This is a genomic window from Rhizobium grahamii CCGE 502 (assembly GCF_000298315.2).
GTDB classification, from domain to species: domain Bacteria; phylum Pseudomonadota; class Alphaproteobacteria; order Rhizobiales; family Rhizobiaceae; genus Rhizobium; species Rhizobium grahamii.
Map to the genome: position 1 here is coordinate 1 of NZ_AEYE02000011.1, position 53,549 is coordinate 53,549.

The window sequence follows — 53,549 nt, forward strand, 5'->3', positions numbered from 1 at the left end:
GGCCAGCGCCAGCGCATCGGTCTGGCGCGGGCGCTTTACGGCGATCCCTTCCTGGTGGTGCTCGACGAGCCGAACTCCAACCTCGACGCCGAGGGCGAGGAGGCGCTGACCAGGGCGATCGCCAAGGTGCGCGAGCGCGGCGGCATCGTCGTCATCGTCGCCCATCGCCCGAGCGCGCTTTCCGCCGTCGACATGGTCGGGCTGGTGCAGAACGGCCGGCTTGCCGCCTTCGGGCCGAAGGACGAGATCATCCAGCCCACCGCCAAGCGCCCGCTGGTCGTCGGCAAGACGCCGCCGGCCGCCGACCGCGACCGGATCGCCAATGCCGCCGCCGAATAGCGGCTGGGCTCGAAGCGGCCTGGCCTGAACAAGGCCGGACCCAAAGAGGAATGGAGCAAGGATAGGAGAGCGTCATGGAGGAGAAACTGATCCTCGGACTGCCCGACGACGGCCAGGCGGCCGTTGCGCCTGCCAACCGGTTCCGGCTTGCCGCCGACAAGGGCGCCGACCGGCGGATCTACTCGCTGCCTTTGCTGTTCGGGGTGCTCGGCGCGGTGCTCGGCAGCGGCAAGGACAAGCCCGAGCCGGCGCATGAGCAGAAGGCGGCCGGCCCGGAGCCGGTGGAGCCGCCCGGTCCGGAGGCCACCAATCTGGCGGCGATCGACGATGTCGCCGCCTTCCTGCGCGACATGACCGATGAGCTGATGGCGAGCACCTCGGGCGTCATCGGCAAGCGCCATGTCGCCTCGGTGCGGCTGAGCTTCGAGGACCTGCCGCTGCCGCGCAATCCGAACCTTGCCGACACGGTGATGCGGGCCTTCAACGCCAACGACAATGATGGCCGCATCGGCATCAACGGCGAGAGCTTCCACTTCCCCAATCCTGGTCGGGCCCGCCACGGTGGCGGCGGCCATGGTGGAGGTCGTGGCCGCGGTCCCGGCGACACCAGCGGTCGCGACGGTGATGGCGCCGGTGATGGCAAGGGGCCGCTGCCGGGCGGCCCTGACCAGCATGGCGGCGATGGCGACGACGATGACGAGACCCGCGCCAACCGGCTGCCGGTGTCGCTCGGCCGCAACGTTCTGGCCAACGGCCTGGTCAACCTGTCGATGCTGATCTTCCTCGACGATCTCTTGGCCAAGACCTACGATCCGGACGGCGATGAGTTGAGCGTGCGCAACCTGACGGCCTCGAGCGGGGCGATCACCGCCTATGGCGACGGCGTCTGGCTCTATACGCCGGCGCGCGGGGTGAGCGGCCCGGTGACCTTCACCTACCAGGTGAGCGACGGCAAGGGCAGCATCGTCACGCAATCGAGCCTGTCGCTCCTGAAGGGCGGGCCGCACGAGATTGCCGGCACCGACGGCGATGACCGGCTGCTCGGCACGCCCGATAACGACATCATCTCGCTGAAGGATGGCGACGACTTCGTCCATGCCCGCGAGGGCCGTGACGTGGTGTTTGCCGGCGCCGGTGACGACACCGTCTTCGGCGGCGACGGCGATGACCTGATCCATGGCGAGGCCGGCAACGACCGTCTGTTCGGCGGGCTTGGCAACGACGTGCTGTTCGGCGGCGAGGGCAATGACGACCTGTTCGGCGACGACGGCAATGACAGCCTGATGGGCGAGGGGGGCCACGACCGGCTGTTCGGCGGCGCCGGCAACGACCACCTGATGGGGGATGACGGCGACGATCAGCTCTTCGGCGAGGCCGGCGACGACCTGCTGGAAGGCGGCGCCGGCAATGACGTGCTGACCGGTGGCCTCGGCAAGGACGTGGCGCTCGGCGGCGCGGGCGACGATAGCTTCCGGGTCGGGCTGCTCAGCGAGGACCTGCGCCAGGAAGCGGCGGCGTCCACGGGCACGTCAACCTCCACCTCCGACGGCAACGACACCTATGTCGGCGGCGAGGGCAGCGACACCTATGACGCCGGCGGCGCAACGGCCGCCGTCCATGTCGACCTTGCATCCGGCACCGCCACCGGTACCGACATCGGCAGCGACAGCCTTGATGGCATCGAGAACGTCATCGGCAGCGGCGATGACGACACGATTAGCGGCGACGGCTACGGCAACCATCTGCAGGGCGGGGCTGGCGACGATGAGCTTGCCGGCAAGGCCGGCGACGATCTGATCGAAGGCGGCGCGGGCGACGACGCACTGACGGGTGGCCTCGGCACGGACGTGGCGCTCGGCGAGGCCGGCGACGATACCTTCAAGGTCGGCCTGCTTGGCGAGGACCTGACGCAGCAGGCCGCGGGCACGCCTGTCAGCGACGGCAACGACACCTATGTCGGCGGCGAGGGCAGCGACACCTACGACGCCAGCGGCGCGACGGCAGCCGTCGATGTCGACCTTGCATCAGGCACCGCCACCGGCGCCGATATCGGCAGCGACAGCCTTGATGGCATCGAGAACGTCATCGGCAGCGCCCATGACGATACGATCTGCGGCGACGGCTACGACAACCAGCTGATCGGCGGGGCCGGCGACGATGTGGTCTCGGGCGGGGCTGGCGACGATGTCGTCATCGTGCTCGGCCCTCCCGCCGCCGACAGCAGCGACAGTGGACTGGATGCTGGCAGCCATGACGGCAACGACGCCTATGACGGCGGTGCGGGCTGCGACACGCTCGACCTGTCGGCGCTGGTCAAGATGGTGATCGCCGACATCGAGGCCGGCTATGCCGAGGGCGAGGAGATCGGCCGCGACACGATCCTTGGCTTCGAGACCATTCATGGCGGCTCCGGCGACGATCGGTTCTCCGGCGGCAGCGGCACCGACATCCTTTATGGCGGGGGTGGCGACGATCAGGTGGCCGGGCGCAGTGGCGACGACCACCTGGTCGGCGGCGACGGTGACGACCGGCTCGACGGCGGCAGCGGCGACGACGTCTTCATCGTGCTCGCCCGCAGCGGCAACGGCGGTGATGACGGCGACGACCGGATGGATGGCGGCAGCGGCAGCGACTGCTACGATGCCTCGGCCACCGTGCTCGGCGTCGTCATCGACCTCGAGCGCGGCGAGGCCTCGGGTGCGGAGATCGGCGACGACGAACTCCTCGACGTCGAGAATGCCAGCTGCGGCTCCGGCGACGACACGATCATCGCCTCGGCCAGGGTCAACGTGCTGATCGGCGGCGACGGCAACGATGTCTTCGTCTTCCAGTCGGTCGCAAGCCTTGCGAACGACGGCGCCGGCCATGACGAGATCCTCGACTTCGGCGTCGGCGACCGCATCGATCTCTCCGCCCTTGGCCAGTACGGCACGCTGACCTTCGCCGGCCTGCAGATCGACGGCGACACGCCGCAGATCGGCTCGATCACCGTCTTTTACGAGGCGCTCGGCGACGACACCCGCACCGTCGTGCGCACCATCGTCGACCTCGACCATGACGACGACCTGCAGATCCTGCTGCGCGGCCATCACGAGCTGACCGCTGAGGACTTCATCCTCGCCGCTATCGAGCCCGGCCAGGTCACGGTCGACAGCCAGTCGATGGGACAGGCGTGACGCCTCTCCCCCCCGGGGAGGTCGTCTGACCTCTCCCCCTGGGGAGGCCATCGGCCTCTCCCCCGGGGAGGCCGATGGCCTCCCCGACAATGCCAGAAAGACACCGACAGCAGACCACGACGACAGGACAACAAGGCCAGCAAGGCTCCAGGGGAACACCGCGATGATCACTACCACCAGCGACAAGACCGGCAGCGACAAGACCGGCAGCGACAAGGCCAAGGCCGCCGACAAGACCGGCACCGACAAGGCCAGGCAGAACGCCCGGCAGTTCGGCATCACCTCGCGCATCGTCGCCTCCTCGGCACTGGCCGGCGTGCTGGTCTTCGGCATCGGCGGCTGGGCCGCCCAGGCGAAGCTGTCGGGCGCCGTCATCACCCATGGCCAGGTGGTCGTCTCCGAGCAGGTCAAGACCATCCAGCATCGCGACGGCGGCATCATCGCCGCCATCCGCGTCGACAACGGCACCGTCGTCAAAAAGGGCGACGTCCTCATCGTCCTCGACGACACCCAGACCCGCGTCGAGCTGTCGATCGTCAGGGCGCAGCTGCAGCAGCTGACCGCCGCCCATGCCAGGCTGGTGGCCGAGCGCGACGAGGCGGAAACCGTCGGCTTTGCGGCGCTCGACCTGTCCGCCTCGGTGATATCAGGCGAGACCAGGCTGTTTGAGGCCAACCGCCGCATGGTCGCCAACCAGAAGGAGCAGCTGCGCCTGCAGATCGTCCAGCTCGACGAACAGGTGCGCGGCTTCAAGGCGCAGAGCCGCTCCAACGACAGCGAGGCCGAGATCGTCGAGCAGGAGCTCGCCAAGACCGAGAAGCTGCTCGCAAGCCAGCTGGTGCCGATCTCGCAGAAGCGCGACCTGTTGCGCCAGCGCGCCCGCATCGAGGGCAGCCGCGGCGAGCTGATCGCCAAGGTCGCCGAGGCCGAGGGCGAGATCAGCGAGCTCAACATGAAGCTGCTCTCCATCGACCAGACCACCCGCAAGGAGGCGCAGACCGAGATCGTCAACCTGCTCGCCAAGATTGCCGAGCTCAACGAGCGCGAGATCGCCGCCCGCGACCGCCTCACCCGCATGGAGGTGCGCGCCCCCGTCGACGGCTTCGTCTATGACCTGCAGGTCCACACCATCGGCGGCATCATCGCGCCTGGCGCCACTGTCATGTCGGTCGTCCCGAAAAGCGAGCACCTCAGCGTCGAGGTCCGCATTCCCCCCGTCGACATCGACCGCGTCTCACCCGGCCAGCCCGCCCGCATGCGCTTCACCGCCTTCAACCAGCGCACCACCCCGGAACTGCACGGCAAGGTCGACGTCGTCGCCGCCGCAACCACCCTCGACCGCGCCACCGGCCAGCCCTACTACCTCGCCTCCCTGTCGCTTAACGACCAGAACCTCCTCAAGGACAACAAGCTCATCCCCGGAATGCCCGTCGAAGTCTTCGTCCAGACCGCCGAACGAACCGCCCTCTCATACCTCCTCAAACCATTCACAGACCAAATGATGAAGGCATTCAGAGAGGAATAGGGGGACCCAGGAGAGCAGCAGCGTGCAGATGCCATCATGACGGTTGGATCGTGGAAGCCCCAAGTCGAACGGATCGATGACGCTTGCTATGCATTTGGTACTCCTGAGTGCCCCCTAAGAAAAAAGGGACGCTGTGAAGGGTAACAAAGTCGATCAAATGATTTCAATATGGTGCGAGCGACGGGGATCGAACCCGTATGACCGAAGTCGAGGGATTTTAAGTCCCTTGCGTCTACCAGTTTCGCCACGCTCGCGCAGGCTCCTCCTTCAACGACTGATGCGATTCAGTCAAGAGCGCCAAGGCCTGTCACGGTCGCGAAAGGTTTGCTGCCGACTTGGCGATGCGGATCTTGTTCAATAGGCAACCGATCGACACGCCCAGGGATGCGCCGAGAATCTTCATGGCGGCATCATGCAGACGCGCGTGGCGCGTCGGAGACAAATATTGCAGATATTCAATCGCCAAGGCGCCAGCGACCAGGAGAAAGGCGACCGCTATCCAGTGTCGCGGATAGGCCGTCGCGAACATGAAACCGACGAGCACGTAGGCCAACGCACGGTCGAGATTGACCGAGGTTACCGTGTGTGGCCGCAGCCCGATCGGCGACAGCGTGACGAAAATAATCGCGGCGAGAAGCAGCCAGGCGATCGGTCGTGCAAATTTACTTGAGATCATTGCTGCGATGTAGCCTCATCGCGGAGGAATTGGTAGCGCACAATTGCGTTATTGTATCGGCCGCAGTAGCGCTCGAAAGATGACCGACTGAGTAAACAATATGGGCCGGTATGGGCTTTTTCTCGCAGCCCGCTTATGCGATAGCGGCAACGGCAACAGGAACAGACGAATGACCGTGACCAGACAGGATGTCGAGAGCGCCGAGACGGCGATGCGCAGCCTCTTTCCAGCAACGCCGCTGCAGCTGAACGAACATCTGTCGGCGCGTTATGGCGCCGACATCTGGCTGAAGCGAGAAGATCTGTCGCCGGTGCGCTCCTACAAGATTCGCGGCGCGTTCAATTTCTTTCGCAAGGCGATCGCCGAAGGTGCCGGCGACAAGACCTTCGTCTGCGCCTCGGCCGGCAATCATGCGCAGGGCTTTGCCTTCGTTTGCCGGCATTTTGGTGTGCCCGGCGTTGTTTTCATGCCGGTGACGACACCGCAGCAGAAGATCGACAAGACCCGAATGTTCGGCGCGGAATTCATCACCATCAAGCTGACTGGCGATTTCTTCGATCAATGCTACCAGGCAGCGCGCGATCACGTCGAGGCGATCGCCGGCGTGATGGTGCCGCCTTTCGACCACACAGACATCATCGAGGGCCAGGCGACGGTTGCCGCAGAAATCCTCCAGCAACTTCCCGGGGGCGCGGTGCCTGACATCATTGTCATGCCGGTCGGCGGCGGTGGTCTCGCTGCAGGCATCACCGGCTATCTGGATGGCATTTTGCCGAAGTCCGGCTTCATCTTCACGGAGCCGGCAGGAGCACCGAGCCTGAAGCGAAGCATCGAGGCAGGGCGCTTGGTAACGCTCACCAAGGTTGACAATTTCGTCGACGGCGCGGCCGTGGCGCGGATCGGCGACCTGAACTTCGCGGCCCTGGAAGCTTTCCCGACCGAGCAGGTCATGCTGATGCCGGAAAACGCCATCTGCGTGACCATTGGAGAGATGCTCAATGTGGAGGGCGTCGTCCTCGAGCCGGCAGGCGCGTTGTCGTTGACCGCGATCGCGGCGATGGACCCGGAAGTCTTGAGAGGCAAAACGGTCATCGCCATTGTATCCGGCGGGAACTTCGATTTCGAGCGCCTTCCGGACGTGAAAGAGCGCGCCATGCGCTATGCCGGCTTGAAGAAGTATTTCATCCTGCGGATGCCGCAGCGTCCGGGTGCATTGCGCGACTTCCTGAACTTGCTTGGCCCGGACGACGATATCGCCCGGTTCGAATATCTGAAGAAGACGGCTCGCAATTTCGGTTCGGTGCTGATCGGCATCGAAACCAAGGCGCCCGAGAATTTCGCGCAGCTCATCGCAAACTTCGAAAAGGCTGCAATCGGCTTCGAGGACATCACCGAAAACGAGATCCTCGCAAACCTCATCATTTAGCTTTTCCGGCAGGGGCCGGCGTGGTAAGGCGAAACATGGCTTCGATCTTCTCCAGCATTTTCTCAATGTTTTCAGGCGGCGGTAAATCCGCTGAGGCCCCGGCAAGCGCTTCGTCCGAGCCGCAGCTCTATGGGGACTGCACGATATACGCCGAACCCCAGAAGGAAGGCGGCCAGTATCGCCTTGCGGGCCGGATCGAGAAGACCGTCGGCGGGGAAGTCCTCGTGCGCAACTTTATCCGCGCCGACATGTTTGGTTCGTCTGACGATGCGATCGAGTGCACGGTGCGCAAGGCACAGCAGATTATCGATCAGAATGGCCCATCGCTTTTCAACGATGGTGCAAAAGTTCGCCAGGTCTGATCCACTCAACCCCAGAAGCTGAGTATTCATGCGACGGTCACCGTCGGCACCGGCTGGGCGATAGCCGTCACCGACGGTGTGAGCTCAGACGGTATCACCCTGCGCGGAACATCTTGGCGCCCGAGGGTGCGCTGGTCGCGCCGCCGTCAACGACGATCTCGATTCCCGTTACATTCGACGAATCGCTTGAAGCGAAATAGAGCGCAGCCTTGGCAATTTCTTCCGCTTCGCTCATCCGCCCGAGAAGGCTCATGCCACCCAGTCGAGCTTCGAGCCCGGACATCGCGTCGGCCGTGGATGCCAGCGGTTGCCAAATCGGCGTCTTTGTGCCGCCTGGCGTCACCTGATTGACGCGGATGCCGCGTGGCGCGAGTTCTGACGCCATATTGCGGGTCATGGCGCGCACCGCACCCTTGGTGGCGGCATAGGCCGACCAGCCGGGTGCACCCAGCACTGCGTGCACCGATCCATTGAGAATGACAGAACCGCCGTCGTTGAGATGTGGCAGCGCCGACTGGATCGTGAAGAACACGGCGGTCAGGTTCGTGTTGATAATGGCATTGAATTGCTCGAGCGACGTGGCTCCAAGCGGTGTCGTGCCGGCAACACCGGCATTTGCAAACAGCACATCAAACTTGCCGGTCTTTTCAGCGGCTTCTGCAAATGCGCGTTCCGTTGCCGCGACGTCTGTGACGTCGACTTTTAACGTGAGCGCGTTGCCGCCGAGCGCTTTTTCGGCAGCGGCAAGAGTTTCGGCATTGCGGCCCGTAATCACCACCTTGGCCCCTTCTTCGAGGAAGACCTTGGCGGTCGCAAGACCGATGCCGCTGTTTCCGCCCGTGATGAGGGCGACCTTATTCTGCAGGCGCATTGCATGACTCCTCTTGGAAAAATCCGCGATCTGGATTACGATAAATATCCACAAGGATTATGATCGTAATCTTCGCAAGTCAACAGCTGTCGGAAGAGAATTTTCATGGGTCACTCACAACAGGACAAACGCAAGACGCATGAGAGGATCGTCGAGATTGCCTCGAAGCGTTTGCGCGAGAAGGGTCTGGAAGGCGTCGGGGTCGCGGACCTTATGAAAGAAGCGGGGCTGACAGTCGGCGGCTTCTACAAGCACTTTGCCTCGCGTGACGAACTAGTCGCGGAGGCTATGCAATCCGCATTTGGCTCATGGACCGAGAAGGTGCGGTCGGAGGGCCGGGCTCCGACAGATATTACCCTGGAGGAATATGCGGCGAGCTATCTGAGCCGCGAGCATCGGGACGATACGGCTGGAGGATGCCCGTTCGCCGCTCTCACCGCTGACATAGCGCGCGGCGGCGAGAGGTGTCGGTCACTGGCGACTGATCAGATGCAGACGAACTTGCGCAACATGCAGGCGCGCACGAACACGACGGACGAAGCGGAGGGTCGACGCAAGGCGATCATCGCGTCCTGCCTCATGACCGGCGCACTCGGCCTTGCACGAATCTCGAACGACGAGACCTTGGCCAGCGAGATACTCGATACCGTCAAGGCTTTCGTGGATGAGTTCAGCACAAAATGAAAACGGCCGGCTAGAACCGGCCGTTTCGATCGCAGTCTCGACCCTGATTAGGCGGCGAGGGCTATTTCCTCGGCGCGGGCCTTGGCGGCGCCAATTGCCTTCTCGGCAGCTTCCGGACCAAATGCGAGGCCTTCGACATAGATCGTCTCGATGTCGGCGATGCCGAGGAAGCCGAGAACCGACTTCAGGTACGGAACAGCATGGTTCATGCCGGCCGCCGGACCCTGCGAGTAGACACCGCCGGAGGCAAGGACGACGTAGACCTTCTTGCCGGTGGCAAGGCCAACCGGGCCGCTTTCGGTGTATTTGAAGGTCAGGCCGGCGCGGGCGACGTTGTCGATCCAGGTTTTCAGGGACGAGTAAATGTTGAAGTTGATGAGACCGGTGCCGATGACGATCGTGTCGGCCGCAAGCAGTTCGGCGACCAGTTCGTCCGACGTCTTCACAGCGGCAGCTTCGGCGGCGGTACGGTCATCGGCCGGCTTGCGGATGGCTGCGGTGAAGAGATCATCGATGTGCGGAAGCGGCTTGGAAGCAAGGTCGCGACGGACGACGACGCTGCCCGGCTGCTGAGCCTTGATTTTTTCGACAAGGTCAACTGCGATGGTGGTGGAAAGCGAGTCAACGCGCGGGCTGGAAGTCAGGAGCAGAATAGACGACATGATTGAATTTCCTCTCGAATTGGGGTCTGCGGCTCGTCTAGGGAGCGTCGAGCCGCTGCTTCGAGACAGAAAATAGGAGTGGCCGACTATCGAAAAAACTGTGATAATGTCGATCGAAATCATCGATAGATTGGATGGAAGATGCTTCCAAACCCCACGCTGGACCAGTTGCAAGTGTTCCTCACCGTTGCGGAAACGGGCAGCTTTTCGGCCGCTTCGCGCACGCTTAACCGCGCGCAGTCGGTCATCAGCTACACCATTGCCAACCTCGAGGCGCAACTGGAGGTGCCGCTTTTTGAGCGCTCCGGTGCGAGGCAACCGAAACTGACGGAGGCGGGCAAGGCGCTTCTCGAAGATGCGCGGCGCCTCGTTGCCGACCTGGAAGTGATGCGCGCCCGTGTGAAAGGGCTGAAGGAAGGGCTGGAGGCCGAGGTTTCAGTGGCCATCAGCGTCATGGTGCCGTCGCAGGCTGTGGTCGAAGTCCTGCGCGAGTTCCGCAACGAGTTTCCGTCCGTGGCGCTCAATCTGGCGGTCGGTGAACTGGGCGTCGTGATGGATCTGGTCTCGAACGGCAAGGCGACGGTCGGGATAGGCGGGGCGATCCTCCAGCAGCATGACTTGCTTGTGACCGAGCGCATCGGTCATTCCTTCATGATGCCTGTGGCATCGAGCACTCATCCCCTGGCGCGGATCGGTCGGCCGCTGACGCTCGCCGATGTTCGCGAAGAGACCCAGCTTGTCGTGACAGACGCGTCGGGACTCACGAAGGGCCGCGATTTCAATGTGCTCTCGTACAAGACGTGGCGCGTCAGCGATATCGCGACGAAGCACTCGCTCATCCGGGGCGGTCTCGGCTGGGGTGGTTTGCCGGCTTCGCTCATTCGCGATGAACTGAGAAGCGGAGCGTTGGTTCACCTTGATCTGCAAGCTTATGAGCAGGGTGAGTATCCAATCTACGCGATGCGGCGAATCTCGACGCCACCCGGACCGGCGGCGACCTGGATGATTGACGCGTTTCGGTCCAGGCTCTCGCAATGCCCCAGCCAAGCCGACTTCACCGCCGAGATCGCGGAATATACGGCGCGCGACCTCTCTGTTGCCGCGGAGTAGGCGAGGCGTGAGCGCCTCGCCACCGATCACAGTCTCTAGAGGATCAGCCGGAACTTGGCGAAGCCGTCGGTGCCTTCGCCGGCATCCTCGATCTTCACACTCTTGACGTCCGCGAGGTATTGCTTGGCCTTTGGACCACTCTGGAAGACTGCCGTCGTCCCCGGGAGCGGTTTGAAGGTCCAGTTGCCGTCGGCTGACGGATTGATCGTACCCTTTTCGTGCACGAAACGGACGATGACGTCGCGGTTTGTGTCCGGCGCTTGGAAGACGACTTTGTCGGCGGCGATTTCCGGAAACTTGCCGCCACCGCCGGCGCGGTAGTTGTTAGTGACGACGACGAATTTCTGGGTGAGATCAATGGGCTTGCCACCGAACTGGAGATTCTGGATTCGGTTCGTATCGGCGTTGATCAGCTTGCCATCATCATCGAACCTGCGCGGCTGCGACAGGTCGATCTGGTAGGTGACGCCATCGATCACATCGAAATTGTAGGATGGGAAGGCGTTATTCAGCAGCTCGGCGTCCTGGGATCCCGGCTTTACCTCGTTGAACATGGCGGCCGACATTTCGAGCCAGTTCTTCACCTGCTCGCCGGTAATGACGACCGCCTGAACCGTGTTGGGGTAAAGATAGAGGTCAGCGACGTTCTTGATCGCGATATCGCCGGCAGGTACGTCGGTATAGTAGTCCGCGCCGCCGCGACCGCCGGCCTTGAATGGCGCCGCCGCTGACAATACCGGCAGGTACTTGTACTCCGTGTCAGCAAGCATCTGCTTGATGTACCAGGTCTGTGCCTGGCTCACGATCTGGACGGAAGGGTCGTCGGCGACAAGGGCGAAATAGGAATAGAGCGGCGCCGAAGTTTTGCCTACCGGTGTGCGGACATAGGCGAGGGTGGCTTCGTGCTCAGCCTTCGCGGCCTCGATGACGTCCGTCTTGTCGGCCACGTCGGCGAGGACTTTCTTTTTGTCGTCGCGATGGTAGATCGGCCGTGCTTCCGAGGTGAAGTCGACGATCCGCCAGCCCTTGCCATCCTTTTCCAGCAAGAGATCGATAAGGCCAAGATGCGACCCCCAGAAACCGGCCATGACGGCGGGCTTGTCGTGCAACGTGCCCTTCACAGGATCCGCGTCCTGAATGCCGTTCCAGGTTTTCGGGCCGGGGAAAACCAGGTGCTGATGCCCCGTGAAGATTGCGTCGATCCCATCGACCGCAGCGAGGTGCAGCGATGCATTTTCCATCTTCTCCGACGGCGCTGCACCGTCGATCCCGGAATGCGAAAGCGCGATCACGATGTCGGCGCCTTCCTGCTTCATGACCGGTACCCAGGCTTTGGCTGCCTCGACGATGTCGCGCGTCTGCGCCCTGCCTTCGAGGTTCTTGATATCCCACAGCATGATCTGCGGCGGCACGAAGCCGATGAAGCCGATCTTGATGGGATTCTCGTTGCCCGCGCCGTCCTTGATCGCCTTCTCGATGACGAGATAGGGCTTGAAAAACAGCTCGTCCTTGGTCGGATCGGAGGCAAGCTGGCCTTTGGTCAGGTTTGCGCAAACGAACGGAAAATTGGCCCCGTTCAGCACCTTGAACATGAAATCTAGGCCGTAGTTGAATTCATGGTTGCCGAGCGTGCCGACGGTATAGCCGAGGGTGTTCATTGCCTTGATGACGGGATGGACGTCGCCGTCCTTCATGCCGCGTTGATAAGCCATGTAGTCGCCCATCGGGTTGCCCTGCAGGACGTCACCATTGTCGATCAGCAATGAGTTGGCAGCTTCCGCCCGGATGCTGTCGATGATCGTCGCAGTGCGCGCCAAGCCCATCGTGTCGTTCGGCTTGTCGGCATAATAGTCGTAGGGAAAGACATTGACGTGAATGTCGGTTGTTTCCATCAGGCGAAGATGCGCCTGATTGGCGGCTGCACGGACGCTGAAGGGGTGGAGCAAGATGAGTGCTGACGTGGCAGCAAGACCGCCAAGCAACGAGCGGCGGGTCATTGGCGGCAGATCCAGAATGGATGACATGAAAACTCCTTCGAAAATCACGCGACGCCCGGCCCGCAGGCGAGACTAGGGTGATTTGCGAAGGAGTAAACCCTGAAAATGACAGGGCAATTATCGCCTCAGGACAGGTTTCACTTCCTTGTGGAAGAAGCGGAAATAGGACGCCACCTGCGCGCGGGCATTCGAGTTCGGATCGAACTGAATTCCAAGGCGGCCGTTGTGGCTCCAGCGGATAATGCCGTGCAGCGTTCCAAGATCATCGGCAACGATCTGTATGCGGCTGCCGGAAGCGGCATGAATGGGCGAGCGGATTTCGACGGCCATGCCACTGGTCGACATATCCAGGATGCGCGCATCCACTTCCCTCGTGAGATAGCGCACCTTGCCGAATATGCGGCAAGACTTCCGCTCGGCCTTGCGAGTTATAATATTCAGATTGTTCTGCATGCTACGCTCCACAAGAAACATACAGGTGAATTCTACGGAGCGACCATTGAGAATACTTTAACAGCTCGATCTAAAGCTGCGAGGTCTGTGGTTGCGAGCGTGACCGGCGTGCAACAACATGTTCCCGCCATACGGTGAAAATGCCCGCCGCAACGACTATGAAAGAGCCAATGATCATGGTGAGGCTCAGCTTCTCGTTGTAGATCACGACGCCGATGATCGACGCATAGACAAGCTGCAGATATGTCAGCGGTTGCACCGCGGCAGCATCGAGCATGTCATAGGCGCGGATCAGGAAGTAGTGGCTCGAGATGCTTGTCATGCAGACAAGCGCCATCCACCCCCAATCCCAGCTTGACATCCAGGTCCAATAGAACGGGCCGACCAGCGTCATCGCGACGCCGCCGACGACACCCGTATAGAAGAAGCTGGTCATCGCCGAGTCGTCCCGACTGACGAGGCGTGTGGCTATGACATAGAAGGCGAACAGGAAGCAGGAGAAGACGGCAAGCAGGAGCTTGACATCGAAGAATTCGCCTTCCGGCTTCAGGATAAGCAGCACGCCGGCCAAGCCTGCGGCGATTGCCGTCCAGCGGCGCCAGCCGACGCGCTCGCCAAGAATGGGCATCGAGAGCAGAGCGATCAGAATTGGAGTGGCCGAGAAGATCGCCTGCGAATGCGCTAGGCCGATCAAGGCAAAGCAGTTGATGACGACGACGACCTGAGCGGCCAGCAGAATGCCTCTGATCACCTGTAGGAGTGGTCTCTTCGTCTTGGCCGTCTCCTTCAGGCCACCCCTCATCTTTGCGGCGAGCGCAATCGTGAAGGCGGCAAATGCCCAATAGCGGATCATGGTGACGAAAACAGGCGGGTAGGCGGATGCGAGATGCTTCGAGATGCCGTCCTGCAACGAGAAAATGGTGATCGCCAGCAGGACGAACATATAGCCTTGGGTCTTGGATTTCATGCTTGCGTCTTACTGCGGGGGGATCAGGCAGGGCGTAGCGAAGCAGCAGCTTCGATGCCGCGGACTGTCTGCCGATTTTGGCTTCCTGTCAAAGCCCGACATTTGGCCTATCGATAACTTCCCGCAAGGCAAAGCTCGAGTTGATCTTCACGACGTGCGGAAGCGCCGACAGCCAGTCGCGATGAATACGCTCGTAGTCCTCGAGGTCACGGGCGGCGACACGGAGAATGTAGTCGTATTCGCCCGACATCAGGTAACAGACCAAGACGTTCGGACAGCGCTTCACCGCTGCCTCGAATTCGGAGAGCGTCTTTGCAAACTGGCCGGACAGAGAAATATGCACGATCGCTATCATCTTGTAGTCGAGTGCCTTGGGCGACACGTGCGCGTGATAGCCGCTGATGACACTGCTCTTCTCCAGGATATCAAGCCGGCGGGAACAGGCCGATGCCGATAATCCAACCTTGGCAGCAAGGTCGGCATTGGTCATGCGGGCATTGGATTGAAGAGCCTTCAGAATCGCAAGATCAATGGCGTCGAGTTCGGACATTCGAAGAACTTTCGATTATTTGCGCGAATTCGCAATATTCTTCGAAAATCAGCATCAACGCAAACCTTCTTTGCAAGGACATTTCACGTCTGCGGTGGTTGGATTTGCCCGTCAAAAACACTCCGCCAAGCGGACATAACGTGAGAGGAACGCTTATGCGTGTCGGTTGCCCGAAGGAAATCAAGAACCATGAATATCGTGTCGGCCTGACACCTGCATCTGTTCGTGAATATGTCGCCCACGGCCACGAGGTCTGGGTTGAAACCAAGGCAGGCGCCGGCATTGGCGCCGATGATGCCGCCTACATGGCCGCTGGCGCAAAGATTGCAGCCTCCGCCAAAGACATCTTCGAGAAGTGCGACATGATCGTAAAGGTCAAGGAACCGCAGCCCTCCGAGTGGGCGCAGCTTCGCGATGGCCAGATTCTCTATACCTATCTTCACCTCGCGCCTGATCCGGAACAAACCAAGGGCCTCCTTGCCTCCGGCGTTACCGCCGTTGCCTACGAGACCGTGACGGACGATCGTGGCGGTCTGCCGCTCCTGGCTCCGATGTCCGAAGTCGCCGGACGGCTTTCGATCCAGGCGGGTGCGACAGCACTGCAGAAGGCTAATGGCGGCCTTGGGATCCTCCTTGGTGGTGTTCCCGGTGTTTTGCCGGCAAAGGTTACGGTCATCGGCGGCGGCGTCGTCGGTCTGCATGCTGCCAGAATGGCCGCCGGGCTCGGTGCGGATGTCAGCATCCTCGACAAGTCCTTGCCGCGACTGCGCCAGCTGGACGATATCTTCGGCGGTCGTGTTCACACCCGCTATTCCAGCATTCAGGCCCTGGAGGAAGAAGTGTTCTCTGCAGACCTCGTCATCGGGGCCGTGCTCATCCCGGGAGCCGCGGCACCGAAGCTTGTAACGCGTGAAATGCTGTCTGCCATGAAGAGAGGATCCGTCATCGTCGACGTCGCTATCGACCAGGGTGGCTGCTTCGAGACCTCGCATGCAACGACCCATTCGGAGCCGACCTACGTGGTTGACGACGTCGTGCACTATTGTGTTGCCAACATGCCGGGCGCCGTGCCGGTCACTTCGGCGCATGCCCTGAACAACGCGACGCTCGTTTACGGTCTGGCACTGGCTGACCGCGAACTGCGCGCGATTGCGGAAGATCGCCACCTGCGCAATGGTCTCAACATCCATAAAGGCCGCGTCACAAATAAGCCGGTGGCCGAGGCACTGGGCTATGAAGCCTACGCACCGGAAAGCGTATTGAACGTGGCGTAAGCTGCATCACGTTAGGTGAGGTAGGGGCCGATCGCATTTTCCTGCGACCGGCCCTTTCTTGTCACCTGTCGACGCGGCATTGATAGCAGTTGTTACGGGCCGAGCGCACATGTACGTAAGCGATCTCCGGCCGCTCAAGAAGTTTTGCGGCATAAGAGCGGATATCTGGCGTCAGAGTCACTGCCCCGGTGCCGTAGACGATGCGATTTTCGGCATTGTAGCCGCGCACAATGAAATCCGGGCTGGTAAGTACCGGCGGTAGCACCTCTTCGGCGGCATAGCGCTCGCAGCGCTCCTTATGGAGAAAAATAGGGCCGGTTTCCGCATAGGGTTGAAGCTCGGGAAACGGCCTGTAGGCAAAGACCAACAGCTCCTCGCCAGCGTCTATATTCTTCAGGCAATGACGGCAGGGATGGCCTGGACCGTCGGAGACCATCGTCTCGGGTAAGAAGCCGTAGGCATCAGTACCACCGTTCCAAAGGTTTTGCGCGTCGGCGGTGGGCATGGCGGAAAAGTGGATGTCGGTCATGGCAGATCTCCTTGCTGATCGCCATGAGATGCGCCTTTGCCGTCATACAAGCCACCCGATTCCTGCGAAACGCCGTCAGTCGGGCACTGTCGGCCTGGTCATCAGCCTTCTTTACCCAGCGCCAGCAATTCCTTGTCGCTGAGCGGTCGGACGATGCCCAAACCGGTCGAGACCGGAGAAAAACCGAACATCTGGTAGAGCTGGAGGGCCCGCGGATGATCGAGATTGTTGGTGGTCGTCGTCACCCGCTTCGGGTTGACCGTCCAGATCGCGTATAGGGCCTGCAGCAAGAACCACTTTCCGATTCCGAGGCCGAGGGCGTGCTCGATCAGTCCGAAATGGCTGAGCTCGATGGTGTCCTCATCCTCGACGAAATATTCATAGAAACCCGCGGGCGCCCCGTTGACGTAGAGCACGCTGATGTTGTTGCGTTTGTCGTGCAGCGTCTTGGCCAGATTCTCGTCCGTCATCCGCAATCGATCCACCCACTGCCATCGGGCGCCGACCTGGCGATACAGATAGCGGTAGAAGGGTAGCGGAATATCAGGGGTTCGCATGATCGCTGTCTGAATGTTGATCGGCATCGGCAAGCTTGCCTTCGGCGGTGCCGTCATTTCCAGGCGCGTGATATGGGTTTTTAGCGAAGAGGGGGCCTTGACCATCGTGTCAGGCTTTGATCGGTTCTGGCGGGCCAGTGACGACAGGTGTGTCGTCGCGCCCACCCCATTCGCTCCATGAGCCGTCGTAAAGCTTGTTGTCGCTGTGGCCGAGCGATTCGAGTGCGAGCGTAATGATCGCCGCGGTGATGCCGGAGCCGCAGGAGGTGACGACCGGCTTCGAAAGGTCTATGCCCGCGTCCTCGATTGTCTGCTTGAGTTCCGGCAACGACTTGAAACGGCCTTGGTTGGCGAAAACGCCCGACGGCAGGTTGCGTGCGCCGGGCATATGACCCGAACGCATGCCAGCGCGCGGCTCCGGCTCGATCGCGGCGAACCGGCCGGCGCTTCTGGCATCGGCTATCTGCAGGGCACCGCTCGCAACGATGTCTCGCATTGTGTCCAGAGTGACGACTCTTGAGGCATCATAGGCCGGCTTGAAAATCTTCGGCTTGTATTGCGGCGCATTTGTCTCAAGCGGACGGCCTTCCGATTTCCATCCATCCAGGCCGCCATCGAGTAGGTACACATTTCGCGCGCCCATGACGCGAAACAGCCACCAGACCCGCGGTGATGCGAACATCCCAATCCCGTCATAGACCACGATACGGTCATTTTCGCCGATTCCGAGTTTTCCAACCTCTGCCGCGAAAAGCTCCGGCGACGGAATGGTATGCGGCAGAGGCACGGAGTGATCCGCGATCTTGTCCTGATCGAAGCGAATGGCGCCCGGTATATGGCCGGCGGCGTATTCAGCGTCAGCATCGCGCTTCTGTGCCGGCAGATAGAAGGACGCGTCGAGCACCCGCAAGTCCGGCTTACCCAGTTCCGCCTGCAACCAATCGGCCGAAACGACGAAACGGCTCTTTTCTTCGCTCATTCTGCTCTCCCTAACTCAGGCTTCGTCGCCGGGAGCGCCGAAGCGAATGCGGAAGCGCCGGTTTTCCTTGCCCTTCTTCTCGATCTTGGCAATGTGAATCTGGCCGACTTCCTGCGTTTCGGACACATGTGTGCCGCCGCAGGGCTGACTGTCAATCGCAGAGTTTTCGCCGATGCAGACAAGGCTGACCCGACCGAGGCCGATCGGCGGGCGAACATTCTTGGATTTGACGATGCCGGGATTGGCCACAAGTTCTTCGTCGGTGATCCACTGCAGGTAAACCGGATGGTTCTGTCGCACCAGCTCCATCAGTTTTTCCGTTACGCCGTCCTTGTCGATCGTCTCGGTCATGTCGAAGTCGACGCGGCTCTCATCTTCGCCAACAGCCGCGCCGGTGATCGGGTATGAACAGACGACCGAAAGCAGGTGGCAGGCAGTGTGCATCCGCATCAGCTTGTAACGGCGCGGCCAGTCGACATGCAGCACTAGCTTCTCGCCGAGACCCGGCTGCGTCTCACCCTCAAGCGGCACGTGGATGACGATATCCTTGGTGGCCCCGTGCCTCGTCTGTCCTAGGGCGATTTTGCTGCCGTCGGCCCGCTCGAGAAAACCGGTGTCGCCGGGCTGGCCCCCTGAAGTGGCATAGAAGCAGGTTTGATCCAGCTCAATGCCCCCGTCTTCGTGAACGGCGGTTACTACCGCCTCGCATGTCGAAAGATAGAAATCGTCACGATAGAGGGCATTGACGGGCATGGGATCTCACGCTGCTGGTTCGTATGGGATTTGTATCTCTTGCGCCTTGGTGAGCCACGCCGGAATCGGTAGCCCCTTGGACGTCAGGAAGTCGGGATTGAAGAGCTTCGACTGATAGCGATTGCCGTAGTCGGCAAGGATCGTCACGATGGTGTGGCCGGGACCAAGTTCCCTGGCAAGCCGAACGGCGCCGGCGATGTTGACCGCCGTCGATCCGCCGAGGCACAGACCCTCGTGTTCGACGAGATCGAAAACGTAGGGCAGGGCTTCCGCATCCGAGATGCTGTACGCGAAGTCGGGCGTAAAGCCTTCTAGATTCGCCGTGATTCGACCTTGACCGATTCCTTCGGTGATCGAGGAGCCAGCGGATTTTAGTTCGCCGTTCTTGTAGAATTCATAGAGCGCGGCACCGTCGGGATCGGCAAGGCCGATCTTGACGTCCTTGCTAAATGCCTTGAGGCCGGCCGCGACACCCGCAAGCGTCCCCCCCGAGCCAACCGAGCAGATGAAGCCGTCGACCTTGCCGTTCGTGTCGTTCCAGATTTCGCGGGCCGTTGTTTCGATATGGGCTTGCCGATTGGCGACGTTGTCAAACTGGTTGGCCCAGATCGCGCCGTTCGGGTCCGTCTTGGCCAGTTGTTCGGCAAGCCTTCCGGACACCTTCACATAGTTGTTCGGGTTCCTGTAGGGAACCGCCGGGACCTCGACGAGTTCAGCGCCGAGCAACTTCAGCGCTTCCTTCTTCTCCTGACTCTGAGTCTCCGGGATAACGATGACGGTTCGGTAACCGAGCGCCTTTGCCACCACCGTCAAGCCGATGCCGGTGTTGCCGGCCGTTCCCTCGACGATAACGCCGCCCGGCTTCAGCAGACCCTTCTTCTCGGCGTCGCGAATAATGTAGAGCGCGGCGCGATCCTTCACCGACTGGCCGGGATTGAGAAATTCCGCTTTGCCGAGAATGGTGCAGCCGGTCGCTTCCGACGCACCCTTGAGCTTGATCAAGGGGGTGTTGCCGATTGCCTCTAAAACGGAGGGATGAACGGTCATGGACTCTGCCTCTTTTGAACGCTTAGTTTAGGAACGGTCTTTTCCCTTCACAAGGCTAGGTTGGCAAGAAATGCTATTCCATGCCTTTGAGCGCCGTGACAAAATTAGACTTTCCTTCGGGCCGGAGAAGTCGAGGTACAGCGGGTTGCCACCGTCCTTGTGATCCGAAGGTTGACTTTCAACGTAGGTATTACGACAAAGCATCCCCAAAAACGGAAACCACCGAAGCCTTCATGGTTCACGAGCATATCGACACCGTCGATGCATTGATGGCGCATTATGTCGCCGGATCTCTTCCTGAGCCGGCACGCGTATTGGTGGAATCGCATCTCGAAATGAAGTCCGATCATCGCTGGCTGGTGAGAGATCTTGAATCGCTGAGCGGCGAGGCCCTGGAAGACATTTCGGAGGCTGCGATCAGCGAGCGCGACGCACGGCTCGCCGCTATCTTCGCCTCCGCGCCGCCTGCCGAGGATGCACCGACCGATCTGCAGCCCTCCCGTGGGGGCTTCCCGAGAGCGATTCGTAATTTGGTCGGATATGACGTTGATACGGTGCCGTGGAAGACGAAGCTGCCGGGCTTCAAGGAATACTCCATCGATATCGACGGCTGCGAGGCGAGCCTGATGTGGATCAGGCCGGGGCGGGCACTGCCCTCACACACACACAAGGGAACGGAACTCACCTTGATCTTAGACGGCGCGTTCAATGATGCGCGCGGCCGTTTCGGACCTGGCGATATCTCAATTGCCGACGAGAGCGTTGACCATAGGCCGGTTGCCGAAAAGGAGCGTCCGTGTATCGCGTTCATCGTTCTTGACGCTCCGGTCAAGCTGACTGGGTCTTTCCGGCAGCTCATTGGTGACCTCATCGGCTGAAAGCAGCCACAATGGGGTGATAAAAGGGTTGAAACCGGGAGATGGCGAGGAGCTCCCGTACCTTTTTGACGTTCACAAGAACGGCCCGGAGGAGATGTCATGCAAGCTTTCGTTGCTCGTCCTGAACATGGAATAGCTTGGATATCAGGCGCAAGTTCTGGAATTGGGCGAGCGCTGGCACTGAAGCTTGCGGGAGATGGGTACAAGGTCGCGGTGACGGCTCGCGATCATGAAAAGCTTGCCGAGTTGCAGGCCGAGGCGTCAGACTTTTCCGGCAGCATTATTGTACTCGACGGTGACGTCACTAACGCCGAAGACATGGAGCATGTCCTTGCTTCAATCGAATACGAGCATGGCACGCTCGCGCTCGCCGTCTTCAATGCGGGCGTCAATCTGCCTGTGCATGCGGAGGAGCTGAAGCTCGTTGATTTCGAGAAGAGTTTCGCGGTCAACCTGCAAGGCGTTGTGAACTGCCTTATCCCCGCCGTACGACACATGAAGGCAAAGGGGCAAGGCCAAATCGCCATCGTTTCGTCCGTTTCGGGCTATGGCGGCCTGCCGACGAACGCCGCTTACGGCGCAACGAACGCCGCCTTGATCAATATGGCGGAGAGCCTGAAGTTCGATCTCGACAAGATGGGTATCCGCATACAACTCATCAATCCGGGTTTCGTCGACACCCTGGCGACGAAGGGGAGCGAGTACCCTTTACCGTCGATGATTTCGGTAGATGAAGCCGCCGAGCATATTTCGGCGGGTCTCAAGTCTCAGAGTTTCGAGGTTACCTTTCCGAAGCGCTTCAGCTACATGATGAAGCTCATCAATCTTCTGCCCTACGCTCTGTATTTTCGGCTCATCAATCGCTTTACTGGCTGGCGCGAACGGCCGCTAAAAAAGCGCGGACGTCCGGCCGTGGCGCATCCTGCAGAGTGAGTTGGGCCTAGAGGCAACGACGAGGCGGATGGCGGCCAGACAGGAGGTCATCTGTCGGATCGGACGCCATCCGCTCTCGTCGACTCCGCGCAAAGACGACCTACCGGACGTCTATATTTCCAGCGCGGAAGCCTGCTTCACATCAAAACTCGCAGAGCCCTTTGAAGCGCTCACCACCCCATGGGGCGCAGTCTAACCCGAAACGAAAGTCTCTGACCAGTGACAAATTCGATCCATCGCCCAGGCGGTCGGAAGCGCGCCGGAAGGAAGCGCTGGCCGCCGAGGTGCAGGCCGAAGACCCGTGCAGTGCCGGTGTTTTTGCTTGTTACGGAACAACGGCAGGCTTGGATCTGAAATCTCAGTCCTATGGGCGGATTTTTCCGGGCGCTCGCAAACGAAAGGGCCGGTCAAGCCGGCCCTTTCGGAAAACAGGGTGTGTTAGATCAGTTGTCGTATTCGCGGCAGGCGTCACTAATGGATGCACCGCTCTCACCACCTCGTGTGTCCACTCCCGAATTCGCCTGTGGCATGCCCGGGCAGTCCATTGCCTTGGGCTGCGGCGTGATGCTCTGCGTCGTTGTCGGATCAACCGGCGCGACAACGATCGGATGAGTGCCGTTGTCGCTGCTTGTATAATCGCCCGACTGGGTGCTGGAGCTTGGATTTGTCGAGCCGCCGTTCGTCGGGCCGATTGGATCAGGATTGGATTGGGCAAATGCAGAGGTTGCCAGACCCGCGGCAAAAATTGCCGCCGCTATCATCGGACTACGCATAGGAACTTCCTTTTTGTCGTCGTTTTTCGTCTGGGTGACATGGGCAAAACCCATCGGCAAAAGCATTGTTCCGAAGTTTTTATCCACTAAAGCGCGGATTTTCGGCAGTTGCCCAACCTTGGCGGGCGGGTGCCTGCATCACGCACCATTGATTCCCTTTGATGCGGCGCATCCGTCGATAAGGTCATGGGTGATTTCGGAAAAAGAAAAGAGCGGCTCGAAACTCGAACCGCTCTTGTAAGTGTTCAGCAAATCGCTGAGAAAACTGGCTCCCCGGGCCGGATTCGAACCGGCGACCTGTCGATTAACAGTCGAATGCTCTACCGCTGAGCTACCAGGGATCACCGCTTGCCGCGGCGTGAGTGGCCTAATACAAACGCTTGCCCGATTTGCCAAGCGGTTTTTTCAAAAAAATGACATCCGCTTGTATTTGCTCTGTATAACCCCATCTCCAGTCGATGACTGAAACACATGATACCACGGGAAAAAGAAGCGCCAAGCGCTTTGGCATCGACCACACCACCGGTCGCCTCATTCTGGGCTCCATAAGTATCCCGCTGCCGCAGTCGCGCATTGCCCGACTGACGATTGGGGTGCTGCTGATCTTTGGCGGCGTTTTGGGTTTTTTGCCGGTTCTCGGCTTCTGGATGCTGCCGCTCGGGTTCATCCTGCTGTCGCACGACCTTCATCTCGTACGCCGGATGCGGCGGCGTTTTTCGGTCTGGTGGACGAAGAGGCGTCAATCTTGAAGCGATGAACGAGGGCACTGGAGCCCGGCCTGCATCGAGGAACCTTGGACCGCGCCGGGCGTTATGGAAGTAGGCGTAAGTGTCGTAAGCATACAGGAAATGAGAAGGTGCTGGAATGAAGAAACTTGCGGTATTGGTGTTGGCGATTGCGACAAGCCTGGCTGGCGTCGGTCCGTCTTTTGCAGAGAACTCCGGCGATGAGCACTCAGCTCAAAGCCGCGGTGGTTTCGGAGATTCCGGAGTGCGAAACAGCCGCGGCTTCGATCGCTGCAGCATCTATCGTTGTGGCGGTTACCGCCATGGCGGCTATGGAAATAGGTACTACGGAAACCGCTATCACGATGGCTATTACCGCCATCATGACAACGATGCTGGCGCACTGATTGGCGGACTTGCAGCCGGTGCAATCATCGGTGGTCTGATCGCGTCGCAGCCGCAGGCTGGACCGGTGGGTAATTCGCACGTCGATTGGTGTTACAGCCGCTACCGGTCTTACCGGGCATATGACAACACCTATCAGCCGTATTACGGTCCGCGGCGGCAGTGCTATTCGCCTTACTAGAGGTTGACCACAGAAACCGACGGTGTGACATCGGAAATCCCGGCGGTTTTTCAACAAGCCCCTTGCACTCGATTTCTATTCATTCTAAATGCCCGCCAACGCTTCGGTGACGAGGTGTCGTGAGGCCTCGTGGCGGAGTGGTGACGCAGAGGACTGCAAATCCTTGTACCCCGGTTCAATTCCGGGCGAGGCCTCCAAAAGTTTCTTGAATAAATTCAATGGTTTACGGCGCTCCTCTCGGGGCGCCGTTCTGTTTTCATGTTGCAGCATGTTGCAAAGAAATTCCCCGCATTTCCGGGCTTTTCAAAATGGTCCCGGCAAATCCATGCAACATGATTTGCAACATGATTTTGCAACTTGGTGGGCATCGCTCAACGAGGGGCGGTGGGGCAAAGTTTTCCACAGGGTTGCTTTCAGTCGTCCGCGCCGGTCTTGGAACTTTTCCTTTTTCTGCGGCTTGGGCGGGAGGACTTGTTCCCCGGAATAAACTTATAAAGGCCGAGTTCATCTTCTCGGCCGGCTTTCAAATCCTCGACGACCCTATCGAGTTGCTGATCTCTCTTTTCGTCCGCCTGGGGGTTGGGAACGTGTCGGTATCGCTTAGATCCGCCGTTGCCATCTGGAACAGACCACGTGAGGTGAACGCGGTCTCTCGCCCTTAAGTGACGATCGTTTTCCCTCGGCGGTTGGATACCAAAAATCGTAACCCATTCCCCTCTGAGAAAGCGAATGGCCGATGCGATCACCGGATCGAGCCCCTGATGTCCCTGATCGCGGTCCAAAACACTTAGAATTTTTTTCATTTGGTCGTCAGGTTTCGCCTGGGAACGAATGAAGTTTAGAAGCTCACGATTTTCGCGGCGAATAAGCTCGAGCTTGTGCTCGCGGGAGGCAGCAGCCCTGCCCAACTCCCGCGCCAATTCAAGAATGAGAGGGTGTGGTGGCGGTAGTTTTTATCGATCTGCTGATCCCGTCATCGCTTCAGGCTCCTCGCTCGGTTACTGACCACGGCAACGATGAAGTGCCAGAATGGCCAAAACGGGCCGCATCCGATCTTTCCACATACCCAATTCGAACTAGCCCGGCCGAGCCGTCGACCGACGGGCCTGCATCGTGTATCGGTCAGGAATGACCAGAACAGCAGAACTCAGAGAAGCAATTATCGAACTTGCCCGAGCCAAGGCCGAGCCGGGGCAGCCGGTCAATCTGCTCGACCTGGGGCCGACGCTTGTCGTCGAGAGGAACTACTCGCAGGATGAAGTAGTCAACGCCCTGTTCGGCCTACAGGCGGACGGCGTGATCCAAATGCTCGAAGGCAATCGGATGGTCATCGTCAGATAGAAGATAATCCAGATGTACGGCGCTATGGGAACTTTTCGTGCAACCTAAGTTTATGGAATTTTAAATGTACACGTTTGCGAACTTCACATTTCTTGGCCCGAGGGATTTTAAAGGGACGGTTGATCAGGCGTTAGCCACGGCAATGCTCCTGAACGTTTCTGCATCACCTTGGGGCGCTTCATCGATACGGATTTCCGGCACGCCGTCGAGCGATCCGCGAATTTCGAGTTTCATCGATGCCCTGCAATACGTTCCTTATGACCCCAACCAGCAGGGCGATCTGGCAGATGACATCTAAAGCTGGTGAGGAAACCACAATCAAGACCGCTAAACAGCCGGCAGGGCGGTCGCGTACGATGGTCATAGCCGGCCTGGGAACTGCAGCCTTTCTGATTGGAGCCGGCTTGCTCGGTTGGTTCGCTCATGCCGGGAGTTGTAGCTCACTGGGAACGTACTCGTGCATGACTGCCGCCGACTGGGGGGATTTCATAGGGGGTGTGTTTGCCCCGGTCGCCTTCATCTGGCTTGTCGCAGCAGTATGGATACAATCCCAGGAGCTTTCCGAGCAGAGAGAAGAATTGCGGCTGACGCGTTTGGAGTTCGAAGCGAACCGGGGCGTAATGAAACAGCAGGCAGAAGAGGCGAAGCGACAGGCAGAATACATCGAAGAGCAGACGAAGTTGCTTCGCGAAGAGGCACATTCCCGTAAAAGGGATGAAAACCTGACCTCATTTTCCTCTCTAATCTCGCGCTTTATCGATTTCAGTCGGGAGGTCAGCGACAATGTCGTTTACCGAATTGGCCCGGACACCGACAGTATATTCCAAAGGTACATTTCCGCGGGTGTAACTCAGGAACGTTACATTTCTCAGAACTATAAGCATATGAAGGAGACGCTAAGGCACGTAAATATTGGCGAAATCATAGTGGTCGGTGAGGAATTATTTGAAGAGGCATTCATTTATATTTACAGCGCTGAAGAGATACTAGAAAGTATCCCTTATCACGCTAGGGTGTCTTGGAAACGAAGCAAGCTTCGAGCGCTGATTGACCTATATTGTCAAATTATTGTCCACGGCGTCCAGTTTGAACACCTGCGACACTATGCGTCTGCCCGAGAAACCCGCATGTCACATCTAAGCAGGTAGGCTTTTCTCAATCTCGAAGACGGTACCATTATCTTGAGCCTCACGCAGTCCCTTGTACGAGGCGTGACGCAGCTTTCCGTCATGCGTCCAGGCGCGATAGTCGAACTCGGCGATCAAGGTCGGCTGAACCTATAATTCGATCGAAGACATTGGAACCAAGGCGATCGATGGAGGTTAAAGGGCTAGGAACGCGAGTTTGTCTTTCGCTCGCGCCCCCTTTACACAATCCAACTACAAGCCCCGAGCGACACCGGGGCTTTTTTTGCGATGCGGACGCTCTAGGTCAACTCGTCAACTGTCAATCGCAGGGCGGCTGCAATGGCCTCGATCGCGTGCCCCGCGGGCTCGCCTCCCTCGATCCTCGCCAGTTCCTCGACGCTGATCCCTGCCTTCTCGGCGAGGTCGCGGGCGGTCATGCCGCGATGCTCGCGCCAGACCTTGACGAGATTTTCGCCGTCGATCATCCGGTTCACAAACTCGGCCGGGATGAGTTCTTCCTCGCCCCTGGCCAACCTTTCGTGAAAGGTCCTGACGGCTTCGACATCTGACGCGTCCTCATCCATCCCGGGCTCCATCTTTCCTGCTGCTTCGAAGACGCTGCCAGCACTTATTTTCCGGCAGCCTTCGCCGCGCTTTCAATCCAGGCTGGCAAATTTGTATAGCCGTCATTGTTCACCCAATCATACGAGGGGTAAAGCTGGCTGAGGTCGAACTTCACCCCGTTTCTCGTTGTTGTGAAATAGCTAAGCGGATTTTTGCCCGCGTAGTCAGTTCCGTTCCGAGGGTCCTTCACATTGTGAATTGCGATTGCGATGAGCCCCTTGCCTAATTCGTAGCTGCGCCTGATTTCGTGCAAGACCCAAGGGCGGTCGAAGGTCTCTCGACCGTAAAGAACAACCGTCACCGACGTTCCATTCATTTGCTCTTCAATCCACCTCTCAATGCCCCCTGCTTTTTTCTTGACTTGCTCGAACTCCGCTTTGTCGTAGAAGGGCGTTGCCTCTCCTTTCGAGCGGACTACCCAAGAGTTGCGAACTTGCATGACGCGCATAACGTCGCGCTGATAGTGAAAACTAAAGAAGACCTTGCGTGCCATTTACTTTCCTTCGCGCAATGCGGATACGAGTTTAACAATCGGATCGATCAAATCATTCAGGTCGTCAACAGGCACTTGGATCTGGTCTAGTTGCGCCTTTTGACTGTCTGTCAGGCCAATTAACGCCCTCCCGGACAGGGTTTCCGCCATGTAGCCAGTCGCACCGATCGGTAATGTGATCAGGCCCAACTCCGCCGCGATGTTGAACTCTTTCTCCATCCCATCGGCGTTGACTACGTCAGTGCCCGCTAGTTTGTTTCCGAAAAGAAAGACCGCGATCCCCGCTTTGCCTAATATCTCTCGGCGATACTGCTCCCACACTTGCTGCCGCTGACGGGCATCGGGGATCGCCTGGGGAAAGGGTCTGATTACAAGGTAATCTTCGATATGGCCCGTTCGGGCCTCCATGATCTGCTCAAGCGCGCCCGTGAAAAGCGAATTTCCTACACCCAACCCCAAACCGGTCGCTATCTTCATGTTTTTAGCAACGAGCTTCTTCCCCAATGTCCGCATAAAATTTGTGACGGCCGCTTCGCCCCAAGGCTCGAACGACGCCGCACTTGCGGACACAAATACTGTTTGCCGGCGATAACGACGCTCAAACTCCTGGAGAATTTCAGTGATATCACCGTAGTCGTCTACGAGCACAACCTTCACGTTGAAGCGCTTAAGGTCTTCGATTACTAAGGCTTGGCGAATTTTTGCATGCTCGAACGAGGCTGCATCCTCGGTGCTTAACCGCGTCCGCTTTTTGAATATGGCATAGTGGCGTCTTTGGTTGCTTTCAAAGGTTAAGCGTAGACGGGCTAGCACCTGGTCGAGGTTAGGATCGGTGAAGCTAAATCCAAGAAAGAGGAATGTTTTCGATACCAGGTCCCCTGCGAGCGCATTTATAAATGCACCGCGATCACGGTTGTATCGCTCGTAATCATCTCGCGTGACAATCGCTTCGTCGGGTCGATCAACGTCCCCGTGCATTTTGTAAACAATCGCGTCGCGACGCGGTCGAGTATTTGCAAGTTGCGCCACCGACGTTTTTACGTCGACAATCTTGCCGGCGTCCTTCAGAGCCGTCTCGATCAACTTGTCATAATTAGTGGTCCACCAAGTCACGATTGGTAGGCGTGCGAGAAGGCCGTGGTTCACGGTTGGTGGGTTGTCTGCTGACAAGGCTTCGATCACCGCTCGATGAAGCCGATTTCGATTGTTCCCATTCGCATTGACATGAAATTGAGCTACGGCAACTAAATCCGTCTCTCGATCGATGTCCAGTTCAAGTTCATCGGCAAGCGGGCGAACAAGTTCCCGCCAATCAACAAAGCCGGCCGGGACGGATAGTCCCGCGCCCGCCAATATCGCCGCATTCCCCGCGATCATTTCGCCAAAGTAGTCATCGATAAAGCGGGAAACGTCTCTGTTCACTTCTAGCCACCAGAAATTGAGGAAGGCCAGAAAATAAAACCGACTACGGATCGAGTAAACTCTATCCAGAGGCTAATCCACAGCCGTCGGTACCTATTTGGTAGGTAGCCTTGCCGAACTTGATGCCGGCCAAGTCAGGCGCAATGCGATTTCCTCAATGCTCTCGACATGAAGCCGAAACCGGAGCGGTCGACCGCCCCCCTGGGTACGGAGCGTCATAACTCCACCCCACCAAGCGGCGCCGCTGCAGCCCACTATTTCAGTGTTTTTCAAGGATCGAAAAGCTCATTCCGTTTCCGTTTGGCGACGCTGCATCGTGAGCGTGAATGGAAAAAAGGAATTCTGAAAAACGCTCAAAGGTCGGGCTGCAGCGGCGCCGCTTGGTGGGGTGGGCAAATGATGCTGCGTACCCAGGGGGAGGGTGCCGCCGGCGGGAGCGTCGCCCAGCGATGAAAAGTCCTTCGGCCCAAAGCGGAAGTCAGCAGCTTTTGAATGTGTTAGCACGGGATGCCAAGAGTTTAACCCACTCTTGCCTAACTACCGCCAAGTTGACGACAATCTGGATCTCGCTAGCATCGCTTATAGTGTTCGATTAGCTCAGAGACGGTTCGTAAAATGCTGAATGACGCCTATGCGTTTGCGATTGGGCCATTGCCCATCTTGCTTTCCACCGTTTGCGCATACGTGTATTGCTCCGACATAATCACCAAGAAAAGTGATATTTGGAGGAATATTGCTTCGGCGTTTTTCATCAGTTCATTCTCGGTTTCGATCTTTTTCTACCTTCTCGGAAACATCACGACGCAACATCTGATCGCTTCGCAAATCTTGGCAACGGCACTCTTTTTCATTCTTGTTAAAATTGCATTGGTTTTTCCTGAGAACCCGCCGGAAAGAGTGCTTGTGCAATTCAAACAAAGTCCAGGGCAATTTTTGTCGATTGTGTTGGTGTCGCCCATCGCAATCATTGTCTGTGACTATTTTCTCGCTCACGTCGTCCCAAAGTGCGTTGGTCCGAAATGCTATATTTTCGACTTTCTGTTTGGATATGACCTGATGTTTTCCCGCTACTATGTAGCGGGCCTTGGCGCGTCCATGCTACTGATTTGCGGTGTGATTTCGGTGCGAAATTTCTCCTTACGTCGGTTCGGAGGAGAATAAAGCACAGCGGACGCGATGACTGGTTTTGGCGCAAAGCAGACGCCTCGGCGAACTCCACCCTCAGAATTGGATAGCGATATCGGTCTTCCGTTCAGTGTCGACCGCGCTCGATGCCGGCCATCGTCAGGCCGACGGCGATCTCTCGCAACGCTTCGTCGCGGCGCCGGTAGGCAGTAGGCCGAGCCCAACCGCGACGATCGCAGGCTTGATCGAACGTCATACCCTTTGTCAGCTTCACTCGCACCCAATGTTTCAGGACGCGCGCTGCGCCTGGCTGGTCTTTCAGATAGGTCATCTGCCAGCTGAGGGCACGCTCTAGCTGTGAGACGCGAGTGGGCGACAGCGCCCGCCGCATCGGCCGAAACTCGATCGGGGGCCAGCCGTCGAAGTCAGCGTCGTCGGTGATCATCGCTAGGTTCGGAAGGTTTGATCGAAGCCGGGCGGGGCCAATCGGCCCGGCGGCTCGATTTGCCCATTGGACGGCCTCTAGCAGTTCCTCGCCGACGAGCTTCGGCGTCCAGACATCGTCGAACACTACTTGTATCTCCCGCTCTGGCGAAGGCGTATGGTAGCCGGCGACTGAGGGTCGCAAAATGAAGCGGGCGATGATCGAGGAGCACCTAAAGCAGGCTGAGGCGCATGTTTTGCTCGGAGAGCAGCACATCGCCCAACAGCGAGAGTTGATCTCCCGGATAGGGAAAGGCAGTGAGGACGAATGCGACGCAGTCCATCTTTTGAAAACGTTCCAGGAATTACAGAGGGAACATGTTTCACACCGCGACTGGCTTGCATCGGAATTGCTCCTAAAAGGTGAAGACGAGGACTAGCAGCCGAGGATCAGTTGCAAGCGGGACAGGTAGAACCGTCACGCGATGTCACGGTTTGTCAGGTTTTCAGGCGAATATGTCACGCCGACCTGTCACGCTTCTCGGGAAGAGGCGGCCGGATGGCGATCCGCCAGGGGAGGCCATACCCACCTCTTTCGAGCGAAATATATCCGAGGCCGGAAAGTCGCTCCAAGCTGTTGACCAGTGTCGGAGGATGAACGCCGATCCTCCCGGCGAGTTCGGTCAATGGTTCGTAGAGCGTCCCGGTCTCGTCTGCGGCCTCGGCCAGCACATAGCTGAACCGGAACGCCGAATGTGAAACCCTTGCGTCTCGGCGAATGCGACCGACCCACGTCGATCGAGCCTTCGACTTTACGAATACTGTCTCTCGCTTTGTTTCTTTCAACTTTCCCTCCTGGACAAACGGTCGACCGCAACCGCAACCGGCTTTTCGGTCTTGTGAAAATCATTCAAATCCCGGGCTGCAGCGCACCCGTAGGGCGGGTAGGGAAAATACAGTCCCTACCTAGCCCCCTCGTGGACAGCGAGGCCGAACTTGTCGGCCTCCGATAACTCATCAACCGCCAGCGTTCTTTGCGACGTTCCGCCAATCCATCGCCTTCGCCGCGACATCAAGGCGGGCCTTGATTTCAATGCCGTCGATGTCGAAGCCCACGCGAGTTTCTGTGTAGACGCCGCGATTGCCGTCGAGATAGGCAAGTTCGACGATGTCACCCTGCGCGGCATTCCCGGCCAGAAACCACGACACCTCCGAGCCTCCGGCAACGATGTCGTCGTCCGGTCGATTGATACCATTGTCTAGGCGAGCCTCGGCGAGGACCTGAAGCCGTTGCAAGGCACCCGGCACGACATCGGCCGTCTTCGTGGGCTGGATTTCGGCCACAAACTGTTCTGCTATCGTCTGCAGGGCGACAGGGACGATCAGGAAGGCGGGCGTCAGGCCCAGGACGGTCTTGCCGTCAAGGCCGGTCTGCTTGGCAAACAGAGACCTGCCTTGCGACAGCCCTGTCAGGCCGATCGCAGTCGGGGTCATCAGGTTACCGTGGTCAGCATGGAACAGTGTCTTGCCGTCGCCCATGACCGGGTTTGCCAGGATTTGACCCCAAACCAGATCGCTTTCAAGCTGCGCGGCCTGAACGCCGAACGCCTGCGGGATGCGGGTGAAAGCGTCGAGGTCGTCGTTGACGAGAACCTGACGGGTGATCCCGATGATCCGGCCATAGGTGGCAAGTTTGTAAATCTCCTTGCTTTCGCCGATCGTCCCGCGCTTGAATTCGCCGTGTTCGTTGACCTTGCTCAGTGAGGGCGCTTCGCCAAACTGGGCGCGTGTGATCGGCTTGAAGTCAGACGCCGAAGTTTCGCGAACGAGCGGGCGGAAGGTCTGCGGGGCGGCCGTATAGCCGGCGCGCAGCGTCGTGTTCGCGAGGTTCGCCAGGATGCCCGGGAAGTCCGATGTTGTGTGCATCCCCCCACTACGCTGCGCTAGAGCCTGGCCGGCAAGTTCTTGACGGGTCATGCCGCGGGTGTTGACGCCGTTCGCTTCGAGAACGTCGCGACCGATTTCGAGGAGCGTCAGGCCGCGGAAATTCCGACCGTCAGGGGTCAGTTCGACGCCGGCAGGGTTGGCGCGATGCTGCAGCGCGTTCGTAATCGCCGCTGCGCGCTGCTCTGCATTACCTGGGCCAACATCAACGCGGACGTTGCTGTTGATCCGCGTCTGCTCGTCGATCATCGCCTGTTGGGCGAGGACGATGCCGCGGAAGTCATCGACTGAGGTATCCAGTCGAACATGCTCTTCGCCGAGGTCAGGCAACTTGGCGGCCGTCGCGATAGATCGGATCGTAACAATCCGAGTGTCACGAAGCTCCTCGACCGCGATTTCGTCCACCTTCGCCCTGATCTCCTTCGCGATCTCGGCGTGTGCATCCTCGATTGTGCGGATTGCAGCGGCGTCCATGCCGTCTTTGATTTCCAGGACCTTTTCCTCGGCTCTCTCTCTGAGCCCGGCGAGGTCGGCGCGAAGCACGGCCAGCGCGCTCGCGACATGGGGGGCAAAGTGAACGGCGACATCGCCGAGGCTGCCGATCGCATGGGACGCGGCGGCCGGGACCGCTGCGAATGCCTCGGCCGGGACCCCGACACAGACGACGAGGGCGGCGGCCAGGACCGCAGCGATAGAGAAGAAGGAATGCTGTCTCATTGGAAGGCTCCTTTAAGCTCGGGGCAGCGCGGCGCCCCACCCGGGCGCGCCCGCGACAGGCCGGATTTCGTTTTTCAAGATCGAGAAGACGGGGGCGTAGTAGCCCGCAGGTGCCGGGAATGCGCGGGTTTCGACCGCGGGGATCAAGTCATCCCGACCCGCCTCGATTAGTTTCCCATTGATCTGCTCGACCGCCTTTTCGGCGTCGTGCAGCCTGCCCAGGATGCCGACGATCTCTGTCTGCAGACCGACGAGGCGCTTCTTCAGGTCGTTCGCGACCGCATTGGCCTCGCCCTCGACCTTGTTTCGCTCCGCCGTCAGAGCCTCCACCGCTGCCGCCTGGGCTACCTCGGCGATCCGCTTTTCGAGTTCTGCTTTCGCAGCGATCCCGCGATCCCGTTCGCGGATCGCGATCGTCAATGCCGCCTCGGCTTTGTCGAGCGCCGCTTCGGTTCCGTCGAGAAGCAGCCCTGCGCGAACTCGTTGAGCCCGATCGACTTCCGCCTGCAGGGCTTCAAGGTCGATCGCGTCCAGAGCTTCGCGCAGATCGGAAATGCTCGCGTCCGCGGACCGGAGCGCCTTCCTGATTTGGTCTAGGATGCCCATGAGGGTTTCTCCATGTTGAGCGACCCGGCGATGTACGGGGACGCAATTGCGGTAGCCTCGGCGCCCGATAGGCGGCCGAGGCGTTCCAGTTTGCCCGCGACCGCGCGGATCGCGGAGCGGACGGGATTTCGTGAAAGGATGTCCAGCGTCGTGACCTCCAGGGCGCGGTACTGCGTTAGGAAGGCGTCACCGTACTCCGTGACCAAAGCGCCGATGATTTTACCCAAATCAGACCGGGCCAAATCACCCGCCGCTTGATAGGCAAGCATCTCGCGTTCAAGCTCTTCGAGCGTCGGCCGATGTATTTGATTGAAGAGAATGCCCTCGGCGAACGCGCCCGCTCGGAGCACGACAAGTCGTCTCCAATCCGCTCCATCGGGAAAGGGGACTGAAAGCTGCGCGACGCCGTTCGTGCTGTGCGCCTCGACGCAATCGAATTCCATGCCGAACAACGATCCGACCACGAAATGACCCGCCTCGTGGTGGGCCAATCGGGGACACGGGACGAAGTCGCCGAGTTCCGGCAGGCTCGCAACCTCAGTCATGCGCTCGCACCTCCGATGGGTCGTCGCCTTCGGAAGCGTGCAAATCTGCCCCACCGTCGCGAACGTAGCGTCTCGCCGAACCGAACGCTTTGCCGATGTTGTTGACTTCTTCATGGACTAAGGCTTCAAGTTTTCGCCGCTCGCCCATGTCCCGCGTAAACCTCGCAGGCAAACTCAACATGGCGTCGCGAAACTTCGCTGCGGCGAACTCGATCGCGTAGATCGCGTCATCAAGCGGGATGACGGATCGCTGTTTCTCGGCGAGGCGCAATTCGATTTCGGCCGTCTTCGCGTCCTGCATTCGCGACTGCGCCGCGACCTTCGACCCCTTCCGTTCCTCGTCCTTCAGGAATTTGATGTAACCCTGAATAACGTCGTCATGCTCGTAGTGACCGCGAACCGATGGCTTGATGTAGGACAGTTTGACAAGCTGCCGCAGGCGCTCGTCGGAAACCATCAGAAGCCTTGCAGCCTCCGAAACCGGGGTCATGCTTTTTGCGGAACAGGTGGTCATTTCAGCCCCCTTTTTGGGGCTGGCGAACCCAACCCAAGTGGAAAAACGAAATTTCTGAAGTCATGCGATGACTGGGGTGCAGCGGCGCCGCTCCCCCGCCTGGGCGAATATCGGTCCCTACCCAGGGGGACCATGTACGGCGTCCCGTTGCGCTCGACGTTGCGCGGACCATCATGCCCGGCCTCCCTTCGCGGGGAAGGCAACGACCTTGGTCTCGCTGCCTGCCTGGTCGATTTGTGGCGCCCGCAGGCCCGCGACGATGGCGGCATGACCATGGCCTTCCTCGATCAGCTTCAAGGCCTCGTGCTCGCGCCCTCTGCAGGCGGGATCACTAAGAACCGTGCGAGTGAACCGCAGAGCGTCGAGGGCACCGGCTTCGAAAGCGAGGGACCAGACCGCCGATAGCTCGCCTTCATCCGTTGATGTGATGCCGAGCCTTTGCACGGAACTAGAGACGCCCCTCCGGACCCATGGGTTCAGGGTTGCTCGGTCAGTCGCTTGCGGGTCAGCGGTCCCTAGAATTCGGGCGAGAATGCCGGGAAAAGTTTCGCCCATCAGCTGCGCGCCCCGCTGCTGATGTGTAGGCCGCGGAGCCATTCCCGTTCGAATTCGTTGAAGATGTGCCTAGAAATCGACTTCGCAACTTCGGCCGGATCGTTGACACCCTGGACGACTATGTCGCCGAAGTTAAACGTCATCCCGCCGCCTGCCTTGCTAACTGGCGTGATCGTCCCCGCGCTTCTCGGCGTGAAGATTTCCGCTTCGTTCTCGCCGACGAGGAATGACCCGCCCGACCAAACGTTGCCGCCCGTCGCGCGATGGCCCGAGGGGGCAGCAGAGGGTGCATTCGTATTAGCGGCCGGTGGCGGCGTCGCGGTCGGGCTGTCGCCGCCTAGACCGATCCAGCCCGAAACTCTCGCCTTGACCGAGGCGACCGCGGCTGAAGCGCCGTCGGCAATTGCATTGCCGATCCGGTTGCCGATATCGGCCGCCCAGGCGACGAGCCCGGAAAAGGCCGATTTGATTGCATCGATCATTCGGACCGCCGCATCATGGCCAGCGTTCTCCCACTGGGCCTTCTGTTCGTCGGAAAGAACCTCCCGCTGGAAGAAACTGCCGATCCACTCGCCGAAGGCCGAGAGGGCTTCTTTAGCCCGACCCCATCCGGCCGCGATCGCGTCGCCGATCGGGGCAAGCGCCTGAAGGATTGGCCGGGCCACTTCGATCGCGGGCGTCAGAACTTCGCCGATCGCCCGGCCGACACCTGACATGACCGACGAAACGCGATCCCAATATTTCCAGAGCAACGCGCCCGCGCCTGCGACGGCAGCAACTGCCGCCCCTACGGCGAGCCATACAGGGGCGGAAACGGTCGCCAGGGCGCCGCCTATGGCCGTTAGTGCCCCGGATATCATCGAGACACCCGGGACGGCGAAGAGCATCCCACGAAGGGCGGTTCCCATCGCCTGTAGGCCGGTTAGCTTCTGACCTGACATAGCTCCGAGGGCGGTCTGCAGCGAAACGGCGGCTCGGGCGGCAGTCGTCGCCCCGATGGCTGCCCGGCCGATCGAATTGAAGCCGATCGAGAGCATCGAAAGGGCGCCACCCCGACCGAGAAGGCCGACGAAGGTCAAGCCGGTCGTTGCGACCTTGAAGGCGATCAAGGCGCCGGCCGCTTTGACGGCGGCTGCCGCTAGTTCGGGATTGGCTGATGTCCAGCGTTCAATGCCGGCGAGGGTCGGAGTGATCGTGTCAAGCAAGCTGTTGACCGCTGGCACCAATGAAGTGCCGATCGAAATCTTCAGGTTCTCGATGCTTGCCATGAAGCGCTTCGTCGCGCCGGCCGCCGTCTTCTGCCTCCGAATGAAATCGCGGTCGGCAACGCCCGACGCCTTCATCGCGTCGGCGCGAACCTGTCGATATTCCTCCATGTTTTGGATGAGGGCGCGCATACCCTGCTGAACCTGGGCATCCTGAAAAAGATCGCCGAGTTTGCTGAGGTCGCCCCCGAGGGCTTTATTCGTAATATTGGCGATGGCCTCGATCGGGGTCTGACCTTCTTTCGCAGCCTTTGCCATTTCCTTGCGGAGGTCGACGCCCGCTTCTTTGAACGCCTTGACCGTCTGCGGCGCATAGACCTTCTGAAGGACGTTCCCGAGGTTCGTCGCGGCGCTGGCGCTGTCGCCTGCGCCCTTGCGGACGATCTGCAGTGCTGCCGCCAGGTCGGCGACGGCGCCCGTTCCCTTTTGGCCGAGGCCTTGGTAAGCCGCCCCGAGCGCTGGAAAATATTGCGCCATGTCTTTCAGTTCGAACGCGCCGTCTTTGCCGGCCTGCGCCATGGCGTCGATCGCGGTTCCGATCTGGTCGGCGGGAACCTTGAGGTTGTCGACGGCGGCCCAGGCGGCGGCGGAAAGGTCTTCGGTCGCTGCCCGGTAGGCGAAAGCGGCCTTCGAGATAGGCGAGGCGGCGGCGAGCGCAACGTCTTCTGAGGCGCCTCGGCCCATCAGACTATCGACGGCCTGCGCAACGTCCATGGCCGCCTGATTGGTTTCGCGTCCAATCTGCTTCATCCGCTCGCCGAGCGCACCAAGGCGTTCCTGCGGAATGTCGGCCTTTTGGCCGATGTCTTCCAGGGCGGTTTCGAAATCGCCCGCCGCCGATAGAGGCGCGCCGATCGCCGCCTTAAGGGCATAGAACCCGCCGATCGCATCGACCATCCGGCCCCGGGTTTGATCTAGGGCACGGTTGTTTCGCTCGATCGCGGCGCCGAGGCGGGCACCAAGCCCGCCCGATGCGCCGTTAGCTGCTTTGTTAAGACCGAGGAGCGACTTTCCGACACCGCGGGCCGGGCCGGTGACTTGGTCGAGAAGGCGGACGACTAAGGTCGAAGTGAGTGATCCGGCCATTTTAGCCCCTTTGCAATTTGGCGATCCGCTTCGCCTGCGCATACATCCGCAGAAGAAGACCGATCGGGGTTCGGCGGCATTCGATGAAAGACGTGCTCAGGATCGCAGCAACGGTTGCGATGATTTGATCGCCGTCCTGCCGCCAAACGCGGCCGAGGGCAGCGATCAGGGAGAAGCGCTCGTCTCTGGTTCTCCCGTAACTAAAGGGACCAAGGCGTTCGCGGCCCCTTTGATGTCACGTTGATTGAACTTGCGAATGGTCTCGACGGGGACGCCAGAGAGGGCGCTGATCAGGCCCATAGTCTGGCGAACGCTTGGCGTTTTGCCTTCCTCGATGCCTAGCTCGTCGATGGCTTCGAGGGCTTCACCGTTCGGTTCGCTGAATGTCAGCGTCGTCAGGTCGCCGACCGGGAAAATGAGGGGGTAGGTAATCGTCGCCCAGGCAGGCAGGCTGGAACTGTCCATCGCGTTCTTCCCTTGTTGGTGCCGGCTCCGATCCCAGAATGAAGAAAAGGGATCGGAGCGGCTGCCGGTTGCGACCGCCGGGGTTCGGTTAATTCCCCGGCACAACAAGAAAAATTTACACAAAAACGCTAGGAAAATCAGTCAGTTAATTTCTTGAGTTTCTTGAATTCGGCTCTTTCAGGCGCATTATGGCGACCCGGTCAATCCAGATCGTCGTTCCGTCATCACGAACGCCAAGCGTCGGGTTCTTTTCGAACCGCGCGTACACTGCAGCCAAAGAGCATTTCATGATCGGGGCGGCTTCCTTGGGTCGTAGCCAGCGCGAACGACCATCAGGTAATCTCTCTTCGCGATCGAAGCCGAACGGAAGCGGATCATTGGGGATCAGGGGCATTTGGATGCCCCCGATCTTTCTCAGGGCCTTGGCGGCCTGCCAGAGCAGGGCCGCTAGTTCCGGGGGCTGGTCCTCAGCCATGGCGTCGAGTAACGCCGCTCGGTCGGCTGGGCCGAGCTTATCAAGGTCGACGATCCCCTTCATGATCCGGTTGCCTTTCTAGGGGCGCGAAGCGGGCCGACAGCCCGCGCGAGCGCACCGGGACGACTGGACGCGATCGCTAGGGGCTGAACGATCCGTTCCCTAAGAGAAAGGAAGGCTTCAGCGATGGCCATTCCGACTTCTGCGCTGGTTCCGTTGGCTTTTGGAAGGTCGCGGCCCGAAGGTGGTGCGGCGTTTTCCTCCCCCTGCTCATCGCGTTTGGAAGCGCGGGTCTGGGGCGGCTTGGAGCCGCTTGCCCGCTTCTCAGATGAACGCGATTTGTTGTTGTTCAAACCGTTGGGCCTAGGATCCTTCTTATCCGTGGCCGAACCGTCTGAACACTTCTTCTTCGCCCTGGCCATTCGGACCCGAGCAGCATCGTATGACAGTCCACCATGCGCCTTCGCATAAGCCTCAATTTCATCGCGTTTAACCCTCTCGTCAGCGCGGCGCTGTTCAAGCGTCCGTGCACCCGTCGTCTCTCGGTTTAGATGGTACTTATCTTGCTTGGCCCGGTTTCGACGATCCCTCTTCAGGGCGTCATAGCTCTCAGATGTAGAACCCGCCGGGGCGATCATCGTAAGTTTTAGTTCCCACCACTCATCTTCGGTGACGCCCATTGCATCGCCCATCTCGATGCTGGTCATCGACCTGGTACAGGCCGCAAACTCTGCAATCTCTTCTCGGCTGAAGTTCGGGAACAGCTTTAGTGCGAACTCGACGCACGGCTCCACCACCTGATCAAATTCCCACTTGAGGCCGGACAGGAGGCAGCGGATGTAAGGCGTGGCGACATCACGCGGCATATCTTTGTCCGCGCCGCCTGCATGGCGCTCGATGATGTCGATCGTGTTGTTGATCCTGGCCTTGGCCTTCCGGGCGTTCTCACGGCGATCCTTGGCATCCCGCACTTCAGCATCCGCGACCTTTACAGCGAGTTTCGCGCACTTAAGTGCGTCCGAGGTCTGCTCAACCCGAGACTTCGCTTCTATGTGAACTTGGTTACGCATGGTGCCGCATCTCCTCTCGCGAGATGATGCAAGCGGAAGCCTCTTTATAGAGCGCGACGCGGGCGTCGATGTAGCGCAGCGCCTCATCAACGTCCTGATAAGCTATCGACCGCGTCAGGCCGTAGCGAATATTGTTCGACAGGATACCTACGCGGAACTCACTGCGGACGCGCTCTCGCTTATTCACAGGTGCGGCGAATATTTCGACTGCGGCTCGCTCAAGCAACGCGCGCTGACGGAATACAGATGGCGACAACAGACTGATGCTCATTTACCTTCTCTCCCGCACACACTGCAGCGCAGCTTCCGCCCGGCCCACGAGGCCGGAAGCGGAATGGTGGCGGAGTGCCCACAGGTGCATTTAATCGTCCGGGTTATCCTCGCCTCGGCCGCTTGAAGTTCGGCTCGAAGGGCAGCCTTCCCGGGCCGCACCTTCGTGGTTGACCTAAAAGTCGAAAGGCCGCTTTCAGAAGCGGCCTCCGAACCCTGTCGATTGACCCGGCCTCGATCGCGAACCGTGGTCCAATTGATCCTCGTCATGCTGCCTCTCCCATGAAAAAGCGTTGAAGCAGCCGGCGATCGACGACCCATCGGCCGCCAATCTTGCGGGCGGGCGCAAGGTCGCCGTTTTCTAGCAAGTGGAAGGTTGCGCGCTTCGTCTTTCCAATCGCCTTGGCGATGGCCTCTGCGCCCCAAATCAAGTCAAAGCTTTCCGTTTTCTCAGTCATGGCGAACCTCGCCGATAATCGCTTCGATACGGGTGACAATCGCTCGGGCTTCGGAAGAGGAGCGGGGATATAGTCCGATGGCCAGAGCCTGCAGATGGCGATCGATTGCAGCGACCACGGTGTCGGCGAAGTCTTCGACGCTTTCGCGTGTCATGTGGTTTGCCAGGCAAGAGGTAGTGTGGGCCGTTACGCGGATAGACAGAAGCATATCTGCGATGGTGGCCGCATCAGCGACAGAGAGCGAATTTGCGATCGCTACGGATGTTGCTTTCGATTGCAGCATGGTATGGATTGAGGAAGTCATCTTGGGCCTTCTGGGGTTAGGTGATTTTTCGTCGCCCTTGCAGGGGCGGTCTACGAAGCCGAGACGGTTGCAGCCGCCTCGGCTTTTTCTTTCTGTGTCAGCGCGACTTCGAGTAGGAAAATGATCTCGCTGTTCATCGAACGGCGGCTTCCTTCAGCGCTGGCAAAGAGCCGATCGCGTACTGGCTTAGGCATTCGAACGGACACAGGGATCGCATTCTGATGCTCGCTGGAACGAGGCTTGCGGGGCATTGGTAGTTCTCCATTAACGTTACGACAAATGTAGTATGGCCTAAGGCCAGTATTGATGCAATAGTGAATATGGCCTAATGCCATATCAGTTTCACTAGGGTGTCGCTATGGTTCCTCAAAACTCGGAAAGCAGAGATTTAGACAAAGTCATTGTTCGGTTGCCGGACGGCATGAGAGATCAACTCAAAACCATGGCGGCCCAGAACAATCGCTCGATGAACGCAGAAATCGTCGCGCGGCTCGCCGAAAGTTTGGAAATAGAGGCTGTCGAGGGCGACCCCGCTGCGTCTCTCGATGCGCTCAGACCGGTATTCCAGGCCGTTCAGAAAGAAGTGGCAGGCGATTATGAAAGGCGACTAGCTGCGATCGAAGAGATACTGGCGGAGGTCAGTCAGCGACTTGGAACGACCTACTATCCACCTCTCCCTCAGAACACCAAGACTGATGAGGACGAACAATGAGCGTCCGAAAACGCGAATGGAAAACAGCAAAAGGCGTCTCTAAGTCTGCGTGGGTCGCCGACTATTTCGATGTGGCCGGGAAACGGCATCAGATGGCCTTTGAAACAAAGAAAGAGGCTGTCGCGTTCGCCGCGACGGCATCAGTCGAGGTCCGGCAGGGCGTCCATGTTGCCGACAGCGATAGCGTCACCGTGGAAGCAGCAGGAAAGTTTTGGATTGCTTCGGGCGAGGGCGCCGGGCTGGAACGATCGACGATCAATCAGCGGAAAAGCCATCTGGAACATCATATCGTTCCGATGATCGGTCAGATGCTGCTGTCCAAAATAACGATCCCGGCCGTGCGCGAATTCGAGGACAAGCTTCGCAAGGAACGCAGGTCGCCGGCAATGGTCAAGAAGGTCTTGACCTCTCTCGGTTCGATCCTGTCGGACGCGGGCGAGCGCGGGCTAGCGAACCGTAACCCCGTTCGGGATATCCGCGGAAGCCGAAAGGGCAAGGAGCACCGCCAAGAGAAGCGACTGAAGGGTAAACTTGAGGTTGGCGTGGATATTCCGACGCGTGACGAGATCAAGGCGTTAATCGCCGCCCTAGATGGCAACTGGCGACCGTTTCTATTGACCGTCGTATTCACCGGCATGAGGTCGTCTGAATTGCGCGGGCTGCGATGGAAGGATGTCGACTTCGTGCGCGGCGAGGTCAGCGTTCGACAGCGCGTTGATCAGTTCAAGGAAATGGGTAAGCCAAAGTCGGAGGCGGGAACGCGAACCATCCCTGTTCCGCCCCTTGTTACCAACGCCCTGAAGGAATTGAAGCTCAAGCAGGGCGGAAAGCAGACCCTCGTATTCGCGAACCCCGACGGGGAAGCCCGGTCACACAAGAATGTGGTTGTTAAGGGGCTACAGACTGCCATGTTTCGGGCAGGGGTGACGATCGATACCGGCAAGCTCGACAAGAAGGGCAATCCGATCCTAAAGGCGAAATACACAGGCCTTCATTCCCTTCGGCACTTCTACGCGAGTTGGCTGATCAACAGAAAAGAAGAGGGCGGCCTCGGTCTGCCGTTGAAGATGGTTCAGGAACGAATGGGGCATTCGTCGATCATCATGACCGCCGACACTTATGGTCATTTGTTCCCTCGGGACGACGATGGCAAGGAACTAGCGGACGCAGCGAGCGCTCTGCTCACGTGAGTAGAAAAAGGGCCAGAACTCTGCAACTTAGAGAATGGATTTCACTTCATCGAGGCGGGGCAATGACCAAGTTGAACATCTATCGAGCGTGTTTGCTCTTACTGCTCGCGGGTGTGGCGTACGCCTGGCCTATTGTCGGGATCATAATTTTAGCTTGGTGGGGAGGTGCCCTGATCGGGCTCCTGGTCAAGGGCAAAACTCCGCCTCAATGGCAGGTGCGGCCAACGTTTCAAGACACCCAAGGCTGTTTGAGCATGTGGCTTTACGTTTGGAATGGTTTCTACGTCTGGAAGGATTTAGACAACGACTACTGGAAAAAGGATGCCAAGTAGGCGCTCGGCCTTGAGGCTGTCTCCAGTGAATGCAACATAGCTGCAACATGCGGACGATTTAATCAATAAAAACAACGTCGGTTCAAAGTCTGCAAATCCTTGTACCCCGGTTCAATTCCGGGCGAGGCCTCCAAAATTTTCCCAATGTTTCAAGGTAATAGAGCCGCTACGGGCGCGGACGCGAGTGAAAGCGTGTTGCCTTGAGCGCGGCAAATTTCCTTCTATTTCACCATTTTTCAGTCCGCGAGGCGAATCTGCGGCATGCGGTCGCCAAACCCCGCTATTGGTTCCTGTCCCAGGCAAAGAATGGTCGATAGTGCCGTTGGGCAATCAGCAGAGTTCGATCCGGTTGAATGATGTAGATTTCCTCGACCGTGCGCCCCGTCTGATCCGTGAACGTATGCGGGAAAGAAGAGCCGATCGGCGCCTTCGTCAGCTTCGTTCGCGGCTGGCCGCCATAAGTGATGCTGCCGGGAATGGGCGCGTAACCCTCCGAGGGATCGGAGCCCGAAACGGCCGTGCAGCTCGCGACAAGGGCCACCATTGCACCGATCGCTGCTATTGTCCGGATCATCCTTCGCCTCCTCATCGATGCAGTCCCGCGAAGCGGCACTCGACTGCGTTCCGCAAGATCGTAATGTAATGCCTCGGCCCTCTTCTCGCCAGCGGGATTGACGCCTCCCGCCGCGACCCGATTCTGTCACGTGATCGTCACTGGCTTCAACGGCGCAAGAATGAGGTCTGCAAGCGTGCAATTTCCCACGCTTACTCCAATCGAAGTAGGACCTAGGTCCGTCTAGGATAACCCTTGCGAGGGCGCTATTGTTTCTCCTGCTGGTCTGCCACGGACGGTGGGCTTTGAGGGCATCGGACCCCCTCTATTGGCTCCATTCCGCCGCGGCGGCAGACAGGGCGGGGGTAGTTTTCAGTCCCGGCAAAGCCGGAGGGGGTCGCCGCAGTGGCGACCCTCTCCGGGCGCCTCGTTTCACTATTCTAATGAGCTTCGGCGATATAGACGGGAGATCGCTCTCCTTCCGTCTATAGTGGCGAAGCCCGCGGGCGTTTCTTCCATTCCTATAGTGACAATCCATACGGCACTAGCGTTGGTGCATGTTTATCAAGGCAAATCACCGGATGGTCGAATTTTCGATAGGGCGCTATCTTCTACGGGCGAGTTCTTAGGAGCACCTCCGATGCCGGCGACCCAAATGCCGCAACTGATCTTTGCCCTGAGCGTGGCGCGGGAAATGGTGGAGCGCGAACGACATGCGGAAATGCTTGTCATGCTAATCGACGAGGCTCTGAAGGAGGCAAAGGAAGAGGCTTTGCGGCACGGCATTCTGGTCGACACGGAAGAAGAGACCAAGCTGCAATAGCTTCTCCGGAAGCGAGTGGCCCCGGCCGCGACCGCTTTAAGCCTCGGCCGGGTTGCCGATCTGGGAGGGGCTGGGGAGGCTCCAAGATCGGCACAAATAAGCTACAGATCTCGTCTGATGATCGAAACCGGTGCTTAAAGGTATGTTTCGTCCTTTGTTCTTGCCTAAAAAGAACCTCATGGCGAATGGCCGGGACCGGCCACCAAAAAGCTCGCCGGCTATCGCGGCACCGGCAAAGCTGGAGCCGTCGAGTTCAGTTGATCCGCTGCAACGACGGCATCGGGGATACACCGTTTGTCGCGACATTCGGTGCGCCGCCTCTCACAAAGGGAATGAGGAGTATGATCGCGAGCAGAGCACAAATGAAAAAGCTGCCCAGCAGAATTGGTCTAATTGCCATGTCCGATCCGTCGAATCCCAGGGGACGGACACTATCCGGCGAAAAACTGACAATAGCCTGAAGTCAGTCAGCTCGTCTCACGATCGAAAAGCCCGCAGCAAAAGATGCCGACGAGGGTAATGATGATGAAGAAGTCGAACAACGAAAGATATTCGATGATGTTAGGCATTGCCTGCTCCTCCTCTATTCCTCCGGTTGCAATAATATCACAGGGCGCGCGTTTGTTCCATGAAGGATTGCGAAGAGCGCCAGCGGGCAGCGGCGCCATCCCGAATTCTTGTCATGTGCATTCGCGAAGCCTTGAAAGGCCAGTGTGCTGAGATTAAGAGACGTGCAGACAAAGCCGCTTCCATCGGGCGAGAGGACAACATGAATTTCGAATCAGCACGCGCAAACATGGTCGACAACCAGCTCCGCACGACGGACGTCACCTCGCATTCCGTGCTGACGGCGTTTCTCACCGTCCCGCGCGAGGCGTTTGTTCCCGAGAAGGCAAAGCCGCTCGCCTATATCGATCGGGATGTCGAAATCTGTCCTGCAGCGGCGGGCAAGCCCGCGCGCTATCTCATGCAGCCGTCGCCGCTTGCAAAGCTGCTGCAGCTCGCGGCGGTTACCAAAGATGACGTCGTCCTGGAGATCGGCGCCGGTAGCGGCTACGTGTCGGCCCTCTTTTCACAGATTGCGGGCACGGTGGTCGCGGTGGAAGAGGACGAAACGCTGGCGGCGGAAGCCAAGGCCAATCTTGCGAACTACACAAACGTTTCGGTCGTTACCGGTTCACTCAATGCCGGCAATCCGTCGGGCGCTCCCTATGACCTGATCTTTATCAGCGGTTCGGTCGAGGAAGTTCCGTCCTCCTTGCTGTCGCAGCTCCGCGACGGCGGGCGTCTGGTCACTGTTCAAGGCTACGGCGGTTCGGCACGCGCCAAGGTCTTCGTGAGCGAGCGCGGCACAATTTCCGAAAACGTCTACTTCAACGCCTCGGTCAAGCCGCTTCCCGGTTTCGCCAAGGCGCGCGAATTTGTATTCTGAACCACGCTGCGATGATTGATTTTTGACGGGCGCTTCAGGCGCCCGTTTTCTTTCCCGCGATAGAATCTGACCGCGGCAGAAAAGCTGTGCATGGCATCATTCATTTGATTCGCGATGATTTTTTTCAATCCTCGGCTATCCTAAGCTCTGGGTGATTCGGATGCCCACTCCACGCAATCCGGTCGTTTTTCGGAATAACGGGGATAGATATGGCTCAGCCAAGCGTAGCGCGTGAACCGTCCATGGAAGAGATACTGGCGTCGATCCGCCAGATCATCGAGAGCAATGACCCAGGTGCGGGCAGGGCGCTATCGGCATCGCTGCCGGCGGCTTACGGCGCTGATGAGGATGATCGCGATTCGGACATCCATTTGACGGTGGACGAGGCCTACGCTGGCGTGGAATTCCCTGAAGCGGCTGCTCAGTCTGACCCGCGCTTCGTTGCGGCCAATTCGGCAGGCTCGGCTCCCGTGCCGGAAGCGCAGCCGCGTGCCATGTCGCTAGCCGATGTCGCCGCGCGCGTCCGCGCGGCATCGGAGCGCAACACTGCCCAGTTGCGCGACGTGCCGCCAGCCTTGCGGCAAGCCGAAGCAAGGAGCGCGGAACTGAGCATGGAAGCCCCGGAAGCTACTCGCGAGGCGCCAGCTTCTGCGCCAGTTGCTGCACACTCCGAGGCGGCCGTGACTGCTCCTATCTCGGCGCCGGCGCCGAAGGTCGTCGCGGTTCGTCCGCCCGTAGAAATTCCCTTCGAACTGCCTCCAGTGGCTATGGAGCCGCCACCGGCGGTGGCCCACGTGCCTGAGGTATTCGTTCCCGCGGTCGTTGAACCGGCCGTGGAAGAAGCAATCCAGAGCCTTGCTGAGCAAGAGCAGCAGCCGGTATTGCTCTCGCACGACGCGGGACTGCAAATCGCCCGTTCCTTTGAAGAGTTGGCTGCCGCCATCGATGGCGCCGAGCGGCGCTCTCTCGATGAGATCGCCGAAGACATGCTGCGCCCGATGCTGCGCGAGTGGCTCGACGATAATCTGCCGACACTGGTCGAGCGTCTGGTGCGTGAAGAGATCGAACGCGTGGCGCGCGGCCCGCGCCGCTGATCGGAAACGCCTTTTCTCAGAAAGCCGCTCCGGTCTCCGGGGCGGCTTTTTTATTGACTTGCCCGAAGCCATCCTATTTACAACCCGCATCTAAGAACCTCCAGATTTTGGTCCCCAAATGCTCGACAAGACCTACGATTCCGCTGCCGTTGAACCGAAAATCGCTGCAAAATGGGATGAGGCGGACGCCTTCCGCGCGGGCGCCAACGCCAAGCCGGGCGCCGAGTCCTTTACCATCGTGATCCCACCGCCCAACGTGACGGGATCGCTGCACATGGGCCATGCGCTGAACAACACGCTGCAGGATATCATGGTCCGCTTCGAGCGCATGCGCGGCAAGGACGTGCTCTGGCAGCCTGGCATGGACCATGCCGGTATCGCCACCCAGATGGTTGTCGAGCGCAAACTGATGGAACAGCAACTGCCGGGCCGCCGCGACATGGGGCGCGAAGCCTTCATCGACAAGGTCTGGGAATGGAAGGCGGAATCGGGCGGCCTTATTTTCAACCAATTGAAGCGTCTCGGCGCCTCCTGTGATTGGTCGCGCGAGCGCTTCACCATGGATGAGGGGCTTTCGGCCGCCGTTCTTGAAGTCTTTGTAACGCTTTACAAGGAAGGGCTGATCTATCGCGACAAGCGTCTCGTCAACTGGGATCCGAAGCTCCTGACGGCGATTTCCGACATCGAGGTCGAACAGCACGAGGTCAACGGAAACCTCTGGTACTTCCGTTATCCGCTGGAGCCGGGCGTCACCTACCAGCATCCGATCGCCTTCGACGAGGACGGCAAGGCGACAGAGTCGGAAACGCGCGACTATATCGTCGTCGCGACTACTCGTCCGGAAACGATGCTTGGGGACACCGGCGTTGCGGTCAATCCGAAGGATGAGCGTTACCGGCCGCTCGTCGGCAAGCACGTCATCCTGCCGATCGTCGGTCGGCGTATTCCGATTGTCGCCGATGATTATCCGGATCCGACGGCCGGCACCGGCGCTGTCAAGATGACGCCGGCGCATGATTTCAACGACTTCGATGTCGGCAAGCGCACCGGTCTGCGTGTTGTCAACGTGCTCACCGGCGACGCGCGGATCACGCTCAAGGACAACGAGGATTTCCTGGAAGGCATTCCGGACGCTGCCGCGCTGCATGGCGCCTGGGACGAACTCGAGGGTAAGGATCGCTTCGAGGCGCGCAAGATCATCGTCCGCATCTTCGAAGAGGGTGGCTTGCTCGACAAGGTCGAGCCGCACAAGCACATGGTTCCACACGGCGACCGTGGTGGTGTTCCGATCGAACCGCGCCTGACGGAGCAATGGTACGTCGACGCCAAGACGCTTGCAGCACCGGCGATCGCCTCGGTTCGCGAAGGCCGCACCAAGCTCGTTCCGCGCAGCTGGGACAAGACTTACTACGAGTGGATGGAAAACATTCAGCCCTGGTGCGTTTCCCGCCAGCTCTGGTGGGGCCATCAGATCCCGGCCTGGTACGGCCCGGATGGTCAGGTCTTCGTCGAAAAGACCGAAGAAGAAGCTCTGCAGGCGGCAATCCAGCACTATCTGTCGCACGAAGGCCCAATGAAGGCCTACGTCGAGGACCTGCTCGAGAATTTCAAGCCGGGCGAGATCCTGACGCGCGACGAAGACGTCCTCGACACATGGTTCTCGTCCGCGCTGTGGCCGTTCTCGACGCTCGGCTGGCCGGATAAGACGCCGGAGCTTGAGCGCTACTACCCGACCAACGTTCTGGTGACCGGCTTCGATATCATCTTCTTCTGGGTCGCCCGCATGATGATGATGGGCCTCCATTTCATGAAGGACGACGACGGCGTTCCGGTCGAGCCGTTCAACACCGTTTATGTCCATGCGCTGGTCCGCGATAAGAACGGCCAGAAGATGTCGAAGTCCAAGGGCAACGTCATCGATCCGCTGGAACTGATCGACGAATACGGTGCCGACGCGCTGCGTTTCACGCTCGCGATCATGGCAGCGCAGGGTCGTGACGTTAAGCTCGATCCGGCCCGCATCGCGGGTTACCGCAACTTCGGCACAAAGCTCTGGAACGCGACGCGCTTTGCCGAAATGAACGGTGCCAAGAGCGATCCGCACTTCGTGCCCGAAGCGGCCGAATTGACGATCAATCGCTGGATCCTGACGGAACTTGCCCGTACGGAACGTGACGTAACGGAAGCCCTGGAATCCTACCGTTTCAACGATGCGGCTGGCGCGCTCTACCGCTTCGTTTGGAACCAGGTCTGCGACTGGTATCTCGAACTGCTGAAGCCGGTCTTCAACGGTGCGGACGAAGGCGCGAAGAAGGAAGCACAGGCCTGTGCCGCCTATATCCTGGAGGAGATCTACAAGCTCCTGCATCCGTTCATGCCGTTCATGACGGAAGAGCTCTGGGCGCATACCGCAGGCGAAGGCATCGAGCGCGACACACTGGTCTGCAATGCCGAATGGCCGGCGCCGTCCTATGCCGATGACGCCGCTGCCGATGAGATCAATTGGTTGATCGATCTGGTTTCCGGCATCCGTTCCGTTCGTGCCGAAATGAACGTGCCGCCGTCGGCTGTTGCGCCGCTGGTTGTCGTCGGCGCCAATAGCCTGACACGCGAACGCCTTATCCGCCACGATGCTGCAATCAAGCGCCTTGCCCGCGTTGACGGCATCTCGCTGGCCAGCGAAGCACCAAAGGGCGCTGCGCAGATCGTTGTCGCCGAGGCGACAATCTGCTTGCCGCTTGGTACGCTGATCGACCTGGCAGCCGAGAAAGCGCGCCTGGAGAAGGCAATCGCCAAGGTTGATGGAGAGATTGCGCGCATCAACGGCAAGCTCTCGAACGAGAAGTTCGTTGCCAACGCCAATCCTGATGTCGTCGCTGCTGAGCGCGATCGCCTGGACGAACTGCAAGGTCAGATTGCGAGCCTGCGGGTTGCACTGTCGCGTGTATTCGAGGCGTCGTAAAATCAACGCTTGGTAGCAAGAATTTTCAGAGGCGCCCGACTTCGAATCGGGCGCCTTTTTCTTAGGTCGATCGGAGTCGCCGAACTTTGCTGCCTGAGTTGCCCAAATTGCTAGCCGTAGGCCTTGATTCCACACGTTTTATCGGAGCGCACGGCGAAAAATATGACTGTTGTTTCCCTGTTACAGGATAGCGCTATCGTGGAATGGTCGACCCTAAGTGAGTAGGTATTTTTACTATCTGTAGAATTTCGTTCTAATTTGCGAAAATATTGACGTGCTCGTCAATCTGTTACGTAAAACTTCCGTTAGCCGCGTTTCCAATCGCGCCCGAACACAAAGTTGCCATTTATCGGCATCGCCTGCACAGTCCGGCCTCATTGCAATTGCCTGAGTGGGGGAGACACATTGGCATCTCGTATGACATCGGCCGGCGTTCTGTCGCTTGCCCTCTTTTCAACGCTGGCGCAGCCGTCCTTCGCGGGCGGTCTTGATCGCGGCGGCTACAATATCGACCTGCTCTTTGATCAATCGCGTTTTTCGTCACAGGCGGCCGTGATCTATGTCATGCCGCAGCGTGAACTGAAGAATGCGAGGGACACAAACACGTCAGCACTGACGGGTGGCGGAAACCTCAATGGAAGGTCGCACTCGGCGGATGAGACAGAAAACTATGCGGTCCCGTATCTCGGGTTCAAGGCTGGTTACGAAGGTGGAGACTGCCTCTTCGACTATTCCGAACCGTTTGGTGCACATACGAACCCTGGCATCAACTGGGCCGGCGCCAACAACAATATCGAAACGAAAATCGAGACGCACAACTACGCCACCACCTGCTCTTACAAGTTTGATGTTGGTCCCGGTCAGCTTCGCTTGATTGGCGGCGCCTTCTACCAGGAAGTGGAAGGTTTCAAGGAGCGTCTGGTAAGCACCGTGCCTATAGCATTGGGCACTGGAACAGGTGTTGGACGGCTCGATCTTGAGGACAATGGCTGGGGATGGCGCACCGGTATCGCGTACGAAATTCCCGAATACGCGATGCGTGCGAGCTTGGTTTACAACAGCCGAGTGAAATACGACAGCTTGAGTGGCACGGTCGATCTTACGCAGGTGCCGGTTGTCCCTGGGTTTGGTGGACGCGTGACGAGCGTCTTCGGTGAGGCTGAAGCGCCGGATTCTTTGGAGTTGAAAGTTCAGAGTGGTATCGCACCAGATTGGCTGGCGTTCGGCTCCGTAAAGTGGACCAACTGGAGTGTTCTTCAGTCGATTCCGCTTTGCCCCGTCGCCACGAAGGGTAGGGCTTGCACGGCGACCAGCGGAACTCAGCTGACGTCTCTTGACCTGCTCTATCGGGACGGCTGGACCGTCACCGGTGGTATTGGTCACAAGTTCAATGAACAATGGACCGGCGCCGTCAGTCTGACTTGGGATCGCGGCACCAGCCACGGCTATGGTTCGCAGACCGACACTTGGACGGTCGGGGCCGGCGCTGCCTACAATCCAACCGACAATATCGAATGGCGCATTGCCGGCGCACTCGGTGTCCTGACCAGCGGTTCCTCCGGCGTGCTGGTGCAGGATGGCGTCACATACGGAAACGACGTCTCGTATGACTTCGGCAATGATCTTGTCGCTGCCATCTCGACCAGCATCAAGGTGAAATTCTAAGTTTCAAAGACGAACCTCAGAAAAGCCCGGCAAAACTGCCGGGCTTTTCTTTATGTACACCTCGTTAAGCATGCCGTTTTGGCGTCTCATTTTGTGACGATTCAGCAACAGTTTTTTACCAGCATTTGCGTAAGATGATCTCAGGACGAAATTGTCCATTTCCCGCCACAAACTAGGCGCAGCGCTATAGTCGGGCGAGGAAATGACAGGCGTAAAGTGCGCGTAAAAGAGTACGATGAGCGAGTTTGTAGCGGGTGCAATCAGGATGGGTGAAGCGTACGGCAGAGATGCCGCGGCCAGCGCCATTTTCCTTTTCCCGCAAGGCGATTCCGCCCCGGAGTTTCGCTCTGACGTTGCGCTTTCGAGCCTTTCTTTCCTTTCGCGGTCGAACCGATCGGCATCGTCGGAATCGGCTTCCGGTAACGACGATACAGGTTTGGTCACAATTGGTGATTACCCTTTTCTCGACGGCAGAATGGCACATGGCCGAGCCGCGGGAGTGAGGCAAATGGCATCGCGGGCGAGCCGTGCCGGACTACGGACGGAGAGTGTCGATGCGCTTGGAATTGAGGTCCTCGAGGGAGGGCTGAGGCTGGATGCGACGCGGGCAAAGGGGCCTTTGAGCTCACCGCGGGATCGCTCGCCGGGAGGAATGCATCCACGGACCGAAAGTCCGTCCGGATGGGAAGCGAAAGAAACCGAGTGAAATGCTGACGTCCGAGTTCAGACCTTTCAGACTAATGCTCATGGGCCTTTCCATTGCCTGTTGCGCGGCAATTGCATCGCCTGCAAGTGCATTCGACATCAAGTCGGGCGTTTCGAAGGAATCCGGCCCATTTGATCTCTTCAAGTTCGGCTTCAAGGCCTACAAGAACGGCCAGAAGGAAGAGGCAGTCGAAGCTTACAAATACGCGGCTGAAAAAGGTCATACAGGTTCGCGCTGGGCACTCGCCAACATGTATGCCGACGGCGATGGCGTCGCGCAGGACGACTTCGAGGCCTTCAAGATCTACAGCGAAATCGCGCAGCAGGGCGTCGAGCCGGGCTCGGAAGATACCGGCTTCTTCGTCAATGCACTGCTCTCGCTCGCCAGCTACTACAAGCATGGGATCCCCGGCAGTCCGGTGAAGATCGATCTCAACCAGGCGCGCCAACTGTACTTCCAGGTTGCGTCCACCTTCGGCGTGCCTGAGGCACAGTTCCAGCTAGCACAGATGATGTTGGCAGGCGAGGGTGGCAGCACCAGTGCGCAGCAGGCGAAGAAATGGCTCAACCAGGCCCGCAAGAGCGGCCATCCGGGCGCCATGTCCGTCTTTGGCAACATCCTCTTCCAGGAAGGGCAGGCGGCCAACGGGCTGGCGCTAATGACCGCCGCTCTCGACCGCTGCAAGCCGAAGGACTGTGGTTGGATGGAGGCCTTGCAGGAGCAGGCCTTCTCGGTCGCGACCGAAAGCGACCGCCGCTCGGCCGTCGCCCTTTCTCACAAGATTGCCGTCAACGGCTCCGACTAAGCCCGCGAACGGTACGCGCCTACACCTTACGAGTAGACGGATCGCGACGCGTTTTCGGCTCAAGCCGCGAAATCGAAATAGGCCACAACAGGCACGTGGTCTGACGGCTTCTCCCAAGCCCGGACATGCTTTTCAATCGCCGACGACGTCATGCGATCGGCAGCCTCCGGCGAAAGCAGCAGGTGGTCGATGCGAATGCCGTTGTTCTTCTGCCATGCACCGGCCTGATAGTCCCAGAACGAGTAGAGTTGAACGGCATCGGTCGTCGCGCGCACCGCATCCGTCAGGCCAAGGCCTTCAAGTCGACGGAAAGCCTGCCGTGTCTGCGGCAGGAACAGCGCGTCGTTTTCCCAAACCTTCGGATCGAAGCAGTCGTGCGGTTCCGGGATGACGTTGTAGTCGCCGGCGAGGATCAGGATTTCCTCGTAAGCCAGACGCTCCGCGGCGAAAGTCCGCAGCCGCTCCATCCAGGCAAGCTTGTAGGTATATTTCTCGGTTTCAACAGGATTGCCGTTCGGTAGGTAGAGGCAGCAGACGCGAGCCACGCGGTTGCCCGGCAGGGAGAAGACGGCTTCCAGGAAGCGAGCTTGCTCGTCGAGCGGATCGCCCGCGAG

Annotated in this window: 60 protein-coding genes, 3 tRNA genes and 2 pseudogenes (1 of these 65 running past the window's edge); 27 read left to right on the plus strand and 38 right to left on the minus strand. The window is 59.2% G+C overall.

Annotation, left to right across the window (positions count from 1 at the left end):
* The 3 genes and pseudogenes from RGCCGE502_RS08210 to RGCCGE502_RS08220 form a co-directional block, all read left to right on the plus strand.
* A pseudogene (locus RGCCGE502_RS08210) lies at positions 1-339 on the plus strand (type I secretion system permease/ATPase); the annotation flags it as partial.
* A 74-nt stretch (positions 340-413) separates the two neighbouring features.
* Positions 414-3,515: a cadherin-like domain-containing protein gene (locus RGCCGE502_RS08215; protein ID WP_016553691.1), complete on the plus strand. Its 3,102-nt coding sequence runs from the start codon at positions 414-416 to the stop codon at positions 3,513-3,515.
* A 163-nt stretch (positions 3,516-3,678) separates the two neighbouring features.
* Positions 3,679-5,040 (plus strand): HlyD family type I secretion periplasmic adaptor subunit, encoded by a 1,362-nt coding sequence (locus tag RGCCGE502_RS08220; RefSeq protein ID WP_016553692.1) that lies wholly within the window; start codon positions 3,679-3,681, stop codon positions 5,038-5,040.
* Between the two features lie 169 nt (positions 5,041-5,209).
* On the opposite strand, the gene RGCCGE502_RS08225 is transcribed toward RGCCGE502_RS08220, so the two are convergent.
* Together RGCCGE502_RS08225 and RGCCGE502_RS08230 are read right to left on the minus strand one after the other, a co-directional pair.
* Positions 5,210-5,294, minus strand: a tRNA-Leu gene (locus tag RGCCGE502_RS08225).
* Between the two features lie 53 nt (positions 5,295-5,347).
* Entirely contained in the window at positions 5,348-5,716 is a 369-nt protein-coding gene (locus RGCCGE502_RS08230) for a VanZ family protein (RefSeq protein WP_016553693.1), read from the minus strand.
* A gap of 175 nt (positions 5,717-5,891) precedes the next feature.
* On the opposite strand from RGCCGE502_RS08230, the gene ilvA reads away from it, so the two are divergent.
* Together ilvA and RGCCGE502_RS08240 are read left to right on the plus strand one after the other, a co-directional pair.
* Positions 5,892-7,142, plus strand: a complete 1,251-nt coding sequence (gene ilvA, locus RGCCGE502_RS08235) for a threonine ammonia-lyase (protein ID WP_040674307.1) — start codon at positions 5,892-5,894, stop codon at positions 7,140-7,142.
* Positions 7,143-7,177: 35 nt separating this feature from the next.
* Positions 7,178-7,504 carry an HlyU family transcriptional regulator gene (locus RGCCGE502_RS08240; protein ID WP_016553695.1) on the plus strand — a complete coding sequence of 109 codons (327 nt, stop codon included), beginning with the start codon at positions 7,178-7,180 and terminating at the stop codon, positions 7,502-7,504.
* A gap of 94 nt (positions 7,505-7,598) precedes the next feature.
* Here the strand turns inward: RGCCGE502_RS08240 and RGCCGE502_RS08245 are convergent, their stop codons facing one another.
* Positions 7,599-8,375: an SDR family NAD(P)-dependent oxidoreductase gene (locus RGCCGE502_RS08245; protein WP_016553696.1), complete on the minus strand. Its 777-nt coding sequence runs from the start codon at positions 8,373-8,375 to the stop codon at positions 7,599-7,601.
* 105 nt (positions 8,376-8,480) lie between these two features.
* On the opposite strand from RGCCGE502_RS08245, the gene RGCCGE502_RS08250 reads away from it, so the two are divergent.
* Positions 8,481-9,059 carry a TetR/AcrR family transcriptional regulator gene (locus RGCCGE502_RS08250; protein ID WP_016553697.1) on the plus strand — a complete coding sequence of 193 codons (579 nt, stop codon included), beginning with the start codon at positions 8,481-8,483 and terminating at the stop codon, positions 9,057-9,059.
* 47 nt (positions 9,060-9,106) lie between these two features.
* Here RGCCGE502_RS08250 and RGCCGE502_RS08255 read toward each other — a convergent pair whose 3' ends face one another.
* Positions 9,107-9,721: an FMN-dependent NADH-azoreductase gene (locus RGCCGE502_RS08255; RefSeq protein WP_016553698.1), complete on the minus strand. Its 615-nt coding sequence runs from the start codon at positions 9,719-9,721 to the stop codon at positions 9,107-9,109.
* 141 nt (positions 9,722-9,862) lie between these two features.
* On the opposite strand from RGCCGE502_RS08255, the gene RGCCGE502_RS08260 reads away from it, so the two are divergent.
* Positions 9,863-10,831, plus strand: coding sequence for a LysR family transcriptional regulator (locus tag RGCCGE502_RS08260; protein WP_016553699.1), 969 nt, complete (start codon positions 9,863-9,865; stop codon positions 10,829-10,831).
* 35 nt (positions 10,832-10,866) lie between these two features.
* Here RGCCGE502_RS08260 and RGCCGE502_RS08265 read toward each other — a convergent pair whose 3' ends face one another.
* The 4 genes from RGCCGE502_RS08265 to RGCCGE502_RS08280 form a co-directional block, all read right to left on the minus strand.
* Positions 10,867-12,855 (minus strand): bifunctional 2',3'-cyclic-nucleotide 2'-phosphodiesterase/3'-nucleotidase, encoded by a 1,989-nt coding sequence (locus RGCCGE502_RS08265; protein WP_016553700.1) that lies wholly within the window; start codon positions 12,853-12,855, stop codon positions 10,867-10,869.
* Positions 12,856-12,945: 90 nt separating this feature from the next.
* Positions 12,946-13,281 (minus strand): PilZ domain-containing protein, encoded by a 336-nt coding sequence (locus tag RGCCGE502_RS08270; RefSeq protein ID WP_016553701.1) that lies wholly within the window; start codon positions 13,279-13,281, stop codon positions 12,946-12,948.
* Between the two features lie 70 nt (positions 13,282-13,351).
* Entirely contained in the window at positions 13,352-14,248 is an 897-nt protein-coding gene (locus RGCCGE502_RS08275; RefSeq protein ID WP_016553702.1) for a DMT family transporter, read from the minus strand.
* A gap of 88 nt (positions 14,249-14,336) precedes the next feature.
* Complete coding sequence (locus RGCCGE502_RS08280; RefSeq protein WP_016553703.1) at positions 14,337-14,798, minus strand: Lrp/AsnC family transcriptional regulator; 462 nt, start codon at positions 14,796-14,798, stop codon at positions 14,337-14,339.
* A gap of 155 nt (positions 14,799-14,953) precedes the next feature.
* Here RGCCGE502_RS08280 and ald point away from each other — a divergent pair, with 155 nt between their 5' ends.
* Positions 14,954-16,072, plus strand: a complete 1,119-nt coding sequence (ald, locus tag RGCCGE502_RS08285) for an alanine dehydrogenase (RefSeq protein WP_016553704.1) — start codon at positions 14,954-14,956, stop codon at positions 16,070-16,072.
* Positions 16,073-16,133: 61 nt separating this feature from the next.
* Here ald and RGCCGE502_RS08290 read toward each other — a convergent pair whose 3' ends face one another.
* The 5 genes from RGCCGE502_RS08290 to RGCCGE502_RS08310 all read right to left on the minus strand — a co-directional run bounded on the left by RGCCGE502_RS08290 (position 16,134) and on the right by RGCCGE502_RS08310 (position 19,937).
* A complete protein-coding gene (locus RGCCGE502_RS08290) occupies positions 16,134-16,601 on the minus strand; it encodes a DUF1203 domain-containing protein (RefSeq protein WP_016553705.1) in 468 nt (155 codons plus the stop codon).
* Positions 16,602-16,702: 101 nt separating this feature from the next.
* Complete coding sequence (locus RGCCGE502_RS08295) at positions 16,703-17,263, minus strand: GNAT family N-acetyltransferase (protein ID WP_016553706.1); 561 nt, start codon at positions 17,261-17,263, stop codon at positions 16,703-16,705.
* A gap of 4 nt (positions 17,264-17,267) precedes the next feature.
* Complete coding sequence (sseA, locus tag RGCCGE502_RS08300; protein WP_016553707.1) at positions 17,268-18,137, minus strand: 3-mercaptopyruvate sulfurtransferase; 870 nt, start codon at positions 18,135-18,137, stop codon at positions 17,268-17,270.
* A gap of 15 nt (positions 18,138-18,152) precedes the next feature.
* Positions 18,153-18,890, minus strand: a complete 738-nt coding sequence (locus RGCCGE502_RS08305) for an alanyl-tRNA editing protein (RefSeq protein ID WP_016553708.1) — start codon at positions 18,888-18,890, stop codon at positions 18,153-18,155.
* Between the two features lie 6 nt (positions 18,891-18,896).
* Positions 18,897-19,937 (minus strand): cysteine synthase A, encoded by a 1,041-nt coding sequence (locus RGCCGE502_RS08310; RefSeq protein ID WP_016553709.1) that lies wholly within the window; start codon positions 19,935-19,937, stop codon positions 18,897-18,899.
* A gap of 233 nt (positions 19,938-20,170) precedes the next feature.
* Here RGCCGE502_RS08310 and RGCCGE502_RS08315 point away from each other — a divergent pair, with 233 nt between their 5' ends.
* A complete protein-coding gene (locus RGCCGE502_RS08315; protein WP_016553710.1) occupies positions 20,171-20,815 on the plus strand; it encodes a ChrR family anti-sigma-E factor in 645 nt (214 codons plus the stop codon).
* Between the two features lie 99 nt (positions 20,816-20,914).
* The gene (locus RGCCGE502_RS08320) at positions 20,915-21,748 is read left to right on the plus strand and encodes an SDR family NAD(P)-dependent oxidoreductase (RefSeq protein WP_016553711.1); all 834 of its coding nucleotides are present in this window, start codon (positions 20,915-20,917) and stop codon (positions 21,746-21,748) included.
* 443 nt (positions 21,749-22,191) lie between these two features.
* Here the strand turns inward: RGCCGE502_RS08320 and RGCCGE502_RS08325 are convergent, their stop codons facing one another.
* Both RGCCGE502_RS08325 and RGCCGE502_RS08330 read right to left on the minus strand, forming a co-directional pair.
* Complete coding sequence (locus RGCCGE502_RS08325) at positions 22,192-22,521, minus strand: hypothetical protein (protein ID WP_040674309.1); 330 nt, start codon at positions 22,519-22,521, stop codon at positions 22,192-22,194.
* A gap of 266 nt (positions 22,522-22,787) precedes the next feature.
* A tRNA-Asn gene (locus tag RGCCGE502_RS08330) sits at positions 22,788-22,862 on the minus strand.
* 117 nt (positions 22,863-22,979) lie between these two features.
* Between RGCCGE502_RS08330 and RGCCGE502_RS37870 the strand changes: the two genes are divergently transcribed.
* The 3 genes from RGCCGE502_RS37870 to RGCCGE502_RS08345 all read left to right on the plus strand — a co-directional run bounded on the left by RGCCGE502_RS37870 (position 22,980) and on the right by RGCCGE502_RS08345 (position 24,029).
* A complete protein-coding gene (locus tag RGCCGE502_RS37870) occupies positions 22,980-23,270 on the plus strand; it encodes a hypothetical protein (protein WP_016553713.1) in 291 nt (96 codons plus the stop codon).
* Between the two features lie 115 nt (positions 23,271-23,385).
* Complete coding sequence (locus RGCCGE502_RS08340) at positions 23,386-23,832, plus strand: BA14K family protein (protein WP_016553714.1); 447 nt, start codon at positions 23,386-23,388, stop codon at positions 23,830-23,832.
* A gap of 123 nt (positions 23,833-23,955) precedes the next feature.
* Positions 23,956-24,029, plus strand: a tRNA-Cys gene (locus tag RGCCGE502_RS08345).
* Positions 24,030-24,245: 216 nt separating this feature from the next.
* On the opposite strand, the gene RGCCGE502_RS08350 is transcribed toward RGCCGE502_RS08345, so the two are convergent.
* Positions 24,246-24,740: a hypothetical protein gene (locus RGCCGE502_RS08350; RefSeq protein WP_016553715.1), complete on the minus strand. Its 495-nt coding sequence runs from the start codon at positions 24,738-24,740 to the stop codon at positions 24,246-24,248.
* A 220-nt stretch (positions 24,741-24,960) separates the two neighbouring features.
* Here RGCCGE502_RS08350 and RGCCGE502_RS08355 point away from each other — a divergent pair, with 220 nt between their 5' ends.
* The 3 genes from RGCCGE502_RS08355 to RGCCGE502_RS08360 all read left to right on the plus strand — a co-directional run bounded on the left by RGCCGE502_RS08355 (position 24,961) and on the right by RGCCGE502_RS08360 (position 26,321).
* A complete protein-coding gene (locus RGCCGE502_RS08355; RefSeq protein WP_016553716.1) occupies positions 24,961-25,173 on the plus strand; it encodes a hypothetical protein in 213 nt (70 codons plus the stop codon).
* A 64-nt stretch (positions 25,174-25,237) separates the two neighbouring features.
* Positions 25,238-25,471, plus strand: coding sequence for a hypothetical protein (locus tag RGCCGE502_RS36515; protein ID WP_019279785.1), 234 nt, complete (start codon positions 25,238-25,240; stop codon positions 25,469-25,471).
* 163 nt (positions 25,472-25,634) lie between these two features.
* Positions 25,635-26,321, plus strand: coding sequence for a hypothetical protein (locus RGCCGE502_RS08360; RefSeq protein WP_141652304.1), 687 nt, complete (start codon positions 25,635-25,637; stop codon positions 26,319-26,321).
* Here RGCCGE502_RS08360 and RGCCGE502_RS38890 read toward each other — a convergent pair.
* The 4 genes and pseudogenes from RGCCGE502_RS38890 to RGCCGE502_RS08375 form a co-directional block, all read right to left on the minus strand.
* A pseudogene (locus tag RGCCGE502_RS38890) lies at positions 26,310-26,450 on the minus strand (ATP dependent DNA ligase); the annotation flags it as partial. The gene RGCCGE502_RS08360 and the pseudogene RGCCGE502_RS38890 overlap by 12 nt on opposite strands.
* 149 nt (positions 26,451-26,599) lie before the next feature.
* Positions 26,600-26,884, minus strand: a complete 285-nt coding sequence (locus tag RGCCGE502_RS08365; protein ID WP_016553718.1) for a helix-turn-helix domain-containing protein — start codon at positions 26,882-26,884, stop codon at positions 26,600-26,602.
* Between the two features lie 44 nt (positions 26,885-26,928).
* Complete coding sequence (locus RGCCGE502_RS08370; RefSeq protein ID WP_016553719.1) at positions 26,929-27,417, minus strand: TIR domain-containing protein; 489 nt, start codon at positions 27,415-27,417, stop codon at positions 26,929-26,931.
* On the minus strand, positions 27,418-28,839 hold the full coding sequence (locus RGCCGE502_RS08375; RefSeq protein WP_016553720.1) for an SIR2 family protein: 1,422 nt from the start codon (positions 28,837-28,839) through the stop codon (positions 27,418-27,420).
* Positions 28,840-29,454: 615 nt separating this feature from the next.
* Between RGCCGE502_RS08375 and RGCCGE502_RS08380 the strand changes: the two genes are divergently transcribed.
* The gene (locus RGCCGE502_RS08380; protein ID WP_016553721.1) at positions 29,455-30,000 is read left to right on the plus strand and encodes a hypothetical protein; all 546 of its coding nucleotides are present in this window, start codon (positions 29,455-29,457) and stop codon (positions 29,998-30,000) included.
* 91 nt (positions 30,001-30,091) lie between these two features.
* On the opposite strand, the gene RGCCGE502_RS08385 is transcribed toward RGCCGE502_RS08380, so the two are convergent.
* The gene (locus RGCCGE502_RS08385; protein WP_016553722.1) at positions 30,092-30,535 is read right to left on the minus strand and encodes a hypothetical protein; all 444 of its coding nucleotides are present in this window, start codon (positions 30,533-30,535) and stop codon (positions 30,092-30,094) included.
* Positions 30,536-30,593: 58 nt separating this feature from the next.
* Here RGCCGE502_RS08385 and RGCCGE502_RS08390 point away from each other — a divergent pair, with 58 nt between their 5' ends.
* On the plus strand, positions 30,594-30,827 hold the full coding sequence (locus tag RGCCGE502_RS08390) for a hypothetical protein (protein WP_016553723.1): 234 nt from the start codon (positions 30,594-30,596) through the stop codon (positions 30,825-30,827).
* 79 nt (positions 30,828-30,906) lie between these two features.
* Here RGCCGE502_RS08390 and RGCCGE502_RS08395 read toward each other — a convergent pair whose 3' ends face one another.
* From RGCCGE502_RS08395 to RGCCGE502_RS08460, 14 genes are all read right to left on the minus strand, one after another.
* Positions 30,907-31,233 (minus strand): helix-turn-helix domain-containing protein, encoded by a 327-nt coding sequence (locus RGCCGE502_RS08395; RefSeq protein WP_016553724.1) that lies wholly within the window; start codon positions 31,231-31,233, stop codon positions 30,907-30,909.
* Between the two features lie 171 nt (positions 31,234-31,404).
* The gene (locus tag RGCCGE502_RS08400) at positions 31,405-33,048 is read right to left on the minus strand and encodes a phage major capsid protein (protein ID WP_016553725.1); all 1,644 of its coding nucleotides are present in this window, start codon (positions 33,046-33,048) and stop codon (positions 31,405-31,407) included.
* Positions 33,049-33,060: 12 nt separating this feature from the next.
* Positions 33,061-33,654, minus strand: coding sequence for a hypothetical protein (locus tag RGCCGE502_RS08405; RefSeq protein WP_016553726.1), 594 nt, complete (start codon positions 33,652-33,654; stop codon positions 33,061-33,063).
* Entirely contained in the window at positions 33,642-34,199 is a 558-nt protein-coding gene (locus RGCCGE502_RS08410; protein WP_016553727.1) for a hypothetical protein, read from the minus strand. Before RGCCGE502_RS08410 ends, RGCCGE502_RS08405 begins: the two co-directional genes overlap by 13 nt.
* Positions 34,192-34,713: a hypothetical protein gene (locus RGCCGE502_RS08415; RefSeq protein ID WP_016553728.1), complete on the minus strand. Its 522-nt coding sequence runs from the start codon at positions 34,711-34,713 to the stop codon at positions 34,192-34,194. The genes RGCCGE502_RS08410 and RGCCGE502_RS08415 overlap by 8 nt, the downstream gene beginning before the upstream one ends.
* Before the next feature lie 171 nt (positions 34,714-34,884).
* Positions 34,885-35,268, minus strand: coding sequence for a hypothetical protein (locus RGCCGE502_RS08420; RefSeq protein WP_141652305.1), 384 nt, complete (start codon positions 35,266-35,268; stop codon positions 34,885-34,887).
* Positions 35,268-37,619 (minus strand): phage tail tape measure protein, encoded by a 2,352-nt coding sequence (locus RGCCGE502_RS08425; RefSeq protein WP_016553729.1) that lies wholly within the window; start codon positions 37,617-37,619, stop codon positions 35,268-35,270. The genes RGCCGE502_RS08420 and RGCCGE502_RS08425 overlap by 1 nt, the downstream gene beginning before the upstream one ends.
* Positions 37,620-37,784: 165 nt before the next feature.
* The gene (locus tag RGCCGE502_RS08430) at positions 37,785-38,084 is read right to left on the minus strand and encodes a phage tail assembly protein (RefSeq protein WP_016553730.1); all 300 of its coding nucleotides are present in this window, start codon (positions 38,082-38,084) and stop codon (positions 37,785-37,787) included.
* Between the two features lie 145 nt (positions 38,085-38,229).
* Positions 38,230-38,622 carry a hypothetical protein gene (locus RGCCGE502_RS08435; RefSeq protein WP_016553731.1) on the minus strand — a complete coding sequence of 131 codons (393 nt, stop codon included), beginning with the start codon at positions 38,620-38,622 and terminating at the stop codon, positions 38,230-38,232.
* On the minus strand, positions 38,619-39,629 hold the full coding sequence (locus RGCCGE502_RS08440) for a hypothetical protein (protein WP_016553732.1): 1,011 nt from the start codon (positions 39,627-39,629) through the stop codon (positions 38,619-38,621). Before RGCCGE502_RS08440 ends, RGCCGE502_RS08435 begins: the two co-directional genes overlap by 4 nt.
* The gene (locus tag RGCCGE502_RS08445) at positions 39,622-39,900 is read right to left on the minus strand and encodes a hypothetical protein (RefSeq protein ID WP_016553733.1); all 279 of its coding nucleotides are present in this window, start codon (positions 39,898-39,900) and stop codon (positions 39,622-39,624) included. The genes RGCCGE502_RS08440 and RGCCGE502_RS08445 overlap by 8 nt, the downstream gene beginning before the upstream one ends.
* Positions 39,901-40,165: 265 nt before the next feature.
* Complete coding sequence (locus tag RGCCGE502_RS08450; RefSeq protein WP_016553734.1) at positions 40,166-40,357, minus strand: hypothetical protein; 192 nt, start codon at positions 40,355-40,357, stop codon at positions 40,166-40,168.
* Positions 40,350-40,661 (minus strand): hypothetical protein, encoded by a 312-nt coding sequence (locus RGCCGE502_RS08455; protein WP_016553735.1) that lies wholly within the window; start codon positions 40,659-40,661, stop codon positions 40,350-40,352. Before RGCCGE502_RS08455 ends, RGCCGE502_RS08450 begins: the two co-directional genes overlap by 8 nt.
* Before the next feature lie 50 nt (positions 40,662-40,711).
* A complete protein-coding gene (locus RGCCGE502_RS08460) occupies positions 40,712-40,912 on the minus strand; it encodes an Arc family DNA-binding protein (RefSeq protein ID WP_016553736.1) in 201 nt (66 codons plus the stop codon).
* 107 nt (positions 40,913-41,019) lie between these two features.
* On the opposite strand from RGCCGE502_RS08460, the gene RGCCGE502_RS08465 reads away from it, so the two are divergent.
* The 3 genes from RGCCGE502_RS08465 to RGCCGE502_RS08475 all read left to right on the plus strand — a co-directional run bounded on the left by RGCCGE502_RS08465 (position 41,020) and on the right by RGCCGE502_RS08475 (position 42,895).
* Positions 41,020-41,373: an Arc family DNA-binding protein gene (locus tag RGCCGE502_RS08465; protein ID WP_016553737.1), complete on the plus strand. Its 354-nt coding sequence runs from the start codon at positions 41,020-41,022 to the stop codon at positions 41,371-41,373.
* Positions 41,370-42,563, plus strand: a complete 1,194-nt coding sequence (locus RGCCGE502_RS08470) for a tyrosine-type recombinase/integrase (protein ID WP_016553738.1) — start codon at positions 41,370-41,372, stop codon at positions 42,561-42,563. The genes RGCCGE502_RS08465 and RGCCGE502_RS08470 overlap by 4 nt, the downstream gene beginning before the upstream one ends.
* A 62-nt stretch (positions 42,564-42,625) precedes the next feature.
* On the plus strand, positions 42,626-42,895 hold the full coding sequence (locus tag RGCCGE502_RS08475; protein ID WP_016553739.1) for a hypothetical protein: 270 nt from the start codon (positions 42,626-42,628) through the stop codon (positions 42,893-42,895).
* A 280-nt stretch (positions 42,896-43,175) separates the two neighbouring features.
* Here the strand turns inward: RGCCGE502_RS08475 and RGCCGE502_RS08480 are convergent, their stop codons facing one another.
* Complete coding sequence (locus RGCCGE502_RS08480; protein ID WP_016553740.1) at positions 43,176-43,469, minus strand: hypothetical protein; 294 nt, start codon at positions 43,467-43,469, stop codon at positions 43,176-43,178.
* A 619-nt stretch (positions 43,470-44,088) separates the two neighbouring features.
* Here RGCCGE502_RS08480 and RGCCGE502_RS08485 point away from each other — a divergent pair.
* From RGCCGE502_RS08485 to RGCCGE502_RS08505, 5 genes are all read left to right on the plus strand, one after another.
* The gene (locus RGCCGE502_RS08485; RefSeq protein ID WP_016553741.1) at positions 44,089-44,271 is read left to right on the plus strand and encodes a hypothetical protein; all 183 of its coding nucleotides are present in this window, start codon (positions 44,089-44,091) and stop codon (positions 44,269-44,271) included.
* Between the two features lie 769 nt (positions 44,272-45,040).
* Positions 45,041-45,703, plus strand: coding sequence for a protein-L-isoaspartate O-methyltransferase family protein (locus RGCCGE502_RS08490; RefSeq protein WP_016553743.1), 663 nt, complete (start codon positions 45,041-45,043; stop codon positions 45,701-45,703).
* Positions 45,704-45,912: 209 nt separating this feature from the next.
* Positions 45,913-46,797, plus strand: a complete 885-nt coding sequence (locus RGCCGE502_RS08495; protein WP_016553744.1) for a DUF2497 domain-containing protein — start codon at positions 45,913-45,915, stop codon at positions 46,795-46,797.
* A 118-nt stretch (positions 46,798-46,915) separates the two neighbouring features.
* On the plus strand, positions 46,916-49,759 hold the full coding sequence (locus tag RGCCGE502_RS08500) for a valine--tRNA ligase (protein ID WP_016553745.1): 2,844 nt from the start codon (positions 46,916-46,918) through the stop codon (positions 49,757-49,759).
* Between the two features lie 405 nt (positions 49,760-50,164).
* Positions 50,165-51,424, plus strand: a complete 1,260-nt coding sequence (locus RGCCGE502_RS08505; RefSeq protein WP_040674236.1) for an OmpP1/FadL family transporter — start codon at positions 50,165-50,167, stop codon at positions 51,422-51,424.
* A 3-nt stretch (positions 51,425-51,427) separates the two neighbouring features.
* Here RGCCGE502_RS08505 and RGCCGE502_RS08510 read toward each other — a convergent pair whose 3' ends face one another.
* A complete protein-coding gene (locus tag RGCCGE502_RS08510) occupies positions 51,428-51,868 on the minus strand; it encodes a hypothetical protein (protein ID WP_244441675.1) in 441 nt (146 codons plus the stop codon).
* A gap of 263 nt (positions 51,869-52,131) precedes the next feature.
* Here RGCCGE502_RS08510 and exoR point away from each other — a divergent pair, with 263 nt between their 5' ends.
* Positions 52,132-52,935: an exopolysaccharide production regulator ExoR gene (exoR, locus tag RGCCGE502_RS08515; protein ID WP_016553748.1), complete on the plus strand. Its 804-nt coding sequence runs from the start codon at positions 52,132-52,134 to the stop codon at positions 52,933-52,935.
* Positions 52,936-52,994: 59 nt separating this feature from the next.
* Here exoR and xth read toward each other — a convergent pair whose 3' ends face one another.
* Positions 52,995-53,549, minus strand: the 3' portion of a protein-coding gene (gene xth, locus RGCCGE502_RS08520; RefSeq protein WP_016553749.1) for an exodeoxyribonuclease III. The gene runs 237 nt beyond the window's last position; only the last 555 of its 792 coding nucleotides appear in the window; the start codon falls outside the window, past its right edge; its stop codon occupies positions 52,995-52,997.

What these genes read in the sequence shown, in the direction of transcription:
- RGCCGE502_RS08365 (WP_016553718.1), bottom strand. Translation starts at nt 26,884, where the DNA reads ATGGATGAGGACGCGTCAGATGTCGAAGCCGTCAGGACCTTTCACGAA.
- RGCCGE502_RS08415 (WP_016553728.1), bottom strand. Translation starts at nt 34,713, where the DNA reads ATGACCACCTGTTCCGCAAAAAGCATGACCCCGGTTTCGGAGGCTGCA.
- RGCCGE502_RS08480 (WP_016553740.1), bottom strand. Translation starts at nt 43,469, where the DNA reads ATGATCCGGACAATAGCAGCGATCGGTGCAATGGTGGCCCTTGTCGCG.
- RGCCGE502_RS08470 (WP_016553738.1), top strand. Translation starts at nt 41,370, where the DNA reads ATGAGCGTCCGAAAACGCGAATGGAAAACAGCAAAAGGCGTCTCTAAG.
- RGCCGE502_RS08420 (WP_141652305.1), bottom strand. Translation starts at nt 35,268, where the DNA reads ATGGGCGAAACTTTTCCCGGCATTCTCGCCCGAATTCTAGGGACCGCT.
- RGCCGE502_RS08425 (WP_016553729.1), bottom strand. Translation starts at nt 37,619, where the DNA reads ATGGCCGGATCACTCACTTCGACCTTAGTCGTCCGCCTTCTCGACCAA.
- RGCCGE502_RS08315 (WP_016553710.1), top strand. Translation starts at nt 20,171, where the DNA reads ATGGTTCACGAGCATATCGACACCGTCGATGCATTGATGGCGCATTAT.
- RGCCGE502_RS08275 (WP_016553702.1), bottom strand. Translation starts at nt 14,248, where the DNA reads ATGAAATCCAAGACCCAAGGCTATATGTTCGTCCTGCTGGCGATCACC.
- RGCCGE502_RS08310 (WP_016553709.1), bottom strand. Translation starts at nt 19,937, where the DNA reads ATGACCGTTCATCCCTCCGTTTTAGAGGCAATCGGCAACACCCCCTTG.
- RGCCGE502_RS08500 (WP_016553745.1), top strand. Translation starts at nt 46,916, where the DNA reads ATGCTCGACAAGACCTACGATTCCGCTGCCGTTGAACCGAAAATCGCT.
- RGCCGE502_RS08430 (WP_016553730.1), bottom strand. Translation starts at nt 38,084, where the DNA reads ATGGACAGTTCCAGCCTGCCTGCCTGGGCGACGATTACCTACCCCCTC.
- RGCCGE502_RS08465 (WP_016553737.1), top strand. Translation starts at nt 41,020, where the DNA reads ATGGTTCCTCAAAACTCGGAAAGCAGAGATTTAGACAAAGTCATTGTT.
- RGCCGE502_RS08380 (WP_016553721.1), top strand. Translation starts at nt 29,455, where the DNA reads ATGCTGAATGACGCCTATGCGTTTGCGATTGGGCCATTGCCCATCTTG.
- sseA (WP_016553707.1), bottom strand. Translation starts at nt 18,137, where the DNA reads ATGAGCGAAGAAAAGAGCCGTTTCGTCGTTTCGGCCGATTGGTTGCAG.
- RGCCGE502_RS08250 (WP_016553697.1), top strand. Translation starts at nt 8,481, where the DNA reads ATGGGTCACTCACAACAGGACAAACGCAAGACGCATGAGAGGATCGTC.
- RGCCGE502_RS08460 (WP_016553736.1), bottom strand. Translation starts at nt 40,912, where the DNA reads ATGCCCCGCAAGCCTCGTTCCAGCGAGCATCAGAATGCGATCCCTGTG.
- RGCCGE502_RS08255 (WP_016553698.1), bottom strand. Translation starts at nt 9,721, where the DNA reads ATGTCGTCTATTCTGCTCCTGACTTCCAGCCCGCGCGTTGACTCGCTT.
- RGCCGE502_RS08355 (WP_016553716.1), top strand. Translation starts at nt 24,961, where the DNA reads ATGACCAGAACAGCAGAACTCAGAGAAGCAATTATCGAACTTGCCCGA.
- RGCCGE502_RS08370 (WP_016553719.1), bottom strand. Translation starts at nt 27,417, where the DNA reads ATGGCACGCAAGGTCTTCTTTAGTTTTCACTATCAGCGCGACGTTATG.
- RGCCGE502_RS08290 (WP_016553705.1), bottom strand. Translation starts at nt 16,601, where the DNA reads ATGACCGACATCCACTTTTCCGCCATGCCCACCGCCGACGCGCAAAAC.
- RGCCGE502_RS08450 (WP_016553734.1), bottom strand. Translation starts at nt 40,357, where the DNA reads ATGACTGAGAAAACGGAAAGCTTTGACTTGATTTGGGGCGCAGAGGCC.
- RGCCGE502_RS08220 (WP_016553692.1), top strand. Translation starts at nt 3,679, where the DNA reads ATGATCACTACCACCAGCGACAAGACCGGCAGCGACAAGACCGGCAGC.
- RGCCGE502_RS08230 (WP_016553693.1), bottom strand. Translation starts at nt 5,716, where the DNA reads ATGATCTCAAGTAAATTTGCACGACCGATCGCCTGGCTGCTTCTCGCC.
- RGCCGE502_RS08265 (WP_016553700.1), bottom strand. Translation starts at nt 12,855, where the DNA reads ATGTCATCCATTCTGGATCTGCCGCCAATGACCCGCCGCTCGTTGCTT.
- RGCCGE502_RS08240 (WP_016553695.1), top strand. Translation starts at nt 7,178, where the DNA reads ATGGCTTCGATCTTCTCCAGCATTTTCTCAATGTTTTCAGGCGGCGGT.
- RGCCGE502_RS08495 (WP_016553744.1), top strand. Translation starts at nt 45,913, where the DNA reads ATGGCTCAGCCAAGCGTAGCGCGTGAACCGTCCATGGAAGAGATACTG.
- RGCCGE502_RS08490 (WP_016553743.1), top strand. Translation starts at nt 45,041, where the DNA reads ATGAATTTCGAATCAGCACGCGCAAACATGGTCGACAACCAGCTCCGC.
- RGCCGE502_RS08270 (WP_016553701.1), bottom strand. Translation starts at nt 13,281, where the DNA reads ATGCAGAACAATCTGAATATTATAACTCGCAAGGCCGAGCGGAAGTCT.
- RGCCGE502_RS36515 (WP_019279785.1), top strand. Translation starts at nt 25,238, where the DNA reads ATGTACACGTTTGCGAACTTCACATTTCTTGGCCCGAGGGATTTTAAA.
- RGCCGE502_RS08305 (WP_016553708.1), bottom strand. Translation starts at nt 18,890, where the DNA reads ATGCCCGTCAATGCCCTCTATCGTGACGATTTCTATCTTTCGACATGC.
- RGCCGE502_RS08400 (WP_016553725.1), bottom strand. Translation starts at nt 33,048, where the DNA reads ATGAGACAGCATTCCTTCTTCTCTATCGCTGCGGTCCTGGCCGCCGCC.
- RGCCGE502_RS08245 (WP_016553696.1), bottom strand. Translation starts at nt 8,375, where the DNA reads ATGCGCCTGCAGAATAAGGTCGCCCTCATCACGGGCGGAAACAGCGGC.
- RGCCGE502_RS08325 (WP_040674309.1), bottom strand. Translation starts at nt 22,521, where the DNA reads ATGCGTAGTCCGATGATAGCGGCGGCAATTTTTGCCGCGGGTCTGGCA.
- RGCCGE502_RS08445 (WP_016553733.1), bottom strand. Translation starts at nt 39,900, where the DNA reads ATGAGCATCAGTCTGTTGTCGCCATCTGTATTCCGTCAGCGCGCGTTG.
- exoR (WP_016553748.1), top strand. Translation starts at nt 52,132, where the DNA reads ATGCTGACGTCCGAGTTCAGACCTTTCAGACTAATGCTCATGGGCCTT.
- RGCCGE502_RS08475 (WP_016553739.1), top strand. Translation starts at nt 42,626, where the DNA reads ATGACCAAGTTGAACATCTATCGAGCGTGTTTGCTCTTACTGCTCGCG.
- ald (WP_016553704.1), top strand. Translation starts at nt 14,954, where the DNA reads ATGCGTGTCGGTTGCCCGAAGGAAATCAAGAACCATGAATATCGTGTC.
- RGCCGE502_RS08215 (WP_016553691.1), top strand. Translation starts at nt 414, where the DNA reads ATGGAGGAGAAACTGATCCTCGGACTGCCCGACGACGGCCAGGCGGCC.
- RGCCGE502_RS08360 (WP_141652304.1), top strand. Translation starts at nt 25,635, where the DNA reads ATGACTGCCGCCGACTGGGGGGATTTCATAGGGGGTGTGTTTGCCCCG.
- RGCCGE502_RS08280 (WP_016553703.1), bottom strand. Translation starts at nt 14,798, where the DNA reads ATGTCCGAACTCGACGCCATTGATCTTGCGATTCTGAAGGCTCTTCAA.
- RGCCGE502_RS08260 (WP_016553699.1), top strand. Translation starts at nt 9,863, where the DNA reads ATGCTTCCAAACCCCACGCTGGACCAGTTGCAAGTGTTCCTCACCGTT.
- RGCCGE502_RS08440 (WP_016553732.1), bottom strand. Translation starts at nt 39,629, where the DNA reads ATGCGTAACCAAGTTCACATAGAAGCGAAGTCTCGGGTTGAGCAGACC.
- RGCCGE502_RS37870 (WP_016553713.1), top strand. Translation starts at nt 22,980, where the DNA reads ATGACTGAAACACATGATACCACGGGAAAAAGAAGCGCCAAGCGCTTT.
- RGCCGE502_RS08405 (WP_016553726.1), bottom strand. Translation starts at nt 33,654, where the DNA reads ATGGGCATCCTAGACCAAATCAGGAAGGCGCTCCGGTCCGCGGACGCG.
- RGCCGE502_RS08320 (WP_016553711.1), top strand. Translation starts at nt 20,915, where the DNA reads ATGCAAGCTTTCGTTGCTCGTCCTGAACATGGAATAGCTTGGATATCA.
- RGCCGE502_RS08390 (WP_016553723.1), top strand. Translation starts at nt 30,594, where the DNA reads ATGAAGCGGGCGATGATCGAGGAGCACCTAAAGCAGGCTGAGGCGCAT.
- RGCCGE502_RS08485 (WP_016553741.1), top strand. Translation starts at nt 44,089, where the DNA reads ATGCCGGCGACCCAAATGCCGCAACTGATCTTTGCCCTGAGCGTGGCG.
- RGCCGE502_RS08295 (WP_016553706.1), bottom strand. Translation starts at nt 17,263, where the DNA reads ATGGTCAAGGCCCCCTCTTCGCTAAAAACCCATATCACGCGCCTGGAA.
- RGCCGE502_RS08340 (WP_016553714.1), top strand. Translation starts at nt 23,386, where the DNA reads ATGAAGAAACTTGCGGTATTGGTGTTGGCGATTGCGACAAGCCTGGCT.
- RGCCGE502_RS08410 (WP_016553727.1), bottom strand. Translation starts at nt 34,199, where the DNA reads ATGACTGAGGTTGCGAGCCTGCCGGAACTCGGCGACTTCGTCCCGTGT.
- RGCCGE502_RS08435 (WP_016553731.1), bottom strand. Translation starts at nt 38,622, where the DNA reads ATGAAGGGGATCGTCGACCTTGATAAGCTCGGCCCAGCCGACCGAGCG.
- RGCCGE502_RS08455 (WP_016553735.1), bottom strand. Translation starts at nt 40,661, where the DNA reads ATGACTTCCTCAATCCATACCATGCTGCAATCGAAAGCAACATCCGTA.